The sequence below is a fragment of the Nocardia exalbida NBRC 100660 genome, from assembly GCF_000308575.1.
Lineage (GTDB): Bacteria > Actinomycetota > Actinomycetes > Mycobacteriales > Mycobacteriaceae > Nocardia > Nocardia exalbida.
Genome location: NZ_BAFZ01000056.1, coordinates 1 through 57,440, shown reverse-complemented (window position 1 = coordinate 57,440; position 57,440 = coordinate 1). Strand labels below are relative to the sequence as shown.

General features: G+C 69.4%; 51 protein-coding genes and 1 riboswitch. Of the genes, 32 read left to right on the top strand and 19 right to left on the bottom strand.

The annotated features are described in order from the left end of the window. Positions 1-128: 128 nt before the first annotated feature. The 7 genes from ON29_RS13035 to ON29_RS34690 all read left to right on the top strand — a co-directional run bounded on the left by ON29_RS13035 (position 129) and on the right by ON29_RS34690 (position 7,684). Entirely contained in the window at positions 129-1,511 is a 1,383-nt protein-coding gene (locus ON29_RS13035; RefSeq protein WP_040866519.1) for a hemolysin family protein, read from the top strand. Next, a complete protein-coding gene (locus tag ON29_RS13030) occupies positions 1,504-2,568 on the top strand; it encodes a hemolysin family protein (RefSeq protein ID WP_040866500.1) in 1,065 nt (354 codons plus the stop codon). The genes ON29_RS13035 and ON29_RS13030 overlap by 8 nt, the downstream gene beginning before the upstream one ends. 37 nt (positions 2,569-2,605) lie before the next feature. After that, entirely contained in the window at positions 2,606-3,538 is a 933-nt protein-coding gene (locus tag ON29_RS13025) for a hypothetical protein (RefSeq protein WP_051175154.1), read from the top strand. A gap of 158 nt (positions 3,539-3,696) precedes the next feature. Further along, entirely contained in the window at positions 3,697-5,271 is a 1,575-nt protein-coding gene (locus ON29_RS13020; protein ID WP_040866499.1) for an LVIVD repeat-containing protein, read from the top strand. A 2-nt stretch (positions 5,272-5,273) separates the two neighbouring features. Next, positions 5,274-5,915, top strand: coding sequence for a DUF305 domain-containing protein (locus ON29_RS13015; RefSeq protein ID WP_040866498.1), 642 nt, complete (start codon positions 5,274-5,276; stop codon positions 5,913-5,915). 484 nt (positions 5,916-6,399) lie between these two features. Then, positions 6,400-7,134 carry a PaaI family thioesterase gene (locus tag ON29_RS13010; protein ID WP_040866497.1) on the top strand — a complete coding sequence of 245 codons (735 nt, stop codon included), beginning with the start codon at positions 6,400-6,402 and terminating at the stop codon, positions 7,132-7,134. Between the two features lie 22 nt (positions 7,135-7,156). Next, positions 7,157-7,684 carry a hypothetical protein gene (locus ON29_RS34690; protein ID WP_157172763.1) on the top strand — a complete coding sequence of 176 codons (528 nt, stop codon included), beginning with the start codon at positions 7,157-7,159 and terminating at the stop codon, positions 7,682-7,684. Here the strand turns inward: ON29_RS34690 and ON29_RS13000 are convergent. After that, entirely contained in the window at positions 7,678-8,253 is a 576-nt protein-coding gene (locus tag ON29_RS13000) for a hypothetical protein (protein ID WP_157172762.1), read from the bottom strand. The genes ON29_RS34690 and ON29_RS13000 overlap by 7 nt on opposite strands. A gap of 588 nt (positions 8,254-8,841) precedes the next feature. Continuing rightward, positions 8,842-11,022: a malate synthase G gene (locus tag ON29_RS12995; RefSeq protein ID WP_040866495.1), complete on the bottom strand. Its 2,181-nt coding sequence runs from the start codon at positions 11,020-11,022 to the stop codon at positions 8,842-8,844. A gap of 244 nt (positions 11,023-11,266) precedes the next feature. On the opposite strand from ON29_RS12995, the gene ON29_RS12990 reads away from it, so the two are divergent. From ON29_RS12990 to ON29_RS12940, 10 genes are all read left to right on the top strand, one after another. Next, the gene (locus ON29_RS12990; RefSeq protein WP_040866494.1) at positions 11,267-12,007 is read left to right on the top strand and encodes an SDR family NAD(P)-dependent oxidoreductase; all 741 of its coding nucleotides are present in this window, start codon (positions 11,267-11,269) and stop codon (positions 12,005-12,007) included. Then, complete coding sequence (locus ON29_RS12985; protein WP_040866493.1) at positions 12,004-13,053, top strand: zinc-binding dehydrogenase; 1,050 nt, start codon at positions 12,004-12,006, stop codon at positions 13,051-13,053. Before ON29_RS12990 ends, ON29_RS12985 begins: the two co-directional genes overlap by 4 nt. Further along, positions 13,050-13,688 carry a TetR/AcrR family transcriptional regulator gene (locus ON29_RS12980; RefSeq protein ID WP_040866492.1) on the top strand — a complete coding sequence of 213 codons (639 nt, stop codon included), beginning with the start codon at positions 13,050-13,052 and terminating at the stop codon, positions 13,686-13,688. The genes ON29_RS12985 and ON29_RS12980 overlap by 4 nt, the downstream gene beginning before the upstream one ends. Positions 13,689-13,690: 2 nt before the next feature. After that, positions 13,691-14,980, top strand: coding sequence for an acyl-CoA dehydrogenase family protein (locus ON29_RS12975; protein ID WP_040866491.1), 1,290 nt, complete (start codon positions 13,691-13,693; stop codon positions 14,978-14,980). Between the two features lie 424 nt (positions 14,981-15,404). Further along, the gene (locus tag ON29_RS12970; protein ID WP_040866490.1) at positions 15,405-15,941 is read left to right on the top strand and encodes a DM13 domain-containing protein; all 537 of its coding nucleotides are present in this window, start codon (positions 15,405-15,407) and stop codon (positions 15,939-15,941) included. Between the two features lie 310 nt (positions 15,942-16,251). Continuing rightward, positions 16,252-16,797, top strand: coding sequence for an HNH endonuclease (locus ON29_RS12960; protein ID WP_040866516.1), 546 nt, complete (start codon positions 16,252-16,254; stop codon positions 16,795-16,797). Positions 16,798-16,825: 28 nt separating this feature from the next. Further along, complete coding sequence (locus tag ON29_RS12955; RefSeq protein WP_040866488.1) at positions 16,826-17,098, top strand: WhiB family transcriptional regulator; 273 nt, start codon at positions 16,826-16,828, stop codon at positions 17,096-17,098. 111 nt (positions 17,099-17,209) lie between these two features. Next, the gene (locus ON29_RS12950) at positions 17,210-18,874 is read left to right on the top strand and encodes a VWA domain-containing protein (protein WP_040866487.1); all 1,665 of its coding nucleotides are present in this window, start codon (positions 17,210-17,212) and stop codon (positions 18,872-18,874) included. A gap of 94 nt (positions 18,875-18,968) precedes the next feature. Further along, positions 18,969-19,310 (top strand): ArsR/SmtB family transcription factor, encoded by a 342-nt coding sequence (locus ON29_RS12945; protein ID WP_040866486.1) that lies wholly within the window; start codon positions 18,969-18,971, stop codon positions 19,308-19,310. Next, positions 19,307-19,789: an SRPBCC family protein gene (locus ON29_RS12940; RefSeq protein WP_040866485.1), complete on the top strand. Its 483-nt coding sequence runs from the start codon at positions 19,307-19,309 to the stop codon at positions 19,787-19,789. The genes ON29_RS12945 and ON29_RS12940 overlap by 4 nt, the downstream gene beginning before the upstream one ends. Positions 19,790-19,809: 20 nt before the next feature. On the opposite strand, the gene gcvP is transcribed toward ON29_RS12940, so the two are convergent. The 8 genes from gcvP to ON29_RS12900 all read right to left on the bottom strand — a co-directional run bounded on the left by gcvP (position 19,810) and on the right by ON29_RS12900 (position 28,423). Then, complete coding sequence (gcvP, locus tag ON29_RS12935) at positions 19,810-22,620, bottom strand: aminomethyl-transferring glycine dehydrogenase (RefSeq protein WP_051175148.1); 2,811 nt, start codon at positions 22,618-22,620, stop codon at positions 19,810-19,812. Between the two features lie 157 nt (positions 22,621-22,777). After that, a riboswitch (glycine riboswitch) is annotated at positions 22,778-22,877 on the bottom strand. Between the two features lie 93 nt (positions 22,878-22,970). Beyond that, a complete protein-coding gene (locus ON29_RS12930) occupies positions 22,971-24,323 on the bottom strand; it encodes a M14 family zinc carboxypeptidase (RefSeq protein ID WP_051175147.1) in 1,353 nt (450 codons plus the stop codon). A gap of 135 nt (positions 24,324-24,458) precedes the next feature. After that, positions 24,459-25,016 (bottom strand): MerR family transcriptional regulator, encoded by a 558-nt coding sequence (locus ON29_RS12925; RefSeq protein ID WP_040866483.1) that lies wholly within the window; start codon positions 25,014-25,016, stop codon positions 24,459-24,461. Between the two features lie 187 nt (positions 25,017-25,203). After that, positions 25,204-25,677, bottom strand: coding sequence for a bifunctional nuclease family protein (locus ON29_RS12920; protein WP_040866482.1), 474 nt, complete (start codon positions 25,675-25,677; stop codon positions 25,204-25,206). A 160-nt stretch (positions 25,678-25,837) separates the two neighbouring features. Then, positions 25,838-26,641, bottom strand: coding sequence for a transcriptional regulator FtsR (gene ftsR / locus ON29_RS12915; RefSeq protein ID WP_063825304.1), 804 nt, complete (start codon positions 26,639-26,641; stop codon positions 25,838-25,840). A gap of 93 nt (positions 26,642-26,734) precedes the next feature. Continuing rightward, positions 26,735-27,220, bottom strand: a complete 486-nt coding sequence (gene odhI, locus ON29_RS12910) for an oxoglutarate dehydrogenase inhibitor Odhl (protein WP_040866480.1) — start codon at positions 27,218-27,220, stop codon at positions 26,735-26,737. Between the two features lie 168 nt (positions 27,221-27,388). Next, a complete protein-coding gene (gene gcvH, locus ON29_RS12905; protein WP_040866479.1) occupies positions 27,389-27,787 on the bottom strand; it encodes a glycine cleavage system protein GcvH in 399 nt (132 codons plus the stop codon). A 42-nt stretch (positions 27,788-27,829) separates the two neighbouring features. Next, positions 27,830-28,423, bottom strand: coding sequence for a CDP-alcohol phosphatidyltransferase family protein (locus ON29_RS12900; protein ID WP_040866514.1), 594 nt, complete (start codon positions 28,421-28,423; stop codon positions 27,830-27,832). A 218-nt stretch (positions 28,424-28,641) separates the two neighbouring features. On the opposite strand from ON29_RS12900, the gene ON29_RS12895 reads away from it, so the two are divergent. The 3 genes from ON29_RS12895 to ON29_RS12885 all read left to right on the top strand — a co-directional run bounded on the left by ON29_RS12895 (position 28,642) and on the right by ON29_RS12885 (position 32,790). Further along, positions 28,642-30,336: a GMC oxidoreductase gene (locus tag ON29_RS12895; RefSeq protein WP_040866513.1), complete on the top strand. Its 1,695-nt coding sequence runs from the start codon at positions 28,642-28,644 to the stop codon at positions 30,334-30,336. A 50-nt stretch (positions 30,337-30,386) separates the two neighbouring features. Continuing rightward, positions 30,387-31,784: a DUF2252 domain-containing protein gene (locus ON29_RS12890; protein ID WP_040866478.1), complete on the top strand. Its 1,398-nt coding sequence runs from the start codon at positions 30,387-30,389 to the stop codon at positions 31,782-31,784. Positions 31,785-31,893: 109 nt separating this feature from the next. Continuing rightward, the gene (locus ON29_RS12885) at positions 31,894-32,790 is read left to right on the top strand and encodes a nuclease-related domain-containing protein (RefSeq protein ID WP_040866477.1); all 897 of its coding nucleotides are present in this window, start codon (positions 31,894-31,896) and stop codon (positions 32,788-32,790) included. Between the two features lie 37 nt (positions 32,791-32,827). Here the strand turns inward: ON29_RS12885 and ON29_RS12880 are convergent, their stop codons facing one another. After that, complete coding sequence (locus ON29_RS12880; RefSeq protein WP_040866476.1) at positions 32,828-34,780, bottom strand: acyl-CoA dehydrogenase family protein; 1,953 nt, start codon at positions 34,778-34,780, stop codon at positions 32,828-32,830. A 103-nt stretch (positions 34,781-34,883) separates the two neighbouring features. Between ON29_RS12880 and ON29_RS12875 the strand changes: the two genes are divergently transcribed. The 3 genes from ON29_RS12875 to ON29_RS12865 are packed head-to-tail and all read left to right on the top strand — an operon-like array spanning position 34,884 to position 38,100. Beyond that, positions 34,884-35,537 carry a TetR/AcrR family transcriptional regulator gene (locus ON29_RS12875; RefSeq protein ID WP_040866475.1) on the top strand — a complete coding sequence of 218 codons (654 nt, stop codon included), beginning with the start codon at positions 34,884-34,886 and terminating at the stop codon, positions 35,535-35,537. Beyond that, positions 35,537-36,469, top strand: coding sequence for an ABC transporter ATP-binding protein (locus tag ON29_RS12870; protein ID WP_040866512.1), 933 nt, complete (start codon positions 35,537-35,539; stop codon positions 36,467-36,469). The genes ON29_RS12875 and ON29_RS12870 overlap by 1 nt, the downstream gene beginning before the upstream one ends. Continuing rightward, positions 36,466-38,100 (top strand): ABC transporter permease, encoded by a 1,635-nt coding sequence (locus tag ON29_RS12865; protein ID WP_040866474.1) that lies wholly within the window; start codon positions 36,466-36,468, stop codon positions 38,098-38,100. Before ON29_RS12870 ends, ON29_RS12865 begins: the two co-directional genes overlap by 4 nt. Before the next feature lie 124 nt (positions 38,101-38,224). Here the strand turns inward: ON29_RS12865 and ON29_RS12860 are convergent, their stop codons facing one another. Next, entirely contained in the window at positions 38,225-39,079 is an 855-nt protein-coding gene (locus ON29_RS12860; protein ID WP_040866511.1) for an LLM class F420-dependent oxidoreductase, read from the bottom strand. Between the two features lie 137 nt (positions 39,080-39,216). On the opposite strand from ON29_RS12860, the gene ON29_RS12855 reads away from it, so the two are divergent. The 4 genes from ON29_RS12855 to ON29_RS12840 all read left to right on the top strand — a co-directional run bounded on the left by ON29_RS12855 (position 39,217) and on the right by ON29_RS12840 (position 45,622). Next, positions 39,217-40,737 (top strand): threonine/serine exporter family protein, encoded by a 1,521-nt coding sequence (locus ON29_RS12855; RefSeq protein WP_083863423.1) that lies wholly within the window; start codon positions 39,217-39,219, stop codon positions 40,735-40,737. Between the two features lie 107 nt (positions 40,738-40,844). Continuing rightward, positions 40,845-41,501, top strand: a complete 657-nt coding sequence (locus ON29_RS12850) for a biliverdin-producing heme oxygenase (RefSeq protein ID WP_040866473.1) — start codon at positions 40,845-40,847, stop codon at positions 41,499-41,501. 84 nt (positions 41,502-41,585) lie between these two features. Further along, positions 41,586-43,289 (top strand): bifunctional metallophosphatase/5'-nucleotidase, encoded by a 1,704-nt coding sequence (locus tag ON29_RS12845; RefSeq protein WP_051175146.1) that lies wholly within the window; start codon positions 41,586-41,588, stop codon positions 43,287-43,289. 302 nt (positions 43,290-43,591) lie between these two features. After that, positions 43,592-45,622, top strand: a complete 2,031-nt coding sequence (locus ON29_RS12840; protein WP_040866472.1) for an SDR family oxidoreductase — start codon at positions 43,592-43,594, stop codon at positions 45,620-45,622. Between the two features lie 65 nt (positions 45,623-45,687). On the opposite strand, the gene ON29_RS12835 is transcribed toward ON29_RS12840, so the two are convergent. Together ON29_RS12835 and ON29_RS12830 are read right to left on the bottom strand one after the other, a co-directional pair. Beyond that, positions 45,688-46,344, bottom strand: a complete 657-nt coding sequence (locus tag ON29_RS12835; protein WP_051175145.1) for a cutinase family protein — start codon at positions 46,342-46,344, stop codon at positions 45,688-45,690. Positions 46,345-46,501: 157 nt separating this feature from the next. Continuing rightward, a complete protein-coding gene (locus ON29_RS12830) occupies positions 46,502-47,506 on the bottom strand; it encodes a zinc-binding alcohol dehydrogenase family protein (protein WP_040866470.1) in 1,005 nt (334 codons plus the stop codon). Between the two features lie 212 nt (positions 47,507-47,718). On the opposite strand from ON29_RS12830, the gene ON29_RS12825 reads away from it, so the two are divergent. Beyond that, positions 47,719-48,357: a TetR/AcrR family transcriptional regulator gene (locus tag ON29_RS12825; RefSeq protein ID WP_040866469.1), complete on the top strand. Its 639-nt coding sequence runs from the start codon at positions 47,719-47,721 to the stop codon at positions 48,355-48,357. Next, positions 48,354-50,045 carry an FAD-binding dehydrogenase gene (locus tag ON29_RS12820; protein WP_083863421.1) on the top strand — a complete coding sequence of 564 codons (1,692 nt, stop codon included), beginning with the start codon at positions 48,354-48,356 and terminating at the stop codon, positions 50,043-50,045. The genes ON29_RS12825 and ON29_RS12820 overlap by 4 nt, the downstream gene beginning before the upstream one ends. Positions 50,046-50,048: 3 nt before the next feature. On the opposite strand, the gene ON29_RS12815 is transcribed toward ON29_RS12820, so the two are convergent. The 3 genes from ON29_RS12815 to ON29_RS12805 form a co-directional block, all read right to left on the bottom strand. Further along, positions 50,049-50,915, bottom strand: coding sequence for an expansin EXLX1 family cellulose-binding protein (locus ON29_RS12815; RefSeq protein WP_051175144.1), 867 nt, complete (start codon positions 50,913-50,915; stop codon positions 50,049-50,051). A gap of 224 nt (positions 50,916-51,139) precedes the next feature. Next, positions 51,140-51,979, bottom strand: a complete 840-nt coding sequence (locus ON29_RS12810; RefSeq protein ID WP_040866468.1) for an IclR family transcriptional regulator — start codon at positions 51,977-51,979, stop codon at positions 51,140-51,142. A 40-nt stretch (positions 51,980-52,019) separates the two neighbouring features. After that, positions 52,020-52,280, bottom strand: coding sequence for a three-helix bundle dimerization domain-containing protein (locus ON29_RS12805; RefSeq protein WP_051175143.1), 261 nt, complete (start codon positions 52,278-52,280; stop codon positions 52,020-52,022). Between the two features lie 223 nt (positions 52,281-52,503). Between ON29_RS12805 and ON29_RS12800 the strand changes: the two genes are divergently transcribed. Beyond that, entirely contained in the window at positions 52,504-52,980 is a 477-nt protein-coding gene (locus ON29_RS12800) for a nuclear transport factor 2 family protein (RefSeq protein ID WP_040866467.1), read from the top strand. A gap of 78 nt (positions 52,981-53,058) precedes the next feature. After that, on the top strand, positions 53,059-54,111 hold the full coding sequence (locus tag ON29_RS12795) for an aminotransferase class V-fold PLP-dependent enzyme (protein WP_040866466.1): 1,053 nt from the start codon (positions 53,059-53,061) through the stop codon (positions 54,109-54,111). 465 nt (positions 54,112-54,576) lie between these two features. Here ON29_RS12795 and ON29_RS12790 read toward each other — a convergent pair whose 3' ends face one another. Together ON29_RS12790 and ON29_RS12785 are read right to left on the bottom strand one after the other, a co-directional pair. Continuing rightward, complete coding sequence (locus ON29_RS12790; protein WP_040866465.1) at positions 54,577-55,653, bottom strand: NAD(P)H-dependent amine dehydrogenase family protein; 1,077 nt, start codon at positions 55,651-55,653, stop codon at positions 54,577-54,579. Between the two features lies 1 nt (position 55,654). Then, a complete protein-coding gene (locus ON29_RS12785; RefSeq protein ID WP_040866464.1) occupies positions 55,655-56,446 on the bottom strand; it encodes an SDR family oxidoreductase in 792 nt (263 codons plus the stop codon). A gap of 96 nt (positions 56,447-56,542) precedes the next feature. On the opposite strand from ON29_RS12785, the gene ON29_RS12780 reads away from it, so the two are divergent. Beyond that, positions 56,543-57,415, top strand: coding sequence for a helix-turn-helix domain-containing protein (locus ON29_RS12780; RefSeq protein ID WP_040866506.1), 873 nt, complete (start codon positions 56,543-56,545; stop codon positions 57,413-57,415). The last annotated feature ends 25 nt before the right edge of the window (positions 57,416-57,440 follow it).

The following is a 57,440-nucleotide window of genomic DNA, read 5'->3' as shown; positions in this document are numbered from 1 at the left end:
CCCGCGTCCGAGGGCGCCGCACAGGAGGGCTCCTCTACCGAGCCGGGTGACCGACCCGGCGTCCTCCTCCCCGCAGTAGTCCCATTCCTCCCAGGCCGTCTCGCAGCACCGTGCAGGTGGTGCTGACGATGTCGATCGCGCTCACCGCGCTCAGCCTGATCGGGTTCATCGCACTCACCGCGGGCACGGCCCTGTTCGTCGCCGCGGAATTCTCCCTCACCGCGCTGGAGCGCAGTACGGTCGAGGCGCACGCCCGCACCGGCGACGTCCGCGCCCGCATGGTCCGCAAGGCGCATCGCACCCTGTCGTTCCAGCTGTCGGGCGCCCAGCTCGGGATCACCATCACCACGCTGATCACCGGCTACATCGCCGAGCCGGTGCTGGCCAGGCTGCTGAATCCGCTGTTCGCCGCCGCCGGGCTGAGCGAAGCCGCCGCGAGCGGTCTGGCCCTGACGCTGGCGCTGATCCTGGCCACCTCGCTGTCGATGATCTACGGCGAGCTGGTGCCCAAGAACATCGCCATCGCCAAGCCACTGGGCACCGCACGCGTCACGGCCGGACCGATGATCGCCTTCTCGGTGGTGTTCAAGTGGATGATCCATTTCCTCAACGGCACCGCCAACTGGGTCGTCCGCAGGCTCGGCGTCGAACCCGCCGAGGAGTTGCGCTCGGCCCGCTCGCCGCAGGAACTCGGCTCCCTGGTGCGCACCTCCGCCCTGCGCGGCGCGCTCGACCAGCCCACCGCCCAGGTGATGGACCGTTCCCTGCAGTTCGGCGAGCGCAGCGCCGAGGAACTGATGACCCCGCGGGTGAAGATCGAAGCATTGGACAAGGACGACACCATCGCCGACCTGATCGACGCGGCAGGCCGCACCGGCTACTCGCGCTTTCCGGTGATCGACGGCGACCTCGACAACACCCTCGGCTTCGTGCACGTCAAGCAGGCCTTCACCCGCCCGGTGCACGCGCGCCGGACGATCCCCCTGCACCGGCTCGCCCAGCCGGTCCCGATCGTGCCGGCCAGCTTGGACGGCGACGAGGTGCTCGAACGCGTCCGCGCCGACGGCATGCAGGTCGCCCTCGTCGTGGACGAGTACGGCGGCACCGCGGGCATGGTCACCATGGAGGACATCATCGAGGAGATCCTCGGTGACGTCCGCGACGAGCACGACGAGGAGGAGCGCGACGTGCGGCGCGTCTCCGACGGCTGGGACTGCTCGGGCCTGCTGCGCATCGACGAGGTCTCCCGGGCCACCGGATACGACGCCCCCGAGGGCGAGTACGAGACCCTGGGCGGCCTCGTGCTGACCAGGCTCGGCCGCATCCCGGTGACGGGTGACGAGGTCGTGTTGCCGAATCCTCGCTCGCAGCAGTGGACGACGGCCGACAGCCCCGACGCGGGCGGCTGGATCGCGCGGGTGGAGCGCATGGACGGACGGCGCATCGACCGGGTCCGGTTGATCCCGGTCGACGCCGACGCCCTCGCGACCAAGGAGCACAGCCATGGGTGACCTGCTCGGCGTCCTGCTCACCGTGGTGCTGCTGGGCGGCAACGCCTTCTTCGTCGCGGCCGAGTTCGCGCTCATCTCCGCCCGCCGCGACCGATTGGAAGCGCTCGCCGCACAGGGCAAGCGCAACGCGAACACCGTCATCCGGGCGGGCGAGAACCTCTCGATGATGCTCGCGGCCGCGCAGCTGGGCATCACCATCTGCTCGATCCTGCTCGGCCGCGTCGGCGAACCCGCCTTCGCCCACCTGCTGGAAGGTCCGTTCGAGCTGCTCGGCCTGCCCGAACAGCTGCTGCACCCGGTGGCGTTCGCCGTCGCGCTGACCATCGTGGTCATCCTGCACATCCTGTTCGGCGAGATGATCCCGAAGAACATCGCGCTGGCCGGACCGGAACGCAGCGCGCTGTTGCTGGTGCCGTTGCACCTGATGTGGCTGCGGCTGGCCCGCCCGCTCATCGCGCTGTACAACCTGGCCGCCAATCTGTCGCTGCGCCTGCTGCGGATCGAGCCGAAGGACGAACTCGAGGCCACCGTCTCGACGGTCGAACTGGCCGAGATGATCGGTGAGTCCCGCTCCGAGGGGCTGCTCGACGAGGAGGAGCACCGCCGTCTCACCCAGGCCCTCGGCACCAGCGACCGCGTGGTCGCCGACGTGATGGTGCCTCTTGACGCGACCCGATCGATCCCGCTGCGCGGTAACGGGACCACGCTCGGGGACATCGAGTCCGCCGTCGCCGAGACCGGCTTCTCCCGCTTCCCGGTGCGGGCGAGCGACGGCTCACTGGTCGGGTACCTGCACGTCAAGGACGTGCTCGACAAGGTCGCCGACGAGAGCGCCGGTCCGGGGACGCCGATCCCGCGCACCGACATCCGCCCGCTGCCGACGGTCGGCATGAAGACCACGCTCTACGAGGCGCTCGCCCGGCTGCGCCGCACCAACAGCCATCTCGGCCGCGTGGTCGACGACCGGGGCAACACCACCGGGATCGTCGCCCTGGAGGACTTGGTCGAGGAGTTCGTCGGCACCGTCCGAGACGGAACGCACCGGGTAGGCGAATGACGGTCGGCAGCACCGGCGCGCGCGAGGTGCGGTGATCATGCGGGTGTTGTCCGGTGCGCGGTGGCGGGCATCCGCCGCCGCGCACCGGGCCCGGCTGGACGATCTGGTCGGGCCCTATCTCGAACGGCGGGCACAAGGGTCCTCGCACCCGGTGATCGACTTCTTGTTCACCTACTACGGACACAAACCCGCCCAATTACGGCGCTGGCATCCGGGATACGGCATCGGCCTGGCGGATGCCGCCGAGTACGACGGCGCCCGTGGGTATCACCGTGCCGACGAAGCGACCGGCTCGACAACCGGCGATCCCGCCGGTCGGAGCGTCTACACGGCCGATCCCGCCTACCTGGTCAAACGCAGGGACACCGTCGCGTTCGTCGCGAAACTGCTGCGCGCCACCGCGTCCCGCCCCGCCCAGCTGTCCTGTTTCGGCCTGCACGAATGGGCCATGGTGTATCGGACCGACGATATCCGCCACCAGAAGGTGCCACTGCGACTCGGGCGCGCGGGCACCGACGCGGTGGTCGACTCGATGTCGCTGCGGTGCACGCATTTCGACGCCTACCGCTTCTTCACCCCGGACGCCGTCGGCCGCAATGCCGAGCCGCTCACCCGCGACGACCAGATCCACCGCGAACAGCCGGGCTGTCTGCACGCGAACATGGACCTGTACAAGTGGGGCTTCAAGCTGGTCCCGTTGATCTCTTCGGAGTTGTTGCTGGATTGCTTCGAGTCGGCTTGCGCCGCACGCGAACTCGACATGCGCGCCAGCCCCTACGACCTGTCCGAGTTCGGCTACGACCCGGTGCGCATCGAGACGCCCGCCGGACGAGCCGAGTACGTCCGCGCCCAGTCCGCGCTGGCCGAACGCGCCGCCGAACTGCGCCGAACCTTTCTGAGCGTCTGCGACGAACTGCTGGCATCCGACGCTGTCGCAGAAGAGTACACGGAATCGATCCACCCGCGCTGACGCCGCCGCAGCCCACCGGAAAACTTCCCGGATCCGTGCGGATTCGACGAAACCCTCCTCGGAAGTTACCGCTGATTACTACCATTCAGTCAGTTCAGTGCTGACTGTCCCAGTCACTCTGGTAGCCAAGCTCGACGACGAAGTTGGGGGTCGCGAGGATGCGCCCGCTGGCCAGGCTGTGCCGTACCAAACCGCTCGCTCTGCTCACCATCGGCATGGTCACGGCCGTGCTGCTGCCCGCCAGCGCCGCGGCCGATCCGCCTTCGGAGATCCGGAACGCCGTCCAGGAGTTCCTCGACGTCGGGCGCACCTCGGTGCCCCGCGCCGACTGCGGACCGGGCGCCGCACCCGAGAACGGCCTGCAAGGCGATGTCACCGCCGCCGACCGCGACAGTGGACGCAGCACGCAGGGCTACCGGTGCAATATCTCGTTCGTCGGCGGCTATGCGGGCCGCGGTGCGGGCATCACCTCCACCAGCTTCGAGCACTGCGCCTATCTCGGCTCGTTCTTCCCCGGCGACCTGATCGGCGAGGCGCGCGGCGTCCAGGTGCTCGACGTGTCCGATCCGGCGCATCCGCGCCCGACCATGACGCTGACCGAGCCCGCCATGCTCGCGGGCACCTGGGAGAGCCTCAAGGTCAACACCGAGCGCAAACTGCTGGTCGGTACGGGTGTGCCGGTCGGTGAGGGCGTGGGCTACCTGTCGGTCTACGACGTCTCCGATTGCGCGCATCCGCGACTGCTCAATCCCGGCCCTGGGACGAATCTGCTGATGCCGCTGCCGATCACCACGCACGAAGGCGGCTTCTCCCCCGACGGCAACACGTACTGGGCTTCGGGAATCGCGCCCGGATTCGTCAGCGCAGTCGACCTGACCGACCCGACGAACCCGCGCGTCGTCTGGCAGGGACTGACCGGCATCGAGGCACACGGCTTCGGCATCAGCCCCGACGGCAACCGGATGTATATCTCCGCGCTCGGCGGCTTCACCGTCCTCGACATCAGCGCGGTGCAGCGCCGCGACCCGAACCCGCAGGTGCACCACCTCGGCCGGACGTTCTGGACGGACGGCTGGGCGACCCAGCACAGTGTCCCGGTCAGCTACGACGGCAAACCCTACCTCTACACCGTCGACGAGGGCGGTTCCGGCGGCGTCAAACTCATCGACATCTCCGACGAGACCGCGCCCGAGGTGGTCGGCAAGATCAAGCTCGAGATCAACCTGCCCCAGCATCTCGACAGCAATATCGGCTCCTCCATGGGCGGTTCCGCCTTCGCCTACGAATCGCACTACTGCGCAGCGGACCGGCAGGCGAACCCGACCGCCCTGGCCTGCGGGTGGATCTCCTCGGGCATCCGGGTCTTCGACATCCGCGATCCCTACGCCATCCGCGAGATCGCCTACTACAACCCGCCCGCCCGCACCGGGCAGAACCTGAGCCTGTGGAACTCGCCGCACGCGCTCGCCTCGATCATCGGCGTTCCGCTGATGAGCGCGCCGTCGGCGCTGCGCGCCGTGCTGGAGGGAGAGTTCGATCCGCTGGATGCCACCACCGCGCGCACCGGTCGCCTCGCCTTCGGCGACGTGTCCACCGACTGGTGTCTCTCGCCGCCGGAATGGCGCGGCACGCAACTCTACGTCGCGTGCTCGGACAACGGATTCATGGTGCTGCAACTGGACGACGAGGTGTATTCGCCACCGCCGGACCAGCACTCGATCGTCGGATCGTAGCGATGCGGTACTGGACGCACGTCGCGGCCCTGGCGTCGGCGGCCTTCGCGCTGCTCGTGCTCGGCGCCGCGCTGCGCCCCGCGATCTTTCCGGAAGGCCGGTCCGCGACACCGATTCTCACCGACGTGGAGATCGGCTTCGTCCAGGACATGACCACCCATCACCAGCAAGCGCTGCTCATGGTGCAGCGGCTGGATCGCTCGGTCGATCCGGCGATCGCCCGGCTGGCCGAGCAGCTCGACCGCACCCAGCGCCTGGAGATCGGCACCATGCTCGGCTGGCTGCGCCTGGCGGACGCGGCCCCCGGCTCGACGCATCCGATGGCGTGGATGCACACCGCGGGCGCGTCAGCGCATCGGCATCCGACAGCGCACAGCGCCGCCGCCCCGCCCATGCCGGGGATGGCGAGCACGGCGGAATTGGACACCTTGGCGTCGGCGCGCGGCCGCGACGCGGAAATCCTGTTCCTGCAGTTGATGCTTCGCCATCACCAGGGGGGTATCGCGATGGCCGAGGCCGCCGACGGTCTGCTGCGTTCCGGGCCGGTCAAGGAGATCGCCCGGTCCATGATCCACGGTCAGGGTCAGGAAGCGGGGGTGATGGGCATGCTGCTCGCCCAGCGCGGGGCTCCGGTACTGCCGTGACCGTCGGTCACAACGCCACATGCAACCCGAAACCGCTCGTCCCCCGCGCCTCACGCCCCGGCTCGAGGCGCCTCGACCTGCGCGGAAGCGGACGGACTGCCGCGATGGCGAATGTCCTGGCGGGGCGTCTCGCCGCCCACGAGGCCGCGGGCGATCTCGTTCGCTCCTCGGTGACCGGATCGAGATCCGCGAAGCATCCGGGGGCGCCCACGCCCGACATGGTGCGCATCCGCGGGCGGCATCGCCACGCACCCGGTCGGCCTCGGCCAGTTCCCCCATCAGCACGGTTGCGAGCGGGCGGCGGGCGAGATCGACGACGTGTGCCCGGATCACGCGGCGCGCCGGAACGGCTGGTCGTGGGCGATCGGCAAGATCATCCTCGCCGTCGGCGTGACAGATTGCCCGGAGACCATCCGGCGACGCCGGGACGGTATGGTCGGCTGAGCCGGGTCATGATCGTCGGCCGGGAGAGGTTGGGCAGCGGATGATTCGGACGGATGCGTTCACGGTGCCGGGTCACGTGCGTGGCTATCCGGGAGTGGCGTTCGGCGGGTACGTGGCGGGCCTGCTCGCCGCAGCGAGCGGCGCCACGCAGGTGCGCGTCGACTTCCGGCGCGCAGTTTCCGTCGATACCCCGGTCGTACTGGCCGCCGACGGTTCGGGCGGCGCGTCGCTCACCGATCAGGAAGGCACGGTGCTCGCCGAGGCCTCCGAGTCTATGGTGACGGTGACGCCGCGGCCCGCGCCCGCTTGGGCGGAGGCACGGGCGGCGACTGCGACCGCCGACGTGCTGCGCAAGATGAGCCACTGCTACGGCTGCGGAGCCGCTTGCGCACCCGGCCGAGGCTTGCGCCTGTCGCCCTGGGCCATGTCCACCCACGACATGGTCGTCGCCGCCTGGACACCCGATCCCCTGCTCGGCGGACCCGACGGCTTCCTCTCCACCGAGAACGTCTGGGCCGCGCTGGATTGCCCCGGCGGCTGGGCCGCGATGGCCCTGCGTGACCTGCGCCCGGGAGCGGTCACCGCCGCCCTCACCGCCACCCAGTTCGAACCGGTCCGCGCCGGCGATTCCTACCTCTCCTACGGCTGGCCGATCTCCGCGACCGGCCGGAAACACACCGTCGGCGTGGCATTGGCCCGCACCGACGGCACGCTCTGCGCCCTCGCCGAAGCCCTCTGGATCGAGCCCCGCCAGCCGCTGCCGTTCGAATGGTGATCCACCCCACCCTGACCTGTCGGTGGCTATCGGTAACGTCCGCGCCACGCCCTGGTCGGTACACGAAGTCCTCATCGAATTGGTCCGCCGTAGACCGACTTTGGTCGCCGAACTGCTCACTTCCACGCTCGGCCTGGCACTTCCCGAGTTCGATCACGCCCGCGTCGACTCCGGCGACCTACCGGACATCGAGCCGACCGAGTATCGCGCGGACCTGGTCGTCACCCTCACCGACGCCGATGTCCCGGTTCTCGGCATCGTCGTGGAGGTGCAAATGGAGATGCTGATGACGACCGACACGTCCCCGTACTACAGCCAGTACTTCAAGCAGTTGTACGCCGACGGCATGGCCGAAGGCGAAGCCATCGGCGAGGCAAAGGGCGAGGCCAAGGCGTTGCTCACCATGCTCGGTGCCCGCGGATTCGACGTCCCCGCGGGACTCACCGCCGAGATCGAGGCCTGCACCGATCATGCGCGCCTCACCGAGTGGATCACCCGTGCCGCCACGGCGAGCACGCTCGAGGAGATCTTCGGCGGCCGGACTCAGTGAGTGTCGACGAAGCGGTACCACTGGCCGTCGAAAGCGGAGTACTCGATGCCGTTGGTGGCGGGCGGGCCGAGGTGTGGTGGGGTGGCCGGGTCGCGGAAGAAAGCGAAGCCTTCCGAATTCGAGTCGCCCGCCTGGGTGTAGAACAGGCAGCCGCCGTCACGGGGCGTGACGAAGGTGATGGTGTAGACGCCGAGGCGGGTGCGCTGGCCGGGGTGGGCACAGTCGACGGCCTGGTCTTCGAGAATGCCGCGAGACAACCGCCAGCCGGTGTCCTCCGGGACGTCGTAAAGTATCAGCGCCACCAGGACGCCGATCAGCACGGGCGAGGCGAGGCTGTAGAAGAAGGCCCGGTAGCGCAGCAGGCCGAGCAGCCCGAACAGGACGGCGATTCCGCCGAGCACGCCGAGGACCACCCACAGCACGACGAGGGTGGGAAACGTTCCCTCCGCGGCGAGTTGCCAGAACAGCGCCGCGCAACAGAGCGCGACCAGGGCGGTCAGCAGCCCCATCCACAGCACGAACCAACGAGGAATACGCGACCGGGTGCGCACGGAGCCTGCGGAGTTCACGTGTTCAAGATACGAGGGGCAGGAGCTTCGCGCGCGGGATCGGTGCCGAAACCGCCCGGCCCCCTGACGATCCCCATGACGGGGAAGCCGCGATGAGCGCAACGGATATCCTGCGGCACCGGTGCACGTCCAATTCGAGAATCCGCGCGCGAGAGTTCCTGCGATCCCGGTGCGGCCATGTCCGCCGAATTCGTACAGCCGAGGCTTACCCGCGTCCGCGGACAGTGGATCCTCAGTGTGAAAACAAACATTCCGGAACGTTTTCCGATTCCCTCCCGAACCGGAAAATCCCCCGGCCAGCGCCAGCTGACCAGGGGATTCGCTACTCGAAACAGATCGTGCACCGCACGCTCACAGCGGCGGGAAGCCCGCCGATCCGGTGGCCATCCAATTCCAGAACATCGCCGCGCGATTGGCGAGCAATGCCACGATGTCGAGCACAACGCTTCCCATGAATCTTCCTCACAAATCGAACGATCTCGTGCGACACCCAGGGTAACGGACCGATAAACGGGAGTCGAAACTCCGACCGCCGCGAAAGCGCGAATCCCCCGGCCGCCGGGGCCGGGGGATTCGCGACAGGTGGGACTAGACGCAGGCCAGCGCCTTGGCCTCACGGCGACGGCGGTGCAGGATCGGCTCGGTGTACCCGTTGGGCTGCTTGGTGCCCTCCAGGATCAGCTCCTTGGCCGCCTGGAACGCGATGCTGCCCGCGAAGTCCGGCGCCATCGCCCGGTAGCTCGGGTCGCCGGCGTTCTGCCGGTCCACGACCGGGGCCATCCGCTCCAGGCTGGCCACCACCTCGTCGGCGGTGACGATGCCGTGGCGCAGCCAGTTGGCCATCAGCTGGCTGGAGATGCGCAGGGTCGCACGGTCTTCCATGAGCGCGACGTCCTTGATGTCGGGCACCTTGGAGCAACCGACGCCCTGGTCGATCCAGCGCACCACGTAACCGAGGATGGACTGGGAGTTGTTGTCCAGCTCCTGGCGCTTCTCCTCGTCGGTCCAGTTCGGCGCGGCGGCCAGCGGGATCTCCAGGATCTCGTCGACGGTGGCACGGCGACCGCCCTTCGCGATCTCCTGCTGCCGCTTGAACACGTCGACCAGGTGGTAGTGCGTCGCGTGCAGGGTGGCGGCGGTCGGCGAGGGAACCCACGCGGTATTGGCACCCGCGCGCGGGTGGCCGATCTTCTGGGTGAGCATGTCGGCCATCAGGTCCGGCATGGCCCACATGCCCTTGCCGATCTGCGCCTTGCCGGGCAGGCCCGCCGCGAGACCGGTGTCGACGTTCCAGTCCTCGTAGGACAGGATCCACTGCTGGGACTTCATGTCGGCCTTGCGAACCATCGGCCCGGCCTCCATGGAGGTGTGGATCTCGTCGCCGGTGCGGTCCAGGAAGCCGGTGTTGATGAACACCACCCGCTCGGCGGCGGCCTGGATGCAGGCCTTCAGGTTCACCGTGGTCCGGCGCTCCTCGTCCATGATGCCGACCTTGAGCGTGTTGCGCGCCAGCCCGAGCACGTCCTCGATCCGGCCGAACAGCTCGTTGGTGAACGCGACCTCGTCCGGACCGTGCATCTTCGGCTTCACGATGTAGACCGAGCCGGTGCGGCTGTTCTTCAGCTTCGCGTCGTCGGCCAGGCTGTGCTTGGCGATCAGCGAGGTGATCAGCCCGTCCATGATGCCCTCGGGCACCTCGTTGCCTTCGGCGTCCAGGATCGCGTCGGAGGTCATCAGGTGACCGACGTTGCGCACGAACAGCAGTGAACGGCCGTGCAGCGCCAGTTCGCCGCCGTCCAGCGCGGTGTACACGCGGTCGGGGTTCATGGTGCGGGTGAAGGTCTTCTCACCCTTGCTGACCTTCTCCGCGAGGTCGCCCTTCATCAGGCCGAGCCAGTTGTGGTAGCACAGCACCTTGTCCTCGGCGTCCACCGCGGCGACCGAGTCCTCGAAGTCCATGATCGTGGTGACCGCGGACTCCAGCACGACGTCCTTGACGCCCGCGGTGTCGGTGCTGCCGATCGGCGACTGCGGGTCGATCTGGATCTCGATGTGCAAACCGTTGTGCTTCAGCAGCACCGAACTCGGCGATTCCGGGTCACCCAGGTAACCGACCAGCTGCGAGGCGTCGGCCAGGCCGATGCTGGTGCCGTCCTCCAGGCCGACCTCCAGTTCGCCGTCCACGATCTTGTAGGACGTCGAGCCGATGTGCGAGCCGGTGATGAGGGTGACCGAGTCGTCGAGGAAGTTGCGCGCCCACTCGATGACCTTGTCGCCGCGCACCTTGTTGTAGCCGGTGCCCTTCTCCGCGCCGTTGGCCTCGGAGATGGCGTCGGTGCCGTAGAGCGCGTCGTACAGCGAGCCCCAGCGGGCGTTGGCGGCGTTGATCGCGAAGCGCGCGTTCATCACCGGCACCACGAGCTGCGGGCCCGCGGTGACGGCGATCTCGTCGTCCACGTTCTGCGTGGTGATCCGGAAATCGGCGGGCTCGGGGCGCAGGTAGCCGATCTCGGTCAGGAAGTTCTTGTAGGCGGCCTTGTCGTAGTTCACGCCGGGGTGCTCGGCGTGCCACGCGTCGACCTTGCCCTGGATCTCGTCGCGTTCGGCCAGCAGAGCGCGGTTGCGCGGAGCGAGATCGTTGATGACCTGCTCGGCGCCGGCCCAGAACGCGGCGGAATCCACGCCGGAACCGGGGAGCGCCTCGTTCTCGACGAACTCGTGGAGAACGCGTGCCACCTGGAGCCCGCCGACCTGAATCCGCTCTGTCATCTACTGCCTCACTTCCGAGAAAGCCGAGTGGGAAAACAGTGCCATGTTACCCGTGGGTAGTTGTGTCGCCGCGCGCCGGGTCGCTGTGGGCACTGTGCCCGAATGCATCCGCCACACCGAATGAGCAGGTCTTCCACCCGGCGGGTCGTCGAGCCGTCGACGGTCGGCCGGACAGCCCCTTGATCGTAACCCGCGACCGATTTAATGTACTGATCGGAACATTTCATGGCAGGCAGGAGTTCGAGTGCCACTCACCGACAAGGTCGCCGTCGTCACCGGCGGTAGCCGAGGCCTGGGTAAGCAGATGGTGCTGGCGTTCGCGGAGGCCGGCGCCGACGTGGTGATCGCGAGCCGCAAGCTGGACGGGTGCGCCGCGCTCGCGCAGGAGGTGACGCGGCGGTTCGGGCGCCGCGCCCTGCCGGTGGCCTGCAACGTCAGCGACTGGTCGCAGTGCGACGCCCTGGTGGAGACCGTCTACGGCGCGTTCGGCCGGGTGGACGTGCTGGTCAACAACGCGGGACTCTCGCCGCTGTACCCGAGCCTGGACCAGGTCACCGAGGAGTTGTTCGACAAGGTCATCGGGGTGAACCTCAAAGGTCCGTTCCGGCTGTCGGCCCTGATCGGCAGCCGCATGGCGGCCGACGGCGGCGGCTCGATCATCAACGTCTCCTCGATCGAGGCGACCAGACCGGAGCCCTTCGCGGTCCCGTACTCGGCGGCCAAGGCGGGACTCAACGCCCTGACCGGCGGGCTGGCCCAGATGTTCGCGCCGACCGTGCGCGTCAACACCATCCAGTGCGGCCCCTTCGACACCGATATCGCCACGGCGTGGCCCGATGAGCTGCGCGCGGAACTCACCAGACACAACGCGCTGCGCAGAGTCGGCAAGCCGGAGGAGATCGTCGGGGCGGCGCTGTTCTTCGCCACCGAAGCCTCGGCGTTCTGCACCGGCGCCACCCTCGCGATCGACGGAGGCTGGCGATGAAGGCATTGACTTACGAAGGCCCGCAGCAGATCTCGTATCAGGATCGGCCCGACCCGGTCCTGCCGGGACCGGACGGCGCGATCGTCCGGGTCACCGCGGCCGGCATCTGCGGCAGTGATCTGCACATCTACGCCGGACACGGATTCGTCGCCGGCTCCGGTTACGGCGTCGGGCACGAAGCGGTCGGCGAGATCGTGGAACTGGGGCCGCACGCCCGGGGGTTCGCCGTCGGCGACCGCGTGCTGGTCGCCGCCTCGGCGGGCTGCGACGGCTGCGCGCAGTGCCGCTCCGGGATCGTCACCGCGTGCGAGCGCCACCCGCTCCCGGTCGACGCCTGCTATGGGCTCGGCGGCTCGCTGGCGGGATGTCAGGCCCAGTTGCTCGCCGTACCGCACGCCGGGGGCAATCTGGCGAAGCTGCCCGACGAGGTGAGCGACACCGCCGCCGTGGTGCTCACCGACAACGCCCCCACCGCGTGGTACGGAGCCCGGCGCGCCCGGATCGCCCCGGGCGACACCGTGGTGGTGATCGGGCTCGGTCCGGTCGGTCTCATGGCGGTGCAGTCCGCCTTCGCGATGGGTGCGGCCCGGGTGCTCGGCGTCGACCTGCTCGCCGAACGCCGCGAGCGCGCCGCCGCGCTGGGCGCCGAGCCGGTCGAATCGGACGATCCGAAGCAGGCGATCCGCGAAACACTGCGCGGCGGAGCGGATGTCGCGATCGAGGCGGTCGGCGCCGACGAAACCGTCAAGCTGGCGATCAGCGCCGTCGGGCACGGTGGCCGGGTCAGCGTGATCGGTGTGAGCCACAACCGCGCCTTCCCGTTCCACTTGATGGCGGCCCAGGTGAAGGACCTCGAATTCCACATCGGGCTGTGCGCGATCCAGTACGAACTGCCCGCGCTGCTGAGACTCACCGCGGGCGGCAGGCTGCGGCCCGAGGCCGTGGTCACCCACCACCTGCCCATGTCCGAGGGTCCCGACGCCTACCGGATGTTCGCCGAGCGGGCCGACGGGGTGGGCAAGATCGTTCTGGACCCGTCGAGATGACCCCGCCTTCGCGCAGGCGCGGCCGCCCGCCCGCCGCCGAATCGACGGCGAGCGACACCAGGGCGCGGATCGTGCGTGCGGCGATCGACCTGTTCGCCGAGCAGGGTTTTCACGGCACCGGCGTGGCCGAAATCGGTGATCGGGCCGACGTGCAGCGCGGCGCGCTGTACTACCACATCGGTTCCAAGGAGGAACTGCTCTGGCAGATTCTGCGCGACTACATCCAGCTGATGCTGGTCGAGGCAGAGCAGATCTCCGACGGTCCCGACGATCCGGTCACCAAGCTGCGCAAGATGATTCACAGTCATGTGCGGCTGATCGTCCGCCATCAGCGCGAGGTGGCCATCCAGCTGCGCGACGTCGGCGCGCTCACGGGCGAGCGCGCCGCGCAGCTACAGGAGCTGCGCGACCGGGTGCAGCACTGCTGGCAGCGCGTCATCGACGCCGGTCACGCGGAAGGGCTGCTGCGCACCGGCGACCACGTGGTCACCAACAGCATGCTCGGCATGCTGAACATGGTCTCGTTCTGGTACCGCCCGCACGGCGACCGCTCCCCCGGCGAGATCGCCGCCATCCTCGCGACCACTTTGCTCGACGGCGTGGTGACCGGCACCGCGCCAGACACGAAAGGCTGACCATGGCTTGGGATTTCGAGACCGACCCGGAGTACCAGCGGAAGCTGGACTGGGCGGCGGAGTTCGTCCGCACCGAGGTGGAGCCGCTGGACCTGCTCTACCCCAACCCATACGACCGCACCGACCGTGAGGCCATGGCACTGATGCGGCCACTGAAGGAGCAGGTCAAGGAGCAGGGCCTGTGGGCCTGCCACCTCGGGCCGGAACTGGGCGGCCCCGGTTTCGGGCAGATGAAGCTCGCCCTGCTCAACGAGGTGCTCGGCACGTCGGTGTGGGCGCCGTCGGTATTCGGCTGCCAGGCACCGGATTCCGGCAACGCGGAGATCCTCGCCCACTACGGCACGCCGGAGCAGAAGAAGACCTATCTCGAGCCGCTGCTGGCCGGGGAGATCGGCTCGTGCTACGTGATGACCGAGCCGACCGGCGGCTCGGACCCGACGCTGTTCCGCACCCGCGCGGTGCGCGACGGCGACCACTGGGTGATCAACGGCGAGAAGTGGTTCAACTCCAACGCGCAGTTCGCCGCCTTCCACATCGTCATGGTGGTGACCGATCCGGAGGTGAGCCCGTACCGGGGCATGTCGATGTTCATCGTGCCCGCCGACGCCCCGGGGTTGGAGATCGTGAAGAACTATCACGTCGCCGGATTCAGCGAGCACGAAGGCCATCTGCGGTTCACCGACGTCCGCGTGCCCGCCGACCACCTGCTCGGGGCGGAGGGCCAGGGCTTCGTCGTCGCGCAGACGCGACTGGGCGGCGGGCGCGTGCATCACGCGATGCGCACGGTCGCCATGGTCCGCAAGGCGTTCGACATGATGGCCGAGCGAGCGGTGTCGCGTCCGATGCGCGGCGGCCCGCTGGCCGGATTGCAGATGACCCAGGAACGCATCGCCGACAGCTGGATCGAGATGGAGCAGTTCCGGCTGCTGGTGCTGCGCACGGCCTGGCGCATCGACAAGGAGCAGGACTACCGGAAGGTGCGCAAGGACATCGCCGCGATCAAGGTCGCCATGCCCAAGGTGATGCACGACATCGCCCAGCGCGCGCTGCACCTGCACGGCGCGCTCGGCGTCAGCCAGGACATGCCGTTCATCGACATGCTCGGCTACGCCGAGGTGATGGCCATCGCCGACGGACCCACCGAAGTACACAAGATCACCCTCGCGAAGGAGGTCTTGAAGGACTACGCCCCGGCGGATCCGGTGTACCCGAGCGGATACCGGCCCGCGCTGCGCGAGAAGGCGCGCGAACTGGTCGCCCAGCGTCTCGAGCACATCGTCGGGAACCTCTGAGCGAGGTGCGCGGGGCGGTGTCCGAGTTCAGGACGCGCGCTGGGCGGCCGCGTCCACATGCGAGGTGTCCGCGTACCCGGCTACGGGACTGAGCCGCAGGACCGACGGCATCCGGCGGATGAGCGCGGGCGGGCCGGTGAACGCCACCCGGCCCGTCCGCAGCGCGTGCGCCAGTGGCAGCCGTCCCAGCCACGCTGATCGCGACGTCCACGAGCGTGGAAGTCGTCATGGCATCTCGGGAACATCACCACGGACTGGATCGCCCGCGCGCGCCACGTCGGCGAGACCCTGCGTCCCGGGGTCGGACGACGCCTGTCCATTCCGTCGACGCCGTCGCCACTCGCCTCCATAATCGATGGGGGCGAGAACCCTCGCGCAGTGAACCGGCCTTTCCGGCCACACGACGACGCTCCGAGGAGAAGCCATGGTGTCCGCACGCGGTATCGCACGATCGCCGATCACCTGGGCCGTCGCCGTGCTGCTGGTGGCGGGGCTGGGCGTAGGACTGGCCGTGTTCCAGCCGTGGCGGCTGTTCACCGATACCACCGTGCAGGAGGCGGCGCCGTCGGTCACCGCTGCGCCGGGTCCGGGCGGCACGCAAGCGCAGCCGCAGGCCATCGCCCGTGGCACGTTCGTCTCGCAGGAGCACGCCACCTCGGGCGGCGTCGTTGTCTTGCGGCTGCCCGACGGCAGCAGGGTGCTGCGAGTGGAGGACCTCGACACCTCCGACGGCCCCGACCTGCACGTCTGGCTCACCGACGCGCCGGTGCGCGAGGGCCGCGACGGATGGTTCGTCTTCGACGACGGCATCCACACCGACCTGGGCAAACTCAAGGGCAATCAGGGCAACCAGAACTACCCCGTCCCCGCCGATGCCGACCTGGCCCAGCTGACCAGCGTCGCGATCTGGTGCGACCGGTTCAACGTCTCCTTCGGCGCGGCCGAACTGCGACCGGCCTGAGCCCGGCCCGCCGGCCGCACCGCCGAAAAATGACCCGACAACGGCGGGTGCGCTGTGCCACCATGTGTTTCGACACCGACCACCGCCTCGAGGTGGTCGCCGAGCAGTGGAGAGGAGGGGCGGCAGTGAATCCGGAAACGACGAAGCGAATGCGGACCAGGGCGGCGGCGCGATCGGCGGCCGCGGGCGATGCGTTCGGCGGGCCGTTGCGCGCATCGCACGGCGAACCGGACGTCAGCCGCCTCCAGATCGCCGGCTGACCGCCGCATTCCTCTCCCCGCTTCATTTCGCACGAAACATGGTGATTCCCATGACGTTCCGCCGTGCCGCCGATCAGGCGGCGATAACCGCCGACAACTGGATACACACCGCGGTCCTCGTCCTGAACGCCTCCTACGAGGCGCTCGACGAGATCAAGGCCGACCGGGCCGTGGTGCTCCTGGTCGCCGGAGCCGCGGAATCGGTGGCCGAGCGCGAGCCGCACTTCCCGATCCGGTCACGGCACGTGGAAATCGCTCTGCCGCAGACGATTCGGCTGCTGCGCTACGTCTACCTGGAACACACTGTGCCGGCGCACGACGAGAGCAGGGCCACGCCGGCCGGCGTGCTGCGCCGCGACCGGAACCGGTGCGGCTACTGCGCCGGGTGGGCGCGCACCGTCGACCACATCCGGCCGCGGTCGCGGGGCGGACCGAACACCTGGAGCAACCTCGTGGCCTGCTGCGCACCGTGCAACACGGCCAAGGCCGACCGCACCCCGCAGGAGGCGGGCATGCGCCTGCTCTGGGAGCCGAAGGCCCCCACCCATCAGGTCAGGCAACAGCGCCGGATCTGGAGACAACTCGCCGCGACCTGACCGCGACCCGAGAAAGGAGAAGAACGCGATGACGCGCACCGAGACCACCGCCGTCGCGGAGTTGACCCTGACCGATCTGCTCCCGCTCTCGGACTCCCGAGGGTGGAACCGGGCGGCCTGCCGCGGCGACCCGAACCACGAAGCCTGGTTCCCGTACCCGTCGCAAGACTTCGACTACGCGCGCGGAGTCTGCGCCCGCTGCCCGATCCGGGACGCGTGTGGCGAATTCGCCGCGCGCACCGGGCAGTCCGGCGTCTGGGGCGGCCACGAGTTCGACCGCGGACGCGTGATCCGCCACTGAGGTCGCGCCGTCGCGCCTTTCCGGTGCGACGGCGGACTGCCGTGTCCCTCGTGCCGGTCGGGAGAAGCCTCGCCGACTTCGTCCGGCGCCGGTGACCATACACTGGGCGCCGTGGGCACTCATCGCAGCGGAACCAGGTCCCGAGGCATCAGCAAAGGTCCGGTTATCGCAGTGGTCGCCGTTGCGTTACTGGCCGCGATCGTCGTCGGCTGGTTCCAGTTGCGCGATCGCGCGGCGGATCAGGACAGCGCGGCGGCGGCCGAATGCGTGGAGGGCCCCGCGACGCTCTGGGTGACGGCCGATCCCAGCATCGCGGCGCAGGTGCGGGCCGCCGCGGACAGCTACAACGCGACCCAGCCGAAAGTACGCGACCACTGCGCGCGGGTCAGCGTGACCGCGCAGCCATCCGCCGCGATCGTCGCCGCGTTCACCGGCGGCAAGCCGTGGGACCAGGCGCTCGGCCCGCAGCCGGCGCTGTGGATCGCCGATTCCACCCGCTCCATCGAGTCCATGCGGGTCCCCGGCCTGATCGAGGGCGCACCGGTGCCCATCGCCGCCAGCCCGATCGTGCTCGCGGTACCGGAGGAGCTGCGTCGCGCACTGGAGCAGGCCGACGTGTCCTGGGCGGATCTGCCGCGGTTGCAGCAGGGATCGCTCGGGGAGATCGGACTGGACGGATGGGGCGGGCTGCGCATGGCGCTGCCCTCGGGGGACGCCACGCTGGCCGCGGCCACGGCGGTCGGGACCGTGGTCTCGGGAGCCGAGCCGCTCAGCGAACAGGCGGCGCAGTCCGGCCAGGTGGTCGCCGCGATCTCCGGGCTCGCCGCCGACGCGCCCGAAGCACCTGACGCCGCGGCGGTGCCCGCGCAACTCACCGGCCAGGAAGCGCCGCTGCACGCGATAGCGGCTACCGAACAGCAACTCAAGGGCGTGGCCGGCGTTGTCGCGTTCCATCCCGCCGGGTCGGCGCCGGTGGCCGATTACCCGGCCGCGCTGATGTCCGGCGCCTGGGTGGACAAGACGCAGAACCTCATCGCCGGACGATTCACCGACTACTTGCGCAAGCCCGAGCAGGCGCAGGCCTTCGTCGCGGCGGGCTTCGGCAGTGCGCCGCCCGCCGCGGCCGCCGTCCCGCCCCGCGGCGCGCTCGACAAGGTGCGCGCCACGCTGGCGAATCCCGTCCTCGGCGTGCGCTCGACGGTTCTGGTCGACGTCTCCGCGTCGATGGGGACCGCAGAGGGCTCGACCACGCGATTGGCGAACGTCCTCGCCGCCCTGAACTCCACCATGACGGTCATGCCGCCCGACTTCGGCCTCGGTGTGTGGACCTTCGGCAAGAACCTCGACGGCAACACTCCGTACCGGGTGGCGGCCGCAACCGCTCCGCTGACCGCCGAGCAGCGTACGAAGATCACCACCGCCCTCGGTTCGGTCCGCCCGGATGAGAACCGGTCCGACCAGGCCTATCCGTCCCTGATCGCGGCGTACAAGAGCGCAGTCGCCGGGTACACGCCCGGCCGCACCAACTCGGTGCTGTTGATCACCGACGGACCCGACGACGATTCCACGGTCACCGGCACCCGACTGGCCGCCGACATCACCGCGGCCATCGATCGCGCCCGCCCCGTGCGCATCGATGTGATCGTGCTCGGCGGCAGCGGCACCCAGACACTCCAAGCCCTGGCGCAGCAAACCGGCGGCAGTTACACCCGGCCGTCCACCTCCGACGACATCGGCTTCGGCAACGCCGTCGTCAAAGCGCTCACCACGCCGTAGGCGCGCGCACCCGGCAGCTCCCGCCCGAGTACCCGCAGGTCACCTCGCTCGAAGCTCTCGACAGCGCCTATCAGTAAGTCTAGACTTACGGTTCGTGGGAACTTACCGAGGCGCAGCCCTCGACGCACTGGGCGATCCGACGAGGCGGGCGATCTTCGAACGCCTCGGTACAGGACCGTGCGCGGTAGGGCAGCTGGCCGAGGGCCTGCCGGTGAGCAGACCCGCCGTGTCCCAGCACCTCAAGGTGCTGGAACAGGCCGGTTTGGTGACCCACGAGGCGGTCGGCACCCGCCGGGTCTACCGCTTGAACCCCACCGGTATCGACGCGCTGCGCGCGTACTTCACGCACTTCTGGACGACCGCGATGTCGGCTTTTCAGGACGAGGCGAACCGGCGGGCCGCCGAACAACGAGCAGGCAAGGAGGAGCAGGGATGACACCACAGGTCAACGATAAGGACGTGCGAGTCGAACTCGTCGTCGACGCACCCATCGAGACCGCGCACGAGGTGTTCACCACCGGAATCGACCGCTGGTGGCCGCGTGAGCACCACATCGGCACCGGCCGGCTCGCCGAGGAGGTGATCGAGCCCCGCGTGGGCGGCCGCTGCCTCGGCCGCGAGGAGGACGGCACCGAATGCCCGTGGGGAACGGTGCTGGTCTGGCAGCCGCCCAGCCACTTCGCGTTCTCCTGGGAGATCGGCCTGGACTGGAAGCAGGAGACCGATCCGGAACGCGCCAGCCGCGTCGACGTCACCTTTTCGGCCATCGCTCCCGATCGCACCGCCGTCACGCTGGTGCACTCCGGTTTCGAGAGGCACGGACCGGGCTGGGAATCCATGCACGACGCCGTCGGCAGTGCGGGCGGTTGGCCGGACCTGGCGAACAGTTACGCGAAAGCGGCCGCCGCGGCATAACAGCGTGGCCGGGCCGGGGTTCAGCCCGCGTACGCCTCCAGCGGCGGGCAGGCGCACATGAGGTTGCGGTCGCCGTAGGCGCCGTCGATCCGGCGCACCGGCGGCCACACCTTCGCGCGGGCATGCCCGAGACCCCGCGGATACACGGCGACTTCCCGGCTGTAAGGGTGCTCCCAATCCCCCACCAGCGACGCCGCGGTGTGCGGCGCACCGCGCAGCGGGTTGTCGGTCACCGGCCACACACCCGCGGCGACCTGATCGATCTCCGCGCGGATGGAAATCATCGCCTCGATGAAATCGTCCAGCTCGGCGAGGTTTTCGCTCTCGGTGGGTTCCACCATCAACGTACCGGCCACCGGGAAGCTCATGGTCGGCGCGTGGAAACCGTAGTCCGCCAGGCGTTTGGCCACATCGTCGACGGTGACGCCGGTCTGTTTGGTGATCTCGCGCAGGTCCAGGATGCACTCGTGGGCCACCATGCCGTGCTCACCGGTGTAGAGCACCGGGAAATACTCGTCGAGCCGGCGCGCGATGTAGTTCGCCGAGGCGATCGCCGTCAGCGAGGCGCGGCGCAGCCCGTCGGCGCCCATCATGCGAATGTAGGCCCAGGTGATCGGCAGGATGGAGGCCGAGCCGTACTTCGCCGCCGACACCGCGTGGGATCCCGTCTCCAGCGGATCGCCGGGGAGATACCGCGCCAGGTGCGCGCGGACCGCGACCGGGCCGACGCCGGGGCCACCGCCGCCGTGCGGAATGCAGAACGTCTTGTGCAGATTCAAGTGGCTCACGTCGCCGCCGAACCGGCCCGGCCGGGCCAGACCGACCAGGGCGTTCAGGTTGGCGCCGTCCACATAGACCTGACCGCCCGCGTCGTGCACCAGCGCGCACAACTCGGCGACCTCGTGCTCGTAGACGCCGTGCGTGGACGGATAGGTGATCATGATGCAGGCCAGGCGATCGGCGTGATCGGCGATCTTGGCGCGCAGGTCGTCCAGGTCGACGTCACCGTTGGCGCGGCACTTCACCACCTCCACGCGCAGTCCGGCCATCGCCGCCGAGGCCGCGTTGGTGCCGTGCGCGCTGGACGGGATGAGGCAGGTGTCGCGGTGGGTGTCACCGCGGTCGAGATGGTAGCGGCGGATCGCCAGCAGCCCGGCGTACTCGCCCTGGCTGCCCGCGTTGGGCTGCAGGCTCACCGAGTCGTAGCCGGTGATGTCCGACAACCAGCGTTCCAGATCCGCGATCACCTGTAGCAGACCGGGCGCGTCCTCGACCGGCGCGTAGGGATGCACGCGCGCGAAACCCGGCCAGGTGATGGCCTCCATCTCCGCGGTGGCGTTCAGCTTCATGGTGCACGAGCCGAGCGGGATCATGCTGCGGTCCAACGCGATGTCCTTGTCGGACAGCGTGCGCAGATACCGCAGCATCGCCGTCTCGGTGTGGTACTTCGTGAACGCGGGGTGGGTGAGGAACTCCGAGGCGCGGTTCTCGATCGCCGCGACCGGCGCGCCCGTCCCCGGCTCGGACGACACCGCGGTACCGAAGGATTCGAGTACGGCCGCGACATGCGCGTCGGTGGTCGCCTCGTCGCAGGCGATGCCGACGTGGTCGGCGTCGACCAGACGCAGATTGATACCGCGTGACTTCGCTTTCGCCACGACGGCTTCGGCACCACCGGGCACGTGCGCGAGCACCGTGTCGAAGAAACTGTCGTGCACGACCGCGCCGTCCAGCCCGGCCGCGATCGCCGCGGCGTGCCCGTGCACCCGGCGCGCGATCGACCGTAGCCCGTCGGCGCCGTGGTAGGAGGCGTACATCGCGGCCACGATGGCCAGTAGCACTTGCGCGGTGCAGATGTTGGAGGTCGCCTTCTCCCGGCGGATGTGCTGCTCGCGGGTCTGCAAGGCGAGCCGGTAGGCGACCGCGCCGTCCGCGTCCACCGAGACTCCGACCAGGCGGCCGGGCAGCTGACGGGCCTGCGCCTGCCGCACCGCGAGGTATCCGGCGTGCGGACCACCGAAGCCGAGCGGGACGCCGAAGCGCTGGGTGGTGCCGAAGCACACGTCGGCGCCCTGCTCACCGGGCGGCGTGATCAGGGTCATGGCCAGCAGGTCGGCGCCGATCGCCACGAGCGCGCCGCGTTCGTGCGCCGCCGCGATCAGTCCGGTGCGGTCCACGACGCGACCGGACGCTCCGGGCGACTGCGCCAGCACACCGAAGAACTCCCCTTCGGGCAGCTCGCCGGTGGACAGGTCGGCCTCCACGATCTCCAGGCCGAGCGGCTCGGCCCTGGTGTAGAGCACCGTCCTGGTCTGCGGGAACAGGTCGGTGTCGAGCAACAGCCTGCCGGACTTCACCTTGCTCGCCCGGCGCAGCAACGTCATCGCCTCGGCGGCGGCGGTCGCCTCGTCCAGCATGGACGCGTTGGCGACGTCCATACCGGTCAGCTCCGACACCATGGTCTGGAAGTTGAGCAGGGCCTCCAGCCTGCCCTGGCTGATCTCCGGCTGATAGGGCGTGTACGCGGTGTACCAGGCCGGATTCTCCAAAAGGTTGCGCACCAGCACCGGCGGGGTCAGCGTGTCGTAGTAGCCGAGCCCGATCATCGAGGTGGCCACGGTGTTCGATGCCGCGAGTCCGGCGAGTTCGGCGAGTACCTCGTGCTCGGAGGCCGCGGGGGGCAGCCCGGCCAGTCCGCCGCCGTCCAGGATGCTCGCAGGGAGCGCCGCGGCAGCCAGTTCGTCCAGCGACGGCACGCCGACGACGTCCAGGATCCCGGCCACTTCGGCCCGGTCGGGTCCGATATGGCGGTCGGCGAATGAGCGAGTCACAACAGCTCCCAAGGTCGGGCGGGGTCGACCACGCGGTCGACGGGTACCGGCCCTCCCCCTCTGTCGTGGCGCCTGAGAGATTCGGGTACCGCGACCGGTGGCCGAGCCCCTTTCCCCATGGGCGGGCGGCTCGAAGCCACCGCTTTCCAGAGGCGCCGAAGCCCGCACGGTCCTTTTGCCTGAGAGATTGACGGGGAGGTGCTGCTCCTTCGGCGCTCGGGCTCTTTTCGAGACCGAGACTCTCCCGCACGGCGGCGACGCACGGTCAGTTTATGCCGACGCCACGCCGGAGCGCGCCCCGGGACCCCGCGCGAACCGTGTCGTTCTGGTCACTCGAACGGGAGCGACCGTCAGACGGCCAAGCCCGCGCGCACCCTCATCGCGGCAAGCAGGATGGACTCGGCCTGGATACCCACCAGACGGTCCAGCGGCACTACCGCGCCCGGCGCGTTCTGCTCCACGTCGGCGCACCACTGCTGGAAGACCGCGGCGAACCGGTCGCGCTCGACGGCCAGCACCGGCGCGCCATCGCGGGCGTATTCCTCCTCCAGCAGGCGCAGCAACATGCCGCCCAGCCGCAGGCGCAGCATCGCGGTCCAGTCGTAGCGCTCGACGAAGATCTCGCCCCTGGTCGCGATCCGGTTCCGTTCCGGCACAGCCTGTCTGCTCACCGCCAGCCCGGGCAATCCGGCCACCAGCGCACGCACCGACCGCTCGAACGGGCTGCGGCCGCTCAACCGGCCGTCGAGGCGGGCCAGCACCTCGGCGGCGACCTCGGCCATGGCCCGATAGTCGGCGGCGGTGGCATCGAGCAGGTCGCCCAGCACGCGGTCGCCCGCCGAGCCGTCGCCGATGCGCGGGTCGACCCAGAGCGGCAATTCGCAGACCAGGATCGCGGTGCCGTAGCGCGCCGCGTAGTCCCGGCAGCCTCCCCCGCCCAGCGCGGCGACCGAGTCCAGGCCCTGTGCCGCGAGCAGATCGGCCATCGCCGCGAACGGCGGCAGTTCGAAGACGCCGGGCGCCAGCGTGCGCGCGCCCGGCGCGTCGGGCTCGCCCTGGTAGATCGGCACCTCGGCGGCGGCCAGCAGAGCGGTCAGCGCCGACCAGTACTCGGGGTCACCGCCGGAGGTATAGAAGAATCCGCCGCCGAATTCCGCGTTGTGCAAAGAGGCGATCAGCGCGGGCCGGGTGCGGTCGATCAGCGACATCATCGCCTTCGTCTCCGGGAGCGGCACCCCGACGCGTCTGCCGCGCCACTCGGCCGGGAAGCACCATTCGGGTTGCTCGGCCGCGGGCGGCCGGTAGAAGCCGCGCGCGACGCCGGTCCTGGTGTGCGGCCCGGCGAACCACCCTTCGTTCAAGCGCGTCCCGTCCGGGTCGACGCACAGCAGGAAGTGCCATGTGGCGCCGACGGTCACCGCCTCGTCCGCGGCCATCCGGCCGAGCAGGTGGCGAATCGTGGCCATGCCGATGGGCTCGTTCGGGTGCGGGTTGCCGAACACCAGGATGTGCTGCTCGCCCGATCCGACCGTCACCTCGCGAATCGGATCACCGCCGCGGGAGCGTCCCAGTTCGGTGATCGAGATCCGATCCGGGTGATCCGCGGCGAGTGCGTCGGCGAACTCGTCCAGTTCATCGACGGTCGGAAACGCCTCGATCCGGCCGATCGGCCCGACGAGCCCGGTGATGTCCCGTGCACGCACGGCGCCCCCCTCTCGCTGCCGCCCCGGCCCCTTCTCCCGCCGCCGACGGCGTGTCACCAACACGGCCGGGAGGCTGCACGCCTTACCCGGCCGTGAAAGCGTTGTTCTTGTGTTTCCGCGCTGACCTGGCGAATTCTAGCCCGTCTTGCGGTTCATCCGCGCCTTCCGACGGAATGACAGCTCGTCCTCCGGACGCTCGGTGATCGCCGCCGCGCGCTCCGCCGGGAAATTGGCGATGGCGCCGGTCAGCTCACGCATGGCGCCGCTGACGGCGATCCCGAAGACCCCCTGCCCACCCTGCAGTAAATCCACCACCTCCTCGGCCGAGGTGCACTCGTAGACCGAGGTGCCGTCGGAGAAGAGGGTGATCCCCGCCAGGTCCTGCACGCCGCGGCTGCGCAGATGGTCGACGGCTATCCGGATGTTCTGCAGCGAGATGCCCGCGTCGAGCAGCCGCTTGACGATCTTCAGGACGAGGATGTCCTTGAACGAGTACAACCGCTGACTCCCCGAGCCCGCCGCACTCCGGATGGACGGCACCACCAGACCGGTGCGCGCCCAGTAGTCGAGCTGCCGATAGGTGATTCCGGCCACCTGGCACGCACTGGGAACGCGATAACCGACCAGATCGTCAGGTACCGAATCGTCGGGGAACAGGCCTGGCTGTACCACATCCTGCGATTGCTCTGCCACTGACCACTCCCTTGCTTCGCCGACGCATTCCCAGCCTCATCGATGACCCGGCTCCGTCACCGACCGAATCGGTGCGGATTCGGCCGAAACGGTCGTGGCCCAACTGTCGAGATTACTCCCCACGATTGTCCAGGGAGCAGCGTCATCGAGCCAAACGCGACGCGCGGAAAAAGTCTCGACCTCTACTTCAGCTATCGGTGGCCTTGAAGTCGTCGGGGGATACCGACTCGAGAAACTCCTTGAACTTCTCCACCTCGTCCTCGCGCTCGTCCGGCATCACCAGGCCGGCTTCCTCGAGAACCGACTCCTCGGCATGGATCGGGCAACCCACCCGCAAGGCGATCGCAACCGAATCCGACGGCCGCGCCGAAATCCGCAGATCGTTCTCGAAGACCAGGTCGGCGTAGAACGTGCCCTCCTGCAGATCCACGATGCGCACCTCCTTGAGGGTGTGCCCCAGCTCGGTGATCAGGATCTTGATCAGGTCGTGCGTCAGCGGGCGGATCGGAGTCACCCCCTCCTGCTCGAGCACGATCGCCGTCGCCTCGGCTTGCCCGATCCAGATCGGCAGATACCGATCGCCCGCCACTTCGCGGAGCAACAGCACGGGCTGGTTCTGTGGCTGCTCGACACGGATGCCGATCACGCGCATTTCGCTCATCGCACTGCCTCCCATACTCGCCGCCGGCCCGGCATGACCGCCGCAGAGCTCGCCGTACCACGAGTCTAGGCGAACCCGCACCGGTCCAGCGATCCGTCTGCACAGCCGAAATCACCGTGTTGGATCGCCGAAACCTCCGGACCCGGAGCACGCCCAGGGGTCAGCCCCCGAGCGAGCCCCGGACCGAGGACTTCACCAGACAGGTGTGCAGGGTCAGCGACAGCGCGGCCAGTTCCCGCACCGTCTCTTCCGCACGGGCGCGTGCCCCGGCGTCCCGGCTCTTCGCGATAGGGGCGACGATCTGTGCCACGAGCGCGGCCTCCCGGTCGGCGGCGAGCTTGAACGCACGCAGATGCCGTGCCTCCAAACCGAATTCGGCCATCGCCCGGGCCGTCTTGGCCAGCGTGACCGCGTCCGCGTCGAAGTACCCCGCCGGGCCGGGCGTGATCAGGTTGGCCCGGATGAGGTCGTTGAGGAACCGCTCCTCGATCCCGGCCTGCTCGAGCAGATCCGCCCGGGTGACCCGGATTTCGTGATCGAACCGCAGATCATCCGGGGAAACCTCGCTCGGCACGACACCGAGCCGCCTAGGCGCGGCCACCGGGCGCGCCTCACGTTCGGAACCCGGCGCGGCCTGGTCGGCGTCCGCCGCGGCGTGTGCGGGCTCCGGCGCCCCGGTGCGGACGGAGTGCGCTCGGGCGCGGGCTTCCCGCACACCGAGCGTCGCCGCACCGCTGTCGATTGCCTCGAGCTGTTCCTTGATCACCTTCAACGGCAGGTACTGATCGCGTTGCGCGGTCAGCACGAACCGGAGCCGTTCCACATCCGCCACCGAGAACCTGCGGTAGCCCGAGGGCGTCCGCTCCGGCCGGATCAGGCCCTCCGCTTCCAGGAAGCGGATCTTGGAAATGGTGACATCGGGAAAGTCGGGACGCAGCAGGTCGAGCACGGAGCCGATCGACATTCCTCCGCGTGCCCACTGCGCCGCACCGGTCACAGCGCCGGGTCCTTCATGACTCCGAGCCTTTCATGAGTGCGCGACCCGGCGCCGACGCCGTCATAGACTCCCCGCGCCCGCCGACGAGTCCGACACCTGGGCGCGCGGTCCGGTGAGGAACACCAGCCGGAACTTGCCGATCTGCACCTCGTCACCGTTCTGCAGTTCCGAGGAGTCCACCGGCTCCCGGTTCACGTACGTGCCGTTGAGGCTGCCCACATCGACGACCTGGAACGAATCGTCGTCCTGACGGAACTCGGCGTGCCGACGGCTGACGGTGACGTCGTCGAGAAAGATGTCACTGTCGGGGTGGCGCCCCGCCGACGTGGTCGGCTGATCCAGCAGGAACCGCGAGCCCGCGTTCGGGCCGCGCTTGACGACCAGGAGGGCCGCGCCAACGGGCAGACCCTCGACCCCTTGGACCGGCTGCTCGCCGGTCGGCTCTCCGGAGCGCGACGCGTCGACCTCGTTCAGGAAATCCGCGCGGAAGACCGACGTCGTCTCGGCCGCGGTCTCCCCGTAACCCGGGTCTTTGTTCTCGCTCACCGTTTCTCTCCTCCTCGAACCTGATTATCCCTGCAAGCAGGTGATACCTCTGGCATCACGACCTGCCGTCGAGTCCCTAGATTCCCGGCACAACCGCCGGGTGCATCTGTTGGCATTGACCGTACCCTGCCGGGCCGCACCCGTGCAGGTAGAACTGGGAAGGCTGCTTCAGCCCCCGATAACTCCTTGATAACCTGCGGCATCCAGCAGTTCACCGAGTGTCGCGTCGAGACTCGCCGCATCACCCACCTCCAACTCGAACAGCCATCCGTCACCGTAGGGATCGGTGTTCAACGTCTCCGGCTCCGAGTTCAGCAAGTCGTTGACCGCAACCACTTTCGCGCTCAGCGGCGCGTAGATGTCGGACACGCTCTTGGTCGACTCGACCTCCGCGATGCTGTCCGCGGCGGCCACGTCCGCGTCCGCCTCGGGCAGCTGCACGAACACAACGTCACCGAGTTGAGACTGGGCGTAGTCGGTGATGCCCACCCGCACCCGGGTCGGTGCGATCCGGCGTACCCACTCGTGCTCCTCGGTGTAGCGCAGATCGTCGGGGGTCTGGGTCACAGGCCGTCCTTTCGTTTGAACGTTGCACGCAAACTCTATCGGCTACGCCGCGCGGTGCCCCACAGCCGGTATCGCTCTTGCGACCGCGATGGCTCTACCGGTATAGAGCACGCCGGTCCAGACGTAGACCGCGGTGCCCCAGATCAGCAAGGCCGCGCCGAAAGCCCGCGCGAATCCGTCGGCGGCCCAGTCCATCTGCCCGGCCAGCAGCCAGGGCAGCGCGGACATCAGCGCGAAGGTGGCCGCCTTACCGAGGTAGATCACCTCCGGCGGGGGCAGTTCGCGGCGTTTGTACACCGAGAGCGTCGCGGTGAGCACCAGGTCGCGCCCGACCAGGATCGCGGCCACCCACCACGGCATCAGGCCGCGGATCACGAAGGCCGCCAGCGTGGTGACCAGATAGAGCCGGTCGACGAACGGATCCAGCAGCGCCCCCAGCCGCGAGGACTGATCGAGCAGCCGGGCGAGCTTGCCGTCCAGGAAGTCGGTGACGCCGCTGGCGATCAGGAGCGCGAACGCCCAGCCATCGGCCCGCTCGATCAGCAGCAACCACAGGAACAGCGGAACGCCGAGCAGGCGCAGCACGCTCAGCACGTTCGGCACGGTCAGGACGCGATCGGCGAAGACGCCCCGCACGCCGCCGCCTGCGGCGCGTTCCTCCGGTTGGGCGGTGCCCGATTCGGTTGTCACGACCCGTGCATACCCCACCGGCCCCGATCCTCGCCATCTCCCCGCGCCGAATTTCCGGATATTGCCGCGGCAGGCGCGTGCGAGGATGGTTTCCGCCACAGCGCGCCGGTGACAGAATGATTCGAAAAATTTCTCATCGTGTGGCCGGTGAGCGAGAGGAAGTCATGTCCGCATTCGACTACGACGTGGTGGTGATCGGGTCCGGTTTCGGCGGCAGCGTCAGCGCGCTGCGGCTCACCGAGAAGGGCTACCGGGTGGGCGTGCTGGAGGCAGGCCGCCGCTGGAACGCCGAGGACATCCCGCGCACCAATTGGAATGTCCGCAAGTCGATCTGGGCCCCGCGCCTGGGCCTGACCGGACCGCAGCGGATCAGCCTGCTCGGCAAGTGCGCCGTGTTCTCCGGCGCCGGGGTCGGCGGCGGCTCGCTGATCTATGGGAACACGCTCTACGAACCGCTGCCGAACTTCTACACCGACCGGCAGTGGGCGCACATCACCGATTGGCGCGCGGAGCTGGCCCCGTACTACGACCAGGCCAAGCGCATGCTCGGCGTGGCGCCCAACCCGCGCACCACCCCGGCCGACGAGGTGATCCGGGAGATCGCCGATGACCTCGGCGTGGCCGACACCTACCACCCGACCGAGGTCGGGGTGTTCTTCAACGAGAGCGCTCCCGGCACCGAGGTCGACGACCCCTATTTCGGCGGCGCGGGCCCGCGCCGCACCGGCTGTGTGCACTGCGCGCGCTGCTTCACCGGCTGCCCGCACAACGCCAAGAACACCACCACGACCAACTATCTCCACCTCGCCGAACAGGCCGGGGCGCAAATTCATCCGCTCACCACGGCCACCGCAGTGCGACCGCTGCCCGGCGGCGGGTACGCCGTCGACACCCAGCGCTCCGACCGCTGGATCCGCAAGCAGCGCAGAACCTTCACCGCCGAGCAGGTCGTGTTCGCCGGCGCCGCGCTCGGCACCCAGAAGCTGCTGCACAAGATGCGCGACGACGGCGTGCTGGCGCACCTGTCGCCCCGGCTGGGCGAATTGACCCGCAGCAACTCCGAGGCCATCCTCAACGTGGTCAGCCGCGCCCGCCGCGATTTCGCCGAGGGCATCGCGATCACCTCCTCGATCCACCCGGAGCCCGATACCCACGTCGAGGTGTGTCACTACGGCAAAGGCCAGAACGCGCTGTTCCCGATGTCGGTGCCCATCGTGGACGGCGGGGCGTTCCGCTTCCTGCGGTTCCTGCTGGCGATCGTGCTGCATCCGCTGGTGTTCCTGCGCAGTCTCGACGCGCGGCACGCCTCGGAGAGGTCGGTGATCCTGCTGATCATGCAGTCGCTGGACAACTCGCTGACCTCGTTCCGCAAGCGCGGGCGGCTGCGGACCAGGCAGGGCACCGGCGAGCCGAACCCGACCTGGATCCCGCTGGCCCACGACATCGGCAGACGGTTCGGCGCCAAGGTCGACGGCGACACCCACGGGCTGATCATGGATGTGTTCGACATCCCCGCCACGGCCCACTACATCGGCGGATGCGTGATCGGCGACAGCCCGCGGACCGGCGTGGTGGACCCGTATCAGCGGGTCTACGGCCATCCCGGTCTGCACGTGGCGGACGGTTCGGCGGTGACCGCCAATCTCGGCGTGAACCCGTCGCTGACGATCACCGCGCAGGCCGAGCGGGCCATGGCGTACTGGCCCAACCGCGCCGATCCCGACCCCAGGCCGGAACTGGGTTCGCCCTACCGGCGCATCGCCGCGGTGCCCCCGGCGCATCCCACGGTGCCCGCGGCGGCGCCGGGCGCGCTGCGGTTGCCGATCGAGCCTGCACCGCCCGGCGTCACGGCGCGATGAGGGCGAGGCCACGCAGCGTGAACGGCCGGTTCCGGCTAGCGTGAGCCGTTGTGTCGGACAGTGGTATCGATCTGCGCTCCTACGTGCCCGCGGAGGAGGTCCGCGCCCGCGGACGCGCCCTGCGCCAGCGGGTTCCGGTCATCGCACGGGACCGGGAGGCGACCAGCGTGCGGCGGCCGGGTGTGCTCGACTTCGTCGAGGCGAGTAACGCAGGCCGGCTGGCGCACCTGATACCGCTGCGGATCGGGCGGATGATCGCTTCGCCGTTCACCTTCTACCGGGGCGCGGCGGGTCTGATGGCGGCCGATCTGGCGGGTGGCCCGGACAGTGGGCTCAGCGCCCAGTTGTGCGGTGACGCGCACGCGGCGAACTTCGGCCTGTACGGCACCGCGCGCGGCGAGATCATCATGGACATCAACGATTTCGACGAGACCGTGCCAGGCCCGTGGGAGTGGGATCTGGAGCGGCTGGCGGCCAGTTTGGTGCTGGCCGGACGCGAGGCGGGCGCCGACGAGGACGAGTGCCGCACCGCGGCGCGCGATGCCGCCCGCTCCTACCGCCTGGCCGCGGACGAGCTGGCCGCGATGCCGTTCATGACGTCCTGGTGCGCGCTTCCGGACGAGTCGGTGATCACCAGCGCCAAGGCCGACGCCTTGCTCGACGACTTCAAGAAGGCGGCCAAGAAGGCACGCAAGAACACCAGCGCCAAGGTGGTGGCGAAATGGACCGAGCATCTGGAGGATCACCAGACCGGCATCCGTAAGCACCGCTTCCTCAGCGATCCCCCGATCCTCACCGCGGTGGACGAGCACGTCGCGGCGGCGGTGATCGGCGGCCTGGAGCGCTACGCCGACACCCTGCCCGAGTCGCGGCGCACCCTGCTGACCCGATTCGCGGTGTCGGACATCGCGTTCCGGATCGTCGGGACCGGAAGCGTCGGCTTGCACAGCTACCTCGCGCTGCTGCACGGCAACGACGGCGAGGCGCTGGTCCTACAGGTGAAGCAGGCCGCGACGGCGGCACTCGCCCCGTTCCTGCCGTCCCAGGCCGCGCGCCACGAGGGAGAGCGAATCGTGCAGGGGGCGCGGCTCGTCCAGTCCGAATCCGACATCCTGCTCGGCTGGACCTCGCTCGCCCCGGCCGGTGACGGCGCCGAATTGCCTTTCATCGTCCGGCAGTTCCGCAACCTGAAGGGCGGCATCGATCCCGCCGAGCTGCCTGCGACCGATTTGGACGACTACGGACGGCTGGCGGGCGCACTGCTGGCCAGGGCGCATTCCCGGTCGCTGGATCCGCGTTTGCTGTCGGGCTATCTGGACGGTGACGAGCGCTTCGACGAGGCGGTGGCCGCGTTCGCGGTGCGCTACGCCGACCGCACCGAGGCCGACCATGCCGAACTGGTCGAGGCCGTGCGGACCGGCCGGGTCGACGCAGCGGAACCGGAGTAGCGCCTCCGCCCGGGTGTGCACCCGACACGCCGTTCGCGCGGCGTGGGCGCGGCGAACCCGTTGCGGCACCTCGTATCCTGTCGAGTGTCGACGTGAAGGGTGGCCGCCAATGCTCGTGCGAGTCCAGAACGCCGCAGGCACCAATGCCGAGCGCGCGCTGATCGATTGGCTGCGCACCTGGAAGGACTCCGCGAGTCCGCACGGTGTCGCGACGATCACCTGCAGCCTGTTCCACAAGGATCGGCTGCACCAGTTCGATGCCGTGATCTGGACACCGACCAGCTGCGTGGTGATCGAGGCCGACGCGCTCGTCGCCCGCCAGGACGGTGTCCTCGAGGTCCCGCTGAACGGGCCGTGGAGCATCGGGGGCGAACCGATCGCGACGGAGAGCCGCGACCGCCGCACACCGCTGGACAAGTCCCGCGAGCACACCTTCGCGCTGCAGGAATGGCTGGCCGCCCGCGGTCTCGGGCAGCGCGTCGTGCACGGCGTCGCGCTGCTCGTCACGTTGCCCGGCGCCCAGCTCCAGCTCGAACAGCGCTGGGCCGATCCGAGTTTCGACGTGATCATCGGCGACGATCCCGGCCGGCTCCGGCACTACTTCGACGCGCTCGCCGCCGAGGAGAAACACCTCTGGACGGCCAACGACGTCGCCGTCGCGTTCCGCGGGCTCGGCATCCTGCCCTATCTCCCCGCACCGCAGGAACTGATCAACGAGGGCTTCCTCGGCCCGATCGATATCACGCTCTGGCACGGCGGCCCCAACCAGGCGCAGGCCGAGGCCTACGCGGAGGAACTCGCGCAGGCCGAACGAGAGGCGCAGGCGTCCCGGTACGCCATCCGGGCTCCCTGGTACAGCCCGTGGAAGTTGTATCCACGGGAGAGCGGTGACCTCGATTTCGGCCGCGCGGTGATGCGCACCCTCCTGGCCATCGGCATGGTGGTCGGCTTCGTCTGGGTGGTGTGGTTCCTGGTCACCGCGTTGACCACGTACGGGCCGGGCTGATCGGCCGCGCGCGGGCGGCGGCCGATCGTGGCAGCCGCTACGAAGACGCCGAGATCGGCTGGTTCCGCTCGAAGACGCTCGCGTCGCCGAGCATGGCCGCGCGCAGCATCGACTCCGGCACCCCCATGGCCTCGACCAGGGTCAGCGCGTGCGGACGCAGCCGGTCGACCAGCTCGTTCACGCCACGGCGCACGGCCTTGGCCCGGTCCACCGACATGAACCGGTGCATGATGTACCAGGCCTGGTTCTCCTCGATGGTGGAGTAGACGAACAGGTCGCACATCCAGTCGGCGAGTTCGCGCGCCTCGGGGTCCTCGATGTCGGAGATGCCCTCGATGAACGCCTCGAGCACCAGGCGGTCGATGTGCGCCGCGCCCGCGGCCAGGATGTGGTCCTGCGCGTTGTTGAACGCCTCGAACGGGCCGGTCTCCTCGGCCCTGGCGCGCAGCCGGTGCGCCGCGGTGCGGACCAGGTAGTCCTCGCGATCGGCGAACAACTGCAACTGCACCACCCGGCGGGACAGGTCGCCCTCGTCGATGGAGTCGTCGCCCCGGTCGCGCAGGGTCTGGATGAGCTGGCGCACGCCGGACCGCTTGCGCACCACGTCACCGGCCATGGTGGCGGCGAAGCGCACCCAGCCCAGCGCGTCCAGGTCGCGCACCTCGTCGGCGTAGGAGGTGAGCAGTTCCTTGGCCACCAGCTGGGTGAGCACGACGTTGTCGCCCTCGAAGGTGGTGAAGACGTCGGTGTCGGCCTTCAACGTGACCAGCCGGTTCTCCGTGAGGTAGCCCGCGCCGCCGCACGCTTCGCGGCACTCCTGGATGGCGCGGGTGGCGTGGTCGGTCTGCGCGACCTTCAGGCCCGCGGCGCGCTTCTCCAGCGAGCGTTGCGCGCCCTCCTCGAGGTTCTGGCCGGTCTGCACCAGATGCATCCGGCGCACCAGGTCGTTCTGCGCGAACGCGAGGGCGTAGGACTTGGCGACCAGCGGCAGCAGCCTGCGCTGATGGCTGCGGTAGTCCAGCAGCACGGTCTCCACACCGGTGTCGGGGTCGGAGAACTGCCTGCGTTGCAAGGCGTAGCGCACCGCGATGCTCAGCGCGACCCGCGCGCCGGCCGCCGCCGCGCCGCCGACGCTGACCCGCCCGCGCACCAGGGTGCCGAGGGTGGTGAAGAACCGGCGGCTCGGGTTCTCGATCTCGGAGCTGTAGGTGCCGTCCGGCGCGACGTCGGCATAGCGGTTGAGCAGATTCTCCCGGGGCACCCGCACGTGGTCGAAGACGATGCGCCCGTTGTCCACGCCGGGCAGGCCGCCTTTGAGGCCGTCGTCGTAGGTGGTCACGCCGGGCAGGTCGGCGCCGTTCTCGTCGCGGATCGGCACCAGCAGGCAGTGCACGCCCTTGTTCTCGCCGAGCGTGATCAGCTGCGCGAACACCGCGGCCATCCGCGCGTGTTCGGCCGCGCCGCCGATGTAGTCCTTACGGGCCGACGGCGTCGGCGAGTGCACCACGAACTCCTGGGTCTGCGGGTCGTAGGTGGCCGTGGTCTCCAGGTTCGCGACGTCGCTGCCGTGCCCGGACTCGGTCATGGCGAAGCAACCGAGCAGGTCCAGCGAGATCAAGCGCTCGATGTACTCGCGGTGCCGTTCGGTGCCGAGGTTCTCCACCGCGCCACCGAACAGTCCCCACTGCACGCCCGATTTCACCCACAGCGACAGATCCGCGTATGCCAGCATCTCCAGCCCGACCACCGCGGCGCCCGGCTCACTGGTGCCGCCGTTCTCCCGGCGGAACCCGCGCTCGGCGAACCCCATGGTGGAGATCGCCTTCATCTGCTCGAGCACCCGCGCTCGCGCGGCCTTGTAGTCCAGGTAGGGGTCGCCGGTGAACTCCTCCCCGGCCAGCAGGGTCCGGGCTTCGTCCCGGACGGCCGCCCAGGGTCCGTCGAGTGCCGCGCGTAGGTGGTCCGCCGTCGTTGCCGTGCCGCTAGTCATGTCTCGACGATAGCCCGGTACACCGGCGGCAAACCGTGATGCGCGACAACTCCGGGACAGGGTCTTGCTAGACCGTTGAACACGCGTTTAATATACTGAACATGTGTTTAACCAACAGCCCGTTCCGCAAGGATCCGCCGAGGATCTGACCACCGCGGCCCGCATTCGCGATACCGCGATCGAGGTGTTCGGCGAGCACGGATTCCAAGTCGGAGTCCGCAAGATCGCCGCCGCCGCCGGCGTCTCGCCCGGGTTGGTCAACCATCACTTCGGTTCCAAGGACGGCCTGCGCGCCGCCTGCGACGCCCGAGTCCTGCAGCTGATCCGCGACGAGAAGGTCAAGGCGATCACCGCGTCGTCTATGAAGGCGGGCATGCTCGACGCCCTGGCCGAGGTCGAGTCGTACGCGCCGCTTGTCGCTTATATGGTGCGCAGCCTGCAGGCGGGCGGACCGATGGCGGAATCGTTGTTCGAGCACATGGCCGCCGATGCCGAGGGCTATCTCGAGAAGGCGGTGGAGGCGGGCAGGGTCAAGCCGAGCCGCGATCCCGCGGCGCGCGCCCGCTACCTGATGATGCTGAACGTCGGCGCGACCATGCTGTACATGCAGATGCGCCAGCACCGCGACGAGAAGATCGACTACCGCAAGGCGATTCGCGAACTCACCGAAGAACTCACCCCACCGGCCCTGGAGTTCTACACCCAAGGGCTGATCACCGATCCCACGATCTTGGACTCATTCACCAAGGAGAAGTGATGTCCGACATTATCGAAGTCCGCGGTCTCCGCAAGACTTTCGGTCACGTCACCGCGCTGGACGGCCTCGACCTCACGGTCACCGAGGGCGAGATCCACGGCTTTCTCGGCCCCAACGGCGCGGGCAAGTCCACCACCATCCGGGTACTACTCGGCATCCTGCGCGCCACGGGCGGGCAAGCCAGGCTGTTCGGGCGCGACCCGTGGGCCGACGCGGTCGCCCTGCACCGCGAATTGGCTTATGTGCCGGGCGATGTGACGCTGTGGCCGTCGCTGTCGGGCGGGGAGACCATCGATCTGCTCTCCCGGATGCGCGGCGGTCTCGACGAGAAACGCAGGGACGAGCTGATCGAGCGCTTCGACCTCGACCCGCGCAAGAAGGCGCGCACCTACTCCAAGGGCAACCGCCAGAAGGTCGCGCTGGTCGCGGCGCTGGCCTCCGGCGCGCGTCTGCTGCTGCTCGACGAGCCGACCTCGGGTCTGGACCCACTGATGGAGCAGGTCTTCCGGGAGTGTGTGCACGAGGCGCGCGAGCGCGGCGCGACGGTCCTGCTGTCGAGCCACATCTTGTCCGAGGTCGAGGTGCTGTGCGACCGGGTGACCATCATCCGGGCCGGGCGCACGGTGGAGAGCGGGTCGCTGTCGGACCTGCGCCACTTGTCGCGCACGTCGATCACTGCCGAATTGATCGGCGACGCGGGCGATCTGAGCCGCATCCCCGGCGTGGAGGACATCGAACTCGACGACCACACGCTGCGCTGCCAGGTCGACAACGAGCACTTGGGCGAGCTGATCCGGGTGCTCGGCGACGCGGGCGTGCGCAGCCTGACCAGCACGCCGCCGACGCTCGAGGAGCTGTTCCTGCGGCACTACCACGTCGACGGCCACGACGCCGAGTCCGCCGCGGTCACCGGGGAGAAGGTGCGAGCATGACCACCGCCATCGCCGGGCGCGCCGCGGCGACGCCGGCGCTCGGCGTCTCCCGCGACTTCGCGGGCACGGGGCGACTGCTGCGGCTGTACCTGCGCCGCGACCGGATCGTGCTGCCGCTGTGGACGCTGCTCATCGGCGTGATGCCCGCGTTCCAGGTGGTCAGCATCAAGGGCCTGTACGACAACCAGGCGTCCTTGGACAGCTTCGCGCGCACCACGGCCGACAGCCCCGCGCTGATCGCCATGTACGGTCCGGTGTTCAGCTCGGCGCTCGGCTCGATCGGCACCTGGAAAGCCGGCGCCATGTACACCATGATCGCCATCGCCACGGTGCTCACGGTGATCCGGCACACCCGCGTCGAGGAGGAGACCGGGCGCGCGGAACTGGTGAGCGCCACCAGTATCGGGCGTTTCGCCGGTCTCACCGCCACCCTGATCATGACCTACGCCGGGGCCTTGGTCGCCGGGATCGTGTGCGCGCTGGCGCTGTATGCCGCCGACCTGCCCGGCGCGGGATCGGTGGCCTTCGGCGCCGCGCTGGCGGCCTCCGGCATCGTCTGGGCGGCAGTCGCCGCGGTCGCCGCTCAGGTGAGCGCCGGTGCGCGAGTGGCGCGCGGCGTAGCCTTCGGTGCCCTCGGCGCGGCCTTCGCCTTGCGGGCGGTCGGCGACGCCGGAAACGGTGTGCTGTCCTGGTTCTCGCCGATCGGATGGTCGTTGCAGATCCGCCCGTACGCCGACGAACGATGGTGGGTGCTGCTGCCCTTCGCCGTCCTCGCCGTGGCGGGCACCGCGCTGGCGTACGCGTTGCTCGGCAATCGCGACGTCGGTTCGGGGCTCATCGCCGAGCGTCCCGGGCCGTCGGCCGCGGCGCCGGTGCTGTCCGGCCCGTTCGGATTGGCCTGGCGGTTGCAGCGCGGCACCCTGCTGGCGTGGACAGTCGGCTTCGCCCTCTACGGCCTGCTGATCGGCGGCGCGGTCAACAGCGTCGGCGACATGCTCGACGGCAGCGCGTCCATCCGCGACATGGTTACCCGGATGGGCGGCTCCCAGCAGTTACAGCAGTCGTTCATCACCTACGCGATCACGATGCTGGCCGCGGCGGCCTCCGCCTACTCGATCTCCGCCGCCCTGCGGCTGCACGACGAGGAGACCAGCGCCCGGGTCGAGGCGACGCTGTCCGGTGCGGTCGGCCGCGTCCGCTACGCGCTGAGCCACATCGGCTTCGCGCTGCTCGGGCCCGCCGCGGCACTGCTGGTCTCCGGCGTGGCGATCGGCATCGTGTACGGCGCCACCGGCGGCGATCTCGGCACGAAACTCGGGCAATCGATCGGCGCCGCCGCCGTGCAGGTGCCCGCGGTCTGGGTCGTCACGGGCATCGCGGTCGCGCTCTACGGTGTCGCACCGCGCTTCGCCCCGGTCGCCTGGGGTGTGCTCAGTGCCATGGTGGTGATCTTCTTCGTGGGTTCGCTGGACGGGCTGCCGCAATGGATGGTGGATCTGGTGCCGTTCGTCCACCCACCGAAGGTGCCCGGCGCCGAATTCCAGGCGCTGCCGGTGCTGTGGCTGCTCGCGGTCGCGGCGGTCCTGCTGGCCGTCGGCGTCACCGCGTTCCGTAGGCGCGACCTGCGCTGACGATGGACCCCTTGGCCCGCGCGAATCCGCTTCGCGCGGGCCACTTCTCGTCCAGGGCAGTTCGCCTCGACTCGGACCGGTGCTCGCGGGCTTGCCGATCGACCGCGGTGGCGCGCCGAGCGCGTCACCCGTTGGGTTGGATACCCAGCTTCCCGGCCAGTCGTGTGAGGTAGGCGCGCACGTCCTCCGCCGCGCGATCGGGCAGCCCGAAAACCGCTTCCGTGACACCCGCTTCGGCCCAGCGCGCCAACTGCTCGGCGTCGTGCCGCCCGGCGAGCGCGACGACCTCGGGGCGGTCGGCGCGCCCGTGCTCGCGCCACACCCGGTGCAGCAGAGCGATCTTCTGATCCAACCCGTCCTCGGTCGGCGTGGTGATCCATCCGTCGGCGTAGTTCGCCAGCCAGGTGAAATTCTTCTCGGTGCCCGCCGCGCCGAGCAGGACAGGAATGCGCTTCTGCACCGGCTTCGGCCAGGACCAGCTGGCGCCGAAGGTGACGAACTCGCCGTCGAAGCCCGCCTCCTCTTCGGTCCAGAGCACACGCATGGCCTCGAGATGCTCACGCAGCACCGTCCTGCGCTTGCCCGCGGGCACACCGTGGTGGGCCAGCTCGTCGGTGTTCCAGCCGAATCCGACGCCGAGACTGACCCGGCCGCCGGACAGATGGTCGAGCGAGGCGATGGTCTTGGCCAGCGTGATCGGGTGATGCTCGGCGGGCAGCGCCACCGCGGTGGACAACCCGATGCGCTCGGTCACGGACGCGGCGGTGCCCAGCGCGACCCACGGATCCAGGGTGCGCAGATAGCGGTCGTCGGGCAGGCTCGCATCGCCGGTGCGCGGGTGCGCCGCCGCCCGGACCACCGGGATGTGCGTGTGCTCGGGGACATAGAACGTGTCGAAACCGGCACGCTCGGCGGCCACCGCCGCATCCGCGGGGGTGATGCCCCGATCGCTGGTGAACAACACGATTCCGTACCGCACCGTACGCGCTCCCATCGCCGAAATTAGAACAAGTTCTACCATGATTCGCCGGTCCCACCAAGGGGTCAGCGGCACCGGCGCGCCCGCCGCGACCCGCACGGATGCCAAGGAGACGTCGGATGACTAGGTTCGCCTGCATGAGTCTCGACGCATCCTCCGTAGGCGATGTCACCACCGAACGGGTGGATCACCTCGGCTGGCGTCGCGGGCTTCGCCTGCGGCGCGCCCGGCCCATACCCGTCGTCACCCAGGCCGTCGGCCTGCTGGTGGCCGACCGGCAGGCGACCGCGGACACCATCGTCACCGCGCCGACGCCGTTGCAGCCGATCGATCTCACCGACGACGCCAGAGTGGCCGAAGTCCTCGATCTCGCGGTCCGGGTCGGCGAGGTGGTGCTCGCCTCCGGCACCGGCGTGGTGGACACCACCACGACGGTGCGGTTCATCGCCGCCACCTACGGACTGTCCCGCTGCAGCATCGATGTCACCTACGACGCCATCCGCATCTGGGCCGACCGCGGGCCCGCGCTGCCGCCGGCCAGCACCATGCGGATCGTGCACTATCGCGCCCTGGACTTCACCCGGCTCGCCGCGGTGGACCGGCTGACCCGCCGGATCCGCAACGAACTGGTCCCCCCGGACCAGGCCCGCGCCGCGCTCGACGCGATCACCTCGGCGCCGCACCCGTATCACCGGTGGACCGCCACCGCCGCGTGGTCGCTGATGGCGGCGGCGATCGCCGCGCTACTCGGCGCCGGCGCCCTCGTGGCCGCGGTCAGTTTCGCGACCACCGCGGCGATCGACCGCACCAATCGCGTCCTCAATCGCTACGGACTGCCGTTCTTCTTCCAGCACATGGTGGGCGGCGCCATCGCCGCGCTCCCGGCCATCGTGCTGGCGAGCCTGGCCGCGCGCTTGCGGATCGACGCCGACCCGACCCTGATCATCGCCGCCGGGATCACCGTGCTGCTCAGTGGATTGCAACTGGTCGGCTCGGTGCAGGACGCGATCACCGGCGCCCCCATCACCGCCACGGCCCGCATGCTCGAGGTGATGATGATGACCGGCGGCATCATCGCGGGCATCGCGTTCACCCTGCGCATCGCCGACCTCCTCGACGCCACGGTGCCACCGGTCTATCTGACCTCCGCCCGCGACATCACCGACCTGCCGGTGAAGATCCTGGCCGGTGCGGTGGCGGCCCTGGCGTTCGCGCTCGCCTGTTACGCCGAGCGCCGGGCCCTCGCCGCCGCGGCGGGCAGCGGCGCCGCGGGCATCATCTGCTTCCTGCTCATCCAGCAGGCCGGGTTCGGTCCCGTGATCTCCTCCGGTGCGGCCGCGACGCTGGTCGGGCTGGCCGGTGGCCTGATGGCCCGCCGGGCGCTGACTCCCCCGCTGGTCGTCGCGGTCGCGGGCATCACCCCGTTGCTGCCCGGCCTCAAGGTCTACCGCGGGCTCTACGCCCTGCTCAACGACGAACTGCTGATCGGAGGCAACCAACTGCTGTCGGCCTTCGGCATCGGCTGCGCGCTGGCTGCCGGTGTCACCCTCGGCGAGTGGTGCGACCGCACGGTGCGCAGGCCCCGGATACTGCGCCGGTTCGGCTCGCTGCGCCGCCCGATCGTGCGGCGACGGCGCCGCTCGGCGTCCGCGCACTGAACCGCGAGGCGCATGCGCGCCGAACGCCCGCCCGGTAACCTCTTATCGAACTGGTCAGGGCGGCGCGATGCGATAGCGGCCCCGGTGCGAGGTGAGGTGGTTCGGACATGCTGGAAACAGATCCGTTCTCGAAGCAGATCCGCACCGCCACCGCGCAGCAGCACGCGGAGGCGGAGAACTCCCGCTTCATGAGCGACATGCTGGGCGGATCCCTCGGCGTCGACTCGTATCACCGCTACACCGGTCAGCTCTGGTTCATCTACCGCGCGCTCGAACAGCGGTGGGAGACGCTGGCCGAGGACCCGGTCGCCGGACCGTTCATCCGGCCGGAGCTGGCCCGCACCGCGGAACTCGAACGCGATCTCGCGCATCTCCTCGGCTCCGGCTGGCGTACCGGCCTGGAACCGTTGCCCGCCACCGCGGCCTACGCCGAACGCATCGACGCGTGCGCACGCGAGTGGCCCGCCGGGTACATCGCCCACCACTACACCCGCTACCTCGGTGACCTGTCCGGCGGACAAGTCATCCGCGGCACCGCCGAAAAGTTGTGGAACCTTCCGCATCGCGGCGACGGAGTGCGTTTCTACGTCTTCGACGGCGTACGCAATCCGGCGGCGTTCAAGCGGGAATACCGCGGCCTGCTCGATCGCCTGCCGCTCGATGATCTGGAGCGCCGCCGCGTACTCGACGAGGGCAAGCGCGCCTTCGCGATGAACACCGCGGTCTTCGAGGAACTCGCCGAGGAATTCCCGGCCGCTCAGTAGCCGGATCCACCCGCCGCATCGCGCTGCGGCGCGCGGTATTTCGGCAGTGCTGCGCGAATGCCGGGGACGTGGGACAGTCATGGTATGAGAGCGCGCCGTCGCATCGCCGTGGTTCTAGCCGGTCTCGTCGGCGTCGGTCTGGTGGGGGGTTGTGGCACGACGCCCGACCCCGGTGCCGGGCCCGGCTCGTCGACGGCGGCACAGATCGTGCCCTTGATCTCGACGAACGATCTGCGTCCCGCGCAGCCGGACGAGGTACACCTGTTCGGCTTCAACGATCTGCACGGAAACCTCCAGCCGCCGAGCGGGTCCAACGGGAAGATCGGCAAATACGACGCGGGCGGAGCCGCCTATCTCGCAACCCATCTGGCACGGCTGAAGGCCGCCTATCCGTCCAGCGCCGTACTGGCGGCCGGGGACGACATCGGGGCGAGCCCGCTGGTCTCCAGCCTGTTCCACGACGAGCCGACGATCGCCTTCCTCGGCAACGTGGGAGTGGCCGCCTCCGCGGTCGGCAATCACGAATTCGACGACGGTGTACGAGAATTGACGCGTTTGCAGCAGGGCGGGTGCGCGTGGGACGGATGTTCTCCCGGCGCTCCGTTCACCGGCGCGAAATTCCCCTACCTGGCCGCGAACGTCACCGACGCGCAGGGCAACCTGCCACCCGCACTGCGCCCGTGGACCCTGCTGGAGGTGGGCGGGCACCGGATCGGCGTCGTCGGCACCGTCACACCCGACACCGCGAGTATCGTTCTGCCCGAGGGCATCCGGGGCTATCTGTTCGGCGATCAGGCCGCCGCGATCAACCGCTACGTGCCGGAGATGAGAGCGGCGGGTGCGGAGGCGATCGTCGCGCTGGTGCACGACGGCGGCTCCCAGCGGCCCGAACCGGACGCACCACTGGACTACAACGGCTGCGCGAACGTCACGCCGAACGTGACCGGATTGGCCGAGCGGATCGACCCCGCGGTGCGGGCGGTGTTCACCGCGCACAGCCACCAGCCCTACGTGTGCACCGCCGGGGGCAGGGTCATCACCCAGGCGTCCTCCTACGGACGGCTCATCACCGATGTCACGCTGCGTTTCGGCCCCGACGGCGTGCAAGCGTCGGCGGTCAACCGAGTGGTGACCCGCGAGGTGACACCCGACGCCCCGACGACCGCGCTGATCGATTTCTACACCGAGCAGTCCCGGCCTCGCGCGGGCCGCGTGGTCGGCGCGGCCGCGGCCACCCTCCCGCACGAACCGAACCCGGCGGGCACCTCACCGCTGGGCGACGTGATCGCCGATTCCATGCTGTCGGTCACCGCGGGCCCGGCCGCCGCCGTGGCGGCCTTCATGAACCCCGGCGGCGTACGCGCCGATCTGAAGCAGGGACCGATCACCTACGGCGACCTCTTCACCGTCCAGCCGTTCGGCAACCAGGTCGTCACGCTCACGCTCACCGGCAGCCAGATCCTGCGCCTGCTGGAACAGCAATGGACCCACCCCGAAAAACCGACGATCCTGTCCCTCGCGGGCATCGGCTACGCCTACTCCGATACCGCTCCCACAGGCGCGAAGGTGATCGCGGGCAGCGTCCGTATCGGCGGGCAGCCGATCGACCCGGTCGCCGCCTATCGCGTAACGACGAACAACTTCCTCGCTTCGGGCGGCGATGGATTCACCGTCTTCACCGAGGGCGCCGACCCCGCGGTGGGCCCGACCGACCTGGACGCCTTCGAGACGTTCCTGCGTGACAAGCCCCCGTTGCAAGCCCCGTCCGCACGGGTCGAGAAGAAGTAGCCGCACCGGGACGCCATGAAGTTGCTGGACACTCGACCAGAACGCGAGTAACTAGAAATCCATGTAACACATACCGTTTGACCTGCGCGGACGGTGATCAGCCCCACAGGCCACACGGCCCATGATCGCTTGCCGGGAAAGCGCGCGCTCCATTACTCTTCAGTAATAAGTCAGGACGAAGGTGTTCCTACTTTCGGCCCGACGTCTGTCGCTGGGGGCCGAATCAACGCTGTCCGCATCCATTGCCGCATGCCGGATGACTTGTGCGACAACATGGTTCGAGTAAGCAGCAGGAGAGTGCGATGGCCACTTACATCGTGACGGGCGGAACCGGATTCTTGGGCAGGCGGGTGGTGCAGGACCTGCTGGATCGCGACGCCGACGCGATCGTCCACGTGCTGGTGCGTGAGACGTCGCTGGCGAAATTCACCGACATCGCGGCGGGCTGGCGCGGCGCCGAGCGGGTCTTCGCGCTGATCGGCGATCTCACCGCCGAGGGCCTGGGACTGGCGTGCGAGGCGCCGCGGGCCGACCACGTGGTCCACCTGGGCGCCGTCTACGACATGACCGCCGACGAGGACACCGCGCACGCGGCGAACGTCACCGGCACGCGCTCGGTGCTGGCCCTGGCCCGCGAGCTGGGCGCGGTGCTGCACCACGTCTCCTCGGTGGCCGTGGCAGGCGACCACAAAGGCAAGTTCTTCGAGGAGGACTTCGACCTCGGACAGCGGCTGACCTCGCCGTATCACCGCACCAAGTTCGCCGCCGAGAAGCTCGTCCGCGAGTCGCGCGGCGTGCGCTGGCGGGTCTATCGCCCCGCGATCATCGTGGGCGATTCCCGCACCGGCGAGATGGACAAGATCGACGGCCCCTACTACTTCTTCGGCGCGATCGCGCGGCTGGCCGCGCTGCCGTCCGAGCTGCCGTTGCCGCTCCCCGACCTCGGTGCCACGAATATCGTTCCGGTGGATTATGTCTCGGCCGCCATGGCGGAGCTGATCCGCCGCCCCGGCCTGGACGGACGCACCTTCCACCTGGTCAACCCGGAGCCGCAGCCGTTCGGCGAGGTGTACCGCGCGCTCGCCGCCGCGGCGGGCGCCCCGATCGGTATCGGCACGGTGCCGGGCAGCGCATTGGCGCTCAGCGGGCTCGCGCAGATCCCCGGCCTCACCGCCGTGCGCGATTTCCTGCTCGAGCAGGTGGGCATCCCGGTCGAAGTCGCTCCACACACCTCGTTCTCCGCGGAGTTCATCAGCGACTCCACCCGCGCCCAACTGCGCGGCTGCGGCCTGACGGTGCCGTCGTTCGACAGCTACGCCGACCGGCTGTGGCAGTACTGGCGCGACCACCTCGACCCGCAGCGCGGACGCGTGTCCATCACCGGCGACCCGCTCGCCGGACGGGTCGTGCTGATCACCGGCGCGTCCTCCGGTATCGGGCTGGCCACCGCGCACGCCGTCGCCCGGCGCGGCGCCACGGTCCTGATGGTCGCCCGCGGGCACGACGACCTGGCGGCCGCCGCCGACGCGGTGCGCGCCGAAGGCGGTGTCGCACATACCTATCCGTGCGACATCACCGACTCCGAAGCGGTCGAGAAGCTCGTGCAGTGCGTCCTCGATGACCACGGCCACGTCGACTACCTGGTGAACAACGCGGGCCGCTCGATCCGCCGCTCGGTGCTCAACTCCACCGACCGGATGCACGATTTCGAGCGAACCATGGCGGTGAACTACTTCGGCGCCGTGCGGCTGATCCTCGGACTGCTGCCGTCGATGCGGGCGCGCCGCTTCGGGCACGTGGTGAACATCTCCTCGATCGCGGTGCAGACCAAGGTGCCCCGATTCGCCGCCTATGTGGCGAGCAAGTCGGCGCTGGACAACTTCAGCGAGATCGCGGCGGTGGAGAACCGGGATGCCGGGATCACGTTCACCTCGGTGCGGATGCCGCTGGTGCGGACCCCGATGATCGCGCCGACCGACCTCTACCGCTCGCTTCCGGTGCCGGATCCGGAGCAGGCCGCCGCGATCGTGGTGCGTGCGCTCGAGGACCGGCCGCATCGCATCGACACGCCGGTCGGCACCTTCGCGCAGGCGGTGGAATTGCTGATGCCGTCGGTGAAGCGTCAGATCATGCACCAGGGCTACCGCATGTTCGGCGAGTCCCGCGCGGCGCGGGGCGACGCGGAGCGCCGTGCGGCCGATCCGTCGCCCGCCGCCGCGCCCGCGACCGGCGGCGGCGCGCTGTCCGCGCTGGCCCCGGTGATCATGCCGCTCATGGCGCTGCCGGCCCCCGCGGCGCGCGTCGCTCGTGTGGTCCCGGGCTTGCACTGGTAGTTACGTACAGCGGAGTGGGGCCGACCTCGGTCGGCCCCACTCCTGCGGATCCCGTTCCCGCGCGGTCACATCCGGTACACCGCGAACTCCACGGCGGGCCACATGGCCCAGCGGTAGTCGGTATGCGCGGCCGGACGGATGCCGCCCTCGCACACCGGATCACCACTCGCGCAGTAGTTTCCGGTCCGCCAGGCGTATTGCTCCGGCACGGACCAGCCGACCAGCCGGATCGGATCACCGAACAACAGCACCGCGGCCACCCGGGATTCCAGATCCACCGGCAGGGTGCGGATGCCACCGAGTGCGGTCACGATGCCGGTGCCGAGCACCCCGTGCGCCACGACGGCCCCTTGCGAGAAGCCGACCAGGACGAACCGCTGATCCGGGCACCGCGCCGCTTGCCACAGCACATGGGCGGTCATGTCCTGGGTGCCGCGGCCGATCGAGGACGGGTCGAGCAGGTCTGCGGGGTAGTCCACCCGATATGCCTGCGAATCGACCGGAAGTGCTCGCCACAGTGCCTCGTAGAGCGGGTCGCCCACCACCGCACCCAGATATCCGGGTTCGTGGGTGCCTCGAGCGACGACCACGTCGACCGCCGCACAGGACGTCGCCCATGCGTGCAATCCCGTCGCAGCCCCGAACCCCGCGACGAGCAGTAGCACAGCGAATGCCTCTACTACACGCCACTTTTCGAAGTGAATTACCTTCCGGTTGGCCATCGTACTCACCTACTCACGCCGTTGTGAGACAGCCGGGCGACACTTGTCAGTGACAATTACCCGGCTATATCCGCGAAGGTAGGAACCGCCCCTGAGGCCGTCAAGGAACTCCACCCGACCGATACCGAGTCAGCGCCGAATCGTGTTCTCCGGCGTTTTACGGTGCGAGAACCGCTGCGCCCGTGAATCGTCCGTGCGCGAGGTCGATCAGCGCCCGATCGGCCATGTCCAGGGAGTACCCGTGCGTGGTCAGATGTATCCGGTGCTCGCCGGCGAAAGCCAGGAATTCGCGAGCGTCGGCACGGGTGTTCGCGGTGACCGATCGAATCTCCCTTTCCTGGAACAGATGCCGCTGATAGTTCAGCGCGGGAATGTCGCTGAGATGAATACCGGCGATGGCGAGGATCCCGCCGCGATCGAGCGCCGCGAGCGCGGGCGGCACCAGTTCACCGACCGGCGCGAACAGGATCGCCGAATCCAGCAGCACCGGAGGCGGATCCGCGGCGCCCTGCACCGACGCGGCGCCGAGCGCGGTCGCGAGTTCCCGCGCCGCCGGATCCCGGGTCATCACGTGCACTTCCGCTCCTTGCGCGGCGGCCACCTGGGCGGCGATATGGGCACTGCCGCCGAAGCCGTAGATTCCCAGCCGCCCGCCCGGCGGAACGGCGGCCCGCAGCAGCGCCCGGTACCCGATGATGCCCGCGCACAGCAAGGGGGCGGTGTCGGCATCCGAGTAACCAGCGGGCAAGCGCAATGCGTATGCCGCAGGCACACAAGCGAATTCGGCGTAACCGCCGTCGGCGTCCCAGCCGGTGTAGGCCGAATGCGGACAGAGGTTCTCCGCGCCGCGCAGGCAGAATTTGCACTCCCCGCACGTGTGCCGCAGCCAGGCGATGCCCACCCGGTCCCCCACCGCGAAACCCTCCCCCTCCGCACCCTGCCCGACCGTGACGACCTCGCCGACGACCTCGTGCCCCGGCACCACTCCGGCCCGGTGCACCGGAAGATCGCCTTCGGCCACGTGCAGGTCGGTCCGGCACACGCCGCAGGCCAGTACACGCACCATCAACTCGCCGGGACGGGGTTCCGGGACGGAGGTTCGCTCCGCGTCCAACGGGCCGCCATCGATCGCGCCCGGCCTGCGCACCCGCCAGCATCGCATCGCAGTCCTACCGCCGCGGATCTGGCTCATCGTCGGATCACCTCGCTCCGATCGGATCGACACGGACCGGGCATCCCGACCGGGCCGGGTGCGCCGGAATCACCCTACTCGGCGGATTCGGCCACGCCGCCCACCAACGTCTGATACGTTTCTGTATCGAGTACATTTCTGTATCCGATGCCCTGGTCGAGGCCGAACCGAGGAGGTGCCCGATGGCGTCCGATGCCGCGCAGGCCGCACCCGCCCGGGTCACCCGCCGCCGCGCCGAAACCAGGAACCGGCTGCTGACCGCGGCCTACGACGCGTTCGCCGAAGAAGGCTTCGGGCGCGCCACCGTGGAGCGGGTGTGCGAGCGCGCCGGATTCACCCGCGGGGCGTTCTACTCGAACTTCAGCTCGCTGGACGAGCTGTTCCTGGCCATGTGGGAGCAGCGCTCGACGGCGATGCTCACCGAGGCGGGCGCCATCCTCGACGAGATCGCCGCCGACGGCGCCGATGACGTGCGCGCCGCGGTCCGGCGACTGGAACGGGCGGTGCCGGTCGACGAGGGCTGGTACCGGATCACCGCCGAATTCACCGCGCATGCCCTGCGCACCCCGGCGCTGCGCCGGGTGATGGCCGCCCGCGAGGAAGCCATCGTCGCGGCCCTCATGCCCACCATCGTCGCGGCGCTCGCCCGCGGCGGCCGCACCGTGCCGGACCCGGAGGCGTTCGGCCAAGCGCTCATCGCCGTCCACGACGGGACCAGCGTGCAGGTCCTGATGGAGCCGGACAGCCGTGCCGCGCGCGAGCGCCGCACCGAACTGTTCCACCACGTCGTGCTGGCCTACAGCACCGCAACCGAAGGATGAACATGTCCCACAGCAGTCCCGAGGTGACGCCGGAGGCGGACGTCCTCGTCGTCGGCGCCGGGCTGGCCGGCCTGGTCGCCACGCACGAACTGGTCAAGGCCGGTCGCACGGTGCACGTGCTCGACCAGGAGAATCGTAACAATCTCGGCGGTCAGGCGTTCTGGTCGCTGGGCGGGCTCTTCTTCGTCGACAGTCCGGAGCAGCGGCGCCTCGGCATCAAGGACTCCTACGATCTGGCCCTGCAGGACTGGCTCGGCTCGGCCGGGTTCGACCGCGACGACGAGGACAAGTGGGCCAGGCAGTGGGCGCGGGCCTATGTGCGGTTCGCGGCCACCGAGAAGCGGGAGTACCTGCGCGAACTCGGCCTGCGGGTGACGCCGCTGGTCGGCTGGGCCGAGCGCGGCGGCGACCGCGCCGACGGACACGGCAACTCGGTGCCGCGCTTCCATCTCACCTGGGGCACCGGCCCCGAGGTGGTCCGGGTCTTCGCCGAGCCGGTCCTCGAGGGCGAGCGGCGCGGACTGGTCCGATTCGGCTTCCGCCATCGGGTGGACGAATTGATCGTGGAGAACGACGCGGTGGTCGGCGTGCGCGGCGCGGTGCTCGAGGACACCGATCTGGACCGGGGACGCGCCTCGTCGCGGACCGAGGTGGGCGAATTCGAGTTGCGCGCCAAGGCCGTGATCGTGGCCTCCGGCGGAATCGGCCACAACCACGAGCTGATCCGGCGCAACTGGCCCACCCAGCGACTGGGTCCGTGCCCGGAGACCATGATCTCCGGCGTGCCCGCGCACGTAGACGGCCGGATGCTCGCCATCACCGAGACCGCGGGCGGCGCCATCGTCAACCGGGACCGCATGTGGCACTACACCGAAGGCATCGTCAACTGGGACCCGATCTGGCCCGATCACGCGATCCGGATCATCCCCGGACCGTCCTCGATGTGGTTCGACGCGAACGGAAAGCGCCTGCCCGCACCGTGTTTCCCCGGATTCGACACCAACTCGACGATGAAGGAGATCCTGAAGACCGGTTACGACTATTCGTGGTTCGTGCTCACCCAGTCGATCATCGAGAAGGAGTTCGCGCTGTCGGGCTCCGAGCAGAACCCGGACATCACCGGCAAGGACCTCAAGCTCACGCTGAAAAGCCGCGTCGCCAAGGGCGCACCGGGGCCGGTCGAGGCGTTCAAACAGCACGGTGTCGATTTCGTCGTGGCCGACACGCTGCGTGAACTGGTCGAGGGCATGAACAAGATCGCTCGCGGCCCCCGGCTGGACTATGACGATCTGGAACGCCAGATCGTCGCGCGGGACCGGGAACTGACGAACAAGTACAGCAAGGACAGCCAGCTGATGGCGATCGCCAACGCGCGCCGGTACCTGGGCGACAAGGCGGGCCGGGTCGCCAAACCGCACCGGATTCTCGATCCGGCCGCGGGCCCGCTGATCGCCGTGCGGCTCAACATCCTCACCCGCAAAACCCTGGGCGGCTTGCAGACCGACCTGAACTCCCAGGTGATCCGGCCGGACGGCACGGCGTTCCCTGGTCTGTACGCCGCGGGTGAGGTCGCCGGGTTCGGCGGTGGCGGCGTGCACGGGTACAACGCGCTGGAAGGCACCTTCCTCGGCGGATGCATCTTCTCGGGCCGGGCCGCCGGGCGTGCGCTGGCGACGGAACTCACCTGACCGCTACCGCCCGCAGCGGGAGGCGACCGCGCCGGGCCCGGCCGAGGTGGCGAGGACCGGCGCGGACGCGAACGACGGAGCGCCGGAGTAGAGCCGGGTCCGTGCCGCGTACCGCCCCGGCTCCACCGTGACATCGGTGATCTCGGCCTCGTTGCCGTAGACATCGGTCACGCGCGCGGTGAACGGGCCCGGCCCGGCGCCGGAGAGGGTCCAATAGTTGTCCGCCCGCCGGGTGAGCGGTCGCCACGGACCGCCCGCAGCGGGTCGAACAGCAACCTCACGCAATGGATTTCCGGTGCCGCCGAACAGGAGGCCGAACCAGGACGCGGAGGAATCCTGCTTCACCTCGTAGGTCAGCTCCTCCACCGGTTGCGGGTCGCGGACCAGGCGATAGCCGACCCGCGCCACCCCGTCGTGGCCATCGGCGATCCGCTCGAACGCCGCCGCACTCAGATCCAGTTGCCCCGGACCGCATGCCGGGCAGTGGTCGACCACCAGTGCCCGGACCGACCCGCGCGGACCCGCGATCTCCAGATACGCCCCGCACAGGTCGGCGCGCCCGAAGTCGGGGGTGGACAGCCCGGCGTAGAAGCCGTCCGGCGGCAGCTCGTGAAAGGAGCACGACACCTGCTTGCCGAGCACGAAGTAGCGCGCTTCGGCGGACGTCTCCGGTCCGATCGGCGCGAATGTCATAGCGGTCACCGGATATCGGGACGGCGAGGACGCCTCGTGCAGGGGACTCGCCGCGACGCAGGTGGGCGCCGACGGCCGCACCAGCCAGACGCCCACCGCGACGGTGGCCAGCACGCCTGCGGCGAACCACAGCCACTCGGAACGGAATGGCCGCTCTTGGATCGGTACCCGGTGCATCGCTTCCCCGACTCCGGCTCGCCTGCTCGCGGACTGTCCATCCTGACCTCACCAGGAAAGCAGCCCCACCGCCCGGGCGCAGCGCGAACGAAAATTCTTCACAGTGAAAAACACGCAATTCAGCAAGCACGCCGCTAATTTCGGCCTCGCCACCCGGCGACGACACCGGCTGGTCGGAAATGATCCGGCGCGGCTCGGGCGAGACAACCGCACCCACGGTGAGGTCAGCGCCTGCGCGCGTGCCGAGGGAAGAGGTTTCGTCCCGCCTCCTGGGCGACTTCGGCCAGCGCGCGGGCCAGCCGAGCGGTGTCCGGCACCACTGCCTCCGAACCGGTGCGGCCCGACAGCGACACCGCGGCCACCGCGGCGCCGCGCCCGCGAATCGGCACGGCCACGCATGCGAGACCGGGTACGCACTCCTCGTTGTCGACGGCGACACCCTGGCGATTGCGGATGCGGCCGAGTTCCCGATGCAGTTCGGTCCTGTCGGTGAGAGTGCGTGAGGTCAGTTGCGGCAGGTGGTACCGGAAGGATGCTTCCACGATGCTCGGGTCCAACGTGGCCAGCAGCGCCTTGCCCAATGCCGTACTGTGCGCGGGCATCCGGCCGCCGAGACGGGTGGGCACGCTCGCGGCGAACCGGCCGCCGACCTTGTCCAGATACAACACGTCGCGCCCGTCCAGCACCCCGAGGTGCCCGACCATCCCGGTCTGCTGACTCAGATCGTGCAGCAGCGGACTCACCGCGTCACGGATCTCGTTGTGCTCGGCGGCAAGTCCGCCCAGCTCCAGCGTGCGCAGACCGAGCCGGTAGCCGCCGGGCGCGTGCGCCAGCCAGCGCAGCCGGATCAACTGGTCGAGAATGCGGTGCACGGTGGAACGCGGCAACCCGGTGCGCTCGGCCAGTTCGACGAGGGTGAGCGTCGGCGTGACGCCGTCGAAAGCCTCCAGTATCAGCGTCATCCGCTCGATCATCGATACCGGGGGCTGACCCGGCCGTGCTGCCTGTCCAGATCCGGTCCATAACTCCCCCGGCTCGGGATCGGTCATCACCTCGACCGTCATTGCCAACCTCCACGCGCACTCGCGTAGAGCTTAGAGGCCACTAGGGCGACCCGTGCGCGGAATCCGCGAGGGTGAACAGCCACTCGCGGGTGTAGCGCTCGGCCAGCAGCGGCAGGTAGTTCACGACGGTGGCGTGGTCGGCGACATGATCGTAGGACGAGTGCAGATGATCCTCGATCGCGGCTTCGCTGGCGACGCCGTCGAATTCGTCCTCCAAGCGCTGCGCGGCCGCTTTCAAGGCGAGTTCCTGGTCGAGCGGGGTCTGCTGGTTCGTGTCGGGAGTGGCAGGACGGTCGGTCATCGCAAGATTCCCCTGGTCGTGACGAGATCGGTACCTGAGGCGCTGTCGTAGCGGTACGACAACTCCTGTCCTATGGGTACCCGGTCGAACCGGTTCGACACCCCGCCTGTGACCGTCGGCCGCGGCACTGCATGAGGACGCGATCATCCGCTGTTCGACACCGATCGCCAGCAAAGTAGAACACGTTCTTGTCTGCGGCGGCCGCGCGTGCCAGGCTCGACAGATGGATCTCGACGCCATCGAAGCCGTCCGCCAGCTGAAGTACCGCTACTTCCGGAGCCTCGACCTCAAAGACTGGGACGATTTCGCCGACACCCTCGCCGTCGACGCGGAGGGACGCTACGGTACGCACGCCATGGGCGAGCCGCTGCACCTGGACGGCCGCGACGCCATCACGGCGTTCATGCGGGAGAACCTCGGCCCCTCTATCGTCTCGGTGCACATCGCCAACCACCCGGAGATCAGCGTCGACGGCGCGACGGCCACAGGGTCCTGGGCCTTCGAGGACACCGTCATCGCCACCGAGTACGGGGTCCTGATCCGCGGGGCCGGTTACTACACCGACGCCTACCGCCGCGACGCCGACGGCAAATGGCGCATCGCCTCCACCGGCTACCGCCGCATCTACGAATCCATGCAGTCGCTGGCCGACACGCCCAGCTTTCAACTGCTGTCCAACATGTGGGCACCGGAGAAGTGACCGCCGGGCGCGGAAATCGGTCCACTATCGGCCCGGTGGCGCTGGACGGCCCGGCGCGGTCCGGCGGATGCTGCGAGCATGCCCTCCCTTGCGCCTGACGAGTTCACTCCCGAAACCACCTACCTGAACACCGCGTCCTTCGGTCTGCCGTCCGCCAGGGCACTCGCCGCGGTGCGCGACGCGAGTGCGAGCTGGGCGTCCGGCCGCGGTGCGCCGACAACCGAGGTGGATCGACTGGCACCCGGCCTGCGTGCCGGGTTCGCCCGGCTGCTCGACGGCGCGACCGCCGACGACATCGCGCTCGGCAGTGGTGTCGCGGGACTCATCGCCCCCGTGGCCACGGCACTGCCGCCCGGCGCGGAGGTGCTGCTACCGGAAGGCGAATTCTCCTCCGTGTCCATGCCTTTCGTGTACCGGGACGACCTCGTCGTGCGCTTCGTGCCCTTGCGGGAGCTGGCCGCGCAGGTGCGGCCGGAGACCGCGCTGGTGGCCATGAGTGTGGTCCAGTCCGCGGACGGCCGCGTCACCGATCTGGCCGAACTGCGCGCGGCGACCCGGGCCAACGGCGCGCGCCTGCTGGTGGACGCCACCCAGGCCGCGGGATGGCTGCCACTGCGCTTCACCGACGCGGACTACTGGGTGTGCGCCACCTTCAAATGGTTGATCGGCGCACGCAGCGTCGCGTTCCTCGCCACACCGGCCGACCTCGTCCCGCAGCTGCGTCCGGTGGGCTCGAGCTGGTACGCCGCCGAGGACCGCTGGGCCGAGCTCTACCGCCCGGTCGCACTGCCCGCGACGGCACGACGGTTCGACACGACACCGGACTGGCTCGGCGTCGTGGCGGCGCTGGCCGGACTGTCGCTGATCGAGGAACTCACCGTCGAGAAAATCGGCGCGCACGACCTCGAACTCGCCGACCGCTTCCGCGACGGCCTGCGTGACCTGGGCTTCGAGCCCGTCGACGCGCGCTCGCCGATCGTCTCCGTGCCCGGCGCGGGAGACCTGGCGCCCCGGCTCGCCGAGGCCGAGGTGATCGCCTCCGCGCGTGGCGGCGGGTTGCGGTTCGCCTTCCACCTCTACAACAGCGCCGACGACGTCGAGCGGGCGCTGTCCGCACTGCGCGCCGGTTAGTCCCCGCGGCAGCCGCGTACCGCCCGGCCGGTCGAAGATCGGCGAGCTTCCAGCGCGGCAAGCCTTAGCGGGAGGCGACCGCTCCACCGGTCCGAGACCAGGGCCGGAGTGCGGCGGCAGCGCACCGCCGGGTCGAAGCCAAGCGGGCGTAATTCAGTGCGGTATGCCGTGTAGCCGCGCGACCGCCCCGCAGGTCTTCGACCACGCGGGAGCGTCGAGCCCGCCGAATACCTCGAGCAGGCACTCTCCGCGCCGCACCCCGCGAGACAGAGCCCCGCACGTCACCGGTCTGGCGACCAGGACCGGAGCCTGGGCCACAGCCGCGTGGCCACACGGCCGGACAATGAGCCGTGCCGGAGCCGAAAACTCGAAGGGCCGCTGCCGATTGCTCAGCGCGGGGACCTCGTCACCGGTCGGTGATCAGGGTAAGCCGGATACCCGCGCGCCTCGGGGCCGCGCGGTCGGTCACCGGCCAGGGCGGTGCGCGGGAGCCGTGATCAATGGCAGGTCGAGCGCGGTGAGGATGCCTGCGGGAGCGGCGACAACGGCGGGCACGGCGTTGACTATCCGCAAGCCTGTCGCCAGGACGGTCGCGTAGTTGTGATCCCCGTTGCGGCTCGAGGTCACCAGGTCGAGCGCGTAATCGGGCTCGCCCGTGATCTCGACCCGGTAGGAGCCCTCGGGGTGCGCCGGCTGTGGCCAGTCCGGGCACAGGTCGGGGCGCAGCCGGGTCACGTGCTCGAGCACCGTGACCGGCACGTCCCCGACCATGCCCCGGACTTCGAAACGCAATGCCGCCGCGGTTCCTTCGGCGATGTGCCCCGTCGCGATGTCGAACGACTCCGGTGCCGGGATGCGCTCGTAGGACTGGGTGACGGCGTCGAGGGTGACGCCTATCCCGGCGGCGAGCTGACGGACCGTGCCACCCCAGGCGAGCGACAGCACCCCGGGCTGCAACAGCATGGGAATCTCGTCGACGGGCTTGCCGAAGCCCATGATGTCGAACATGACCGCCCGGTTGTCGTAGCTGGCGTAGTCCACGATTTCCAGGCAGCGCACCTGGTCGACGCGCAGGCAGGTCCCCGCGAGCGCGAGCGGCAGCAGGTCGTTGGCGAAACCCGGGTCGATGCCGTTCACCCACAGCGACGAATTGCCCTGCGCGGCCGCCTCCTGCACCGGTTTCAGCAGCTCGTCGGGCAGCACTCCGTAGGGGTATTGGAAGAACACCGGTGCGCAGGCGACGACATTGATTCCGGCGGCCAGGATGCGCTGGAGGTCCTGCACGGCTTCGAACAGCCGGTTGTCGGTCATGGAGCAGTAGACGACGCAGTCCGGCCGTGACGCGAGCAATGCGTCCGCGTCGGTCGTGGCGGTGACGCCGACGGGGTGCTCGAGGCCGGCCAGCGTCCCCGCGTCGATGCCGTCCTTGGCGGGACCGGACACCCACACGCCGGTCAGTTCCAGTTCGGGATGGGCGATCACGCCGGCCAGGGCATGCCTGCCCACATTGCCGGTGCCCCATTGCACTACGCGATATGTCATGTCACAGATCCGGGATCGGGAGGTCGAGGTTCGGCATGATCAAGCCGCCGTCGGGCTCGAGGATCTTGCCGGTGAGGTACTTGCCCGCGGGCGACACCAGATAGAGCGCGGCCGCGGCGATGTCCTCGGGTTCGCCGATGCGGTGCAACGGTGTCTTCGATTCCAATTCGGTCCGCATGGCGTCGTTTCCCGCGACGATCTCCAGCGCGGAGGTCAGGATCGACCCCGGCGCGATGGCGTTCACCCGGATACGCGGGTTCAGGTCGAGTGCGGCGAGCTTGGTGTAGTGGGCGAGGGCGGCCTTGGCGGTGCCGTAGGCCGCGAACGCACGCCCCGGCAGCCGACCCATGGTCGACGTGATGTTCAGGATCGAACCGCCACCGGCGGTTTCGAGCATGCGCGGTACCGCGGCCCGGACCAGGGCGTGCGCGTTGGTGACGTTGAACTCGAACGCGTCCGTCAGCGCCTGCGGCGTCGTGTCCAGCAGCGGGCACGGCAGCGCCCCGCCGACATTGTTGACCACGATGTCCAGTCGTCCGAAGCGCTCGACCGCCGCCGCGGCGAGAGCCGCCGTGGCATCGGCATCGCTCAGGTCCGCGGGCACCACGTGGGCCTGTCGCCCCGCGGCGGCCACGCGCGCGGCCACCTCCTCGAGCTGGCTCTCGGTCCGTGCGGCGATGAGGACATCCGCCCCCGCCTCCGCGAACGCCACCGCTATGGCCGCGCCGAGACCGCGGCCCGCACCGGTGACTATGGCGACCTGATCGTCGATTCGGAACCGATCCAGAATCATTCGCGCTCCCTACGCTGGTGACGAATATTCGACAGCATGTGATCTAATATTCGTCATCGTAGGTCGCTCACCCGGGCGGGACAAGGGGTTGTGGACATGCCGGACCGATCGGCGTCGCCACCGACGCGTCGCGTCGTCGAAATCGTGTCGTTGCTGGCGACCTCCGGGGAGCCGATCAGCGTCGCGGGCATCGCCGAACGTCTCGGCATCGCCCGTGCCACCGCGACCGCGATCCTGAGCGAACTGGACGCGGCCGGCTGGGTGGTTCGCGACCCTGCTCGCGGCTACGGCATCGGGCCTGCGCTGGCCGGTCTGCACGGCGCCGCCCTCCCGCACGGCGTCGGCGGCCTCCTCGCCGGTCTCGCCGCCCGGACCGGGTACGGCGCCACGTTCAGCCGCATAGAACCCGACCGGCTGACGGTGCTCGACGTGCGCCACGGCGTCGACCGCGTCGTTCCCGGAATCCCGGTGGGACATCGCATTCCGCTGCAGTTCCCGGCCGGCGCCAGCGTGATGCCGTGGCGGCCCGCGCATGAGCAGAACATTTGGCTGCGCACGGCCGCGGAAACGGATCAACGGATGGCCGGTGCGCTGCTGGCGCTGGTCCGCGAGCGTGGGGTGGCCGTCTTCCGGCCCCGCGCCGACGACGCGGGGATGGTCGATCTGCTCGTGGATCTGCTCGGCGCGGTGGGATCCGAACTGCTGCAACCTCATCTGCGCACTCGCGCGCTTCGCCAGCTCGCCGCGCTCACCTCGCGGCCCTTCACCAGGGCCGAGCTGGATTCGGAGGAAGTCTTGCCGCTGAGTTATCTCGCGGCGCCGGTTTTCGACGCGAGCGGCGCCGCCGCATACGAAGTGCAGCTGGGACCGCTGCGGGCCGCGACGACCCGAGCGGAACGCGAGGAATTCATGGATGCGACGCGGAGCACGGCAGCCGCATTGACGACCGCGCTCACCGCCGACCGGTAAGAAAAGTAATTCCCGGATGAAACGG

Coding starts and splice junctions, on each gene's coding strand:
- ON29_RS13035 (WP_040866519.1), top strand. CDS start 129: ATGTCGATCGCGCTCACCGCGCTCAGCCTGATCGGGTTCATCGCACTC.
- ON29_RS13030 (WP_040866500.1), top strand. CDS start 1,504: ATGGGTGACCTGCTCGGCGTCCTGCTCACCGTGGTGCTGCTGGGCGGC.
- ON29_RS13025 (WP_051175154.1), top strand. CDS start 2,606: ATGCGGGTGTTGTCCGGTGCGCGGTGGCGGGCATCCGCCGCCGCGCAC.
- ON29_RS13020 (WP_040866499.1), top strand. CDS start 3,697: ATGCGCCCGCTGGCCAGGCTGTGCCGTACCAAACCGCTCGCTCTGCTC.
- ON29_RS13015 (WP_040866498.1), top strand. CDS start 5,274: ATGCGGTACTGGACGCACGTCGCGGCCCTGGCGTCGGCGGCCTTCGCG.
- ON29_RS13010 (WP_040866497.1), top strand. CDS start 6,400: ATGATTCGGACGGATGCGTTCACGGTGCCGGGTCACGTGCGTGGCTAT.
- ON29_RS12995 (WP_040866495.1), bottom strand. CDS start 11,022: ATGACAGAGCGGATTCAGGTCGGCGGGCTCCAGGTGGCACGCGTTCTC.
- ON29_RS12985 (WP_040866493.1), top strand. CDS start 12,004: ATGAAGGCATTGACTTACGAAGGCCCGCAGCAGATCTCGTATCAGGAT.
- ON29_RS12980 (WP_040866492.1), top strand. CDS start 13,050: ATGACCCCGCCTTCGCGCAGGCGCGGCCGCCCGCCCGCCGCCGAATCG.
- ON29_RS12975 (WP_040866491.1), top strand. CDS start 13,691: ATGGCTTGGGATTTCGAGACCGACCCGGAGTACCAGCGGAAGCTGGAC.
- ON29_RS12970 (WP_040866490.1), top strand. CDS start 15,405: ATGGTGTCCGCACGCGGTATCGCACGATCGCCGATCACCTGGGCCGTC.
- ON29_RS12960 (WP_040866516.1), top strand. CDS start 16,252: ATGACGTTCCGCCGTGCCGCCGATCAGGCGGCGATAACCGCCGACAAC.
- ON29_RS12955 (WP_040866488.1), top strand. CDS start 16,826: ATGACGCGCACCGAGACCACCGCCGTCGCGGAGTTGACCCTGACCGAT.
- ON29_RS12940 (WP_040866485.1), top strand. CDS start 19,307: ATGACACCACAGGTCAACGATAAGGACGTGCGAGTCGAACTCGTCGTC.
- ON29_RS12920 (WP_040866482.1), bottom strand. CDS start 25,677: ATGAGCGAAATGCGCGTGATCGGCATCCGTGTCGAGCAGCCACAGAAC.
- ftsR (WP_063825304.1), bottom strand. CDS start 26,641: ATGTCGATCGGCTCCGTGCTCGACCTGCTGCGTCCCGACTTTCCCGAT.
- ON29_RS12895 (WP_040866513.1), top strand. CDS start 28,642: ATGTCCGCATTCGACTACGACGTGGTGGTGATCGGGTCCGGTTTCGGC.
- ON29_RS12885 (WP_040866477.1), top strand. CDS start 31,894: ATGCTCGTGCGAGTCCAGAACGCCGCAGGCACCAATGCCGAGCGCGCG.
- ON29_RS12880 (WP_040866476.1), bottom strand. CDS start 34,780: ATGACTAGCGGCACGGCAACGACGGCGGACCACCTACGCGCGGCACTC.
- ON29_RS12870 (WP_040866512.1), top strand. CDS start 35,537: ATGTCCGACATTATCGAAGTCCGCGGTCTCCGCAAGACTTTCGGTCAC.
- ON29_RS12865 (WP_040866474.1), top strand. CDS start 36,466: ATGACCACCGCCATCGCCGGGCGCGCCGCGGCGACGCCGGCGCTCGGC.
- ON29_RS12855 (WP_083863423.1), top strand. CDS start 39,217: ATGAGTCTCGACGCATCCTCCGTAGGCGATGTCACCACCGAACGGGTG.
- ON29_RS12850 (WP_040866473.1), top strand. CDS start 40,845: ATGCTGGAAACAGATCCGTTCTCGAAGCAGATCCGCACCGCCACCGCG.
- ON29_RS12845 (WP_051175146.1), top strand. CDS start 41,586: ATGAGAGCGCGCCGTCGCATCGCCGTGGTTCTAGCCGGTCTCGTCGGC.
- ON29_RS12840 (WP_040866472.1), top strand. CDS start 43,592: ATGGCCACTTACATCGTGACGGGCGGAACCGGATTCTTGGGCAGGCGG.
- ON29_RS12835 (WP_051175145.1), bottom strand. CDS start 46,344: ATGGCCAACCGGAAGGTAATTCACTTCGAAAAGTGGCGTGTAGTAGAG.
- ON29_RS12830 (WP_040866470.1), bottom strand. CDS start 47,506: ATGCGATGCTGGCGGGTGCGCAGGCCGGGCGCGATCGATGGCGGCCCG.
- ON29_RS12825 (WP_040866469.1), top strand. CDS start 47,719: ATGGCGTCCGATGCCGCGCAGGCCGCACCCGCCCGGGTCACCCGCCGC.
- ON29_RS12820 (WP_083863421.1), top strand. CDS start 48,354: ATGAACATGTCCCACAGCAGTCCCGAGGTGACGCCGGAGGCGGACGTC.
- ON29_RS12815 (WP_051175144.1), bottom strand. CDS start 50,915: ATGCACCGGGTACCGATCCAAGAGCGGCCATTCCGTTCCGAGTGGCTG.
- ON29_RS12810 (WP_040866468.1), bottom strand. CDS start 51,979: ATGACGGTCGAGGTGATGACCGATCCCGAGCCGGGGGAGTTATGGACC.
- ON29_RS12805 (WP_051175143.1), bottom strand. CDS start 52,280: ATGACCGACCGTCCTGCCACTCCCGACACGAACCAGCAGACCCCGCTC.
- ON29_RS12800 (WP_040866467.1), top strand. CDS start 52,504: ATGGATCTCGACGCCATCGAAGCCGTCCGCCAGCTGAAGTACCGCTAC.
- ON29_RS12795 (WP_040866466.1), top strand. CDS start 53,059: ATGCCCTCCCTTGCGCCTGACGAGTTCACTCCCGAAACCACCTACCTG.
- ON29_RS12790 (WP_040866465.1), bottom strand. CDS start 55,653: ATGACATATCGCGTAGTGCAATGGGGCACCGGCAATGTGGGCAGGCAT.
- ON29_RS12785 (WP_040866464.1), bottom strand. CDS start 56,446: ATGATTCTGGATCGGTTCCGAATCGACGATCAGGTCGCCATAGTCACC.
- ON29_RS12780 (WP_040866506.1), top strand. CDS start 56,543: ATGCCGGACCGATCGGCGTCGCCACCGACGCGTCGCGTCGTCGAAATC.